The sequence below is a fragment of the Desulfofundulus australicus DSM 11792 genome (assembly GCF_900129285.1).
GTDB lineage: Bacteria > Bacillota > Desulfotomaculia > Desulfotomaculales > Desulfovirgulaceae > Desulfofundulus > Desulfofundulus australicus.
The window spans coordinates 7,499-65,169 of record NZ_FQUW01000013.1 but is presented as its reverse complement, the minus strand read 5'-3'; the positions used below and the strand labels follow the sequence as shown (position 1 = coordinate 65,169).

General features: G+C 53.2%; 52 protein-coding genes and 1 other RNA gene (1 of these 53 cut by a window edge). 12 read left to right on the top strand and 41 right to left on the bottom strand.

Annotated features, from left to right (window positions below; translation table 11 throughout):
• On the bottom strand, positions 1–385 hold the start of the coding sequence (locus BUB44_RS06415) for a DEAD/DEAH box helicase (RefSeq protein WP_073164338.1). It extends 4,511 nt beyond the left edge of the window; 385 of the gene's 4,896 nt are visible here — the first part of the coding sequence; its start codon is at positions 383–385; its stop codon lies beyond the left edge, outside the window.
• Positions 375–5,366, bottom strand: coding sequence for an ATP-binding protein (locus tag BUB44_RS06410; protein WP_131821602.1), 4,992 nt, complete (start codon positions 5,364–5,366; stop codon positions 375–377). Before BUB44_RS06410 ends, BUB44_RS06415 begins: the two co-directional genes overlap by 11 nt.
• Positions 5,367–5,647: 281 nt before the next feature.
• On the opposite strand from BUB44_RS06410, the gene BUB44_RS06405 reads away from it, so the two are divergent.
• Positions 5,648–6,115, top strand: a complete 468-nt coding sequence (locus BUB44_RS06405; protein ID WP_073164333.1) for a PIN domain-containing protein — start codon at positions 5,648–5,650, stop codon at positions 6,113–6,115.
• Positions 6,116–6,147: 32 nt separating this feature from the next.
• On the opposite strand, the gene BUB44_RS06400 is transcribed toward BUB44_RS06405, so the two are convergent.
• Together BUB44_RS06400 and BUB44_RS06395 are read right to left on the bottom strand one after the other, a co-directional pair.
• Positions 6,148–7,602, bottom strand: coding sequence for a phosphodiester glycosidase family protein (locus BUB44_RS06400; protein WP_073164330.1), 1,455 nt, complete (start codon positions 7,600–7,602; stop codon positions 6,148–6,150).
• A 100-nt stretch (positions 7,603–7,702) separates the two neighbouring features.
• Positions 7,703–8,398, bottom strand: coding sequence for a DUF554 domain-containing protein (locus tag BUB44_RS06395; protein ID WP_073164328.1), 696 nt, complete (start codon positions 8,396–8,398; stop codon positions 7,703–7,705).
• A gap of 147 nt (positions 8,399–8,545) precedes the next feature.
• Here BUB44_RS06395 and BUB44_RS06390 point away from each other — a divergent pair, with 147 nt between their 5' ends.
• A complete protein-coding gene (locus BUB44_RS06390) occupies positions 8,546–8,782 on the top strand; it encodes a glutaredoxin family protein (RefSeq protein WP_083543129.1) in 237 nt (78 codons plus the stop codon).
• A gap of 121 nt (positions 8,783–8,903) precedes the next feature.
• Here BUB44_RS06390 and trxA (BUB44_RS06385) read toward each other — a convergent pair whose 3' ends face one another.
• From trxA (BUB44_RS06385) to acsA, 28 genes are all read right to left on the bottom strand, one after another.
• Positions 8,904–9,221: a thioredoxin gene (trxA, locus tag BUB44_RS06385; protein WP_073164323.1), complete on the bottom strand. Its 318-nt coding sequence runs from the start codon at positions 9,219–9,221 to the stop codon at positions 8,904–8,906.
• Positions 9,222–9,284: 63 nt separating this feature from the next.
• Positions 9,285–9,482, bottom strand: coding sequence for an FmdB family zinc ribbon protein (locus BUB44_RS06380; protein WP_027357238.1), 198 nt, complete (start codon positions 9,480–9,482; stop codon positions 9,285–9,287).
• 35 nt (positions 9,483–9,517) lie between these two features.
• Positions 9,518–9,691: a 4Fe-4S binding protein gene (locus BUB44_RS06375; RefSeq protein WP_073164320.1), complete on the bottom strand. Its 174-nt coding sequence runs from the start codon at positions 9,689–9,691 to the stop codon at positions 9,518–9,520.
• 159 nt (positions 9,692–9,850) lie between these two features.
• A complete protein-coding gene (locus tag BUB44_RS06370; RefSeq protein ID WP_027357240.1) occupies positions 9,851–10,618 on the bottom strand; it encodes a helix-turn-helix domain-containing protein in 768 nt (255 codons plus the stop codon).
• A 76-nt stretch (positions 10,619–10,694) separates the two neighbouring features.
• Positions 10,695–12,410: a peptidoglycan D,D-transpeptidase FtsI family protein gene (locus BUB44_RS06365; protein ID WP_083543128.1), complete on the bottom strand. Its 1,716-nt coding sequence runs from the start codon at positions 12,408–12,410 to the stop codon at positions 10,695–10,697.
• 46 nt (positions 12,411–12,456) lie between these two features.
• Positions 12,457–13,686 carry a peptidase U32 family protein gene (locus BUB44_RS06360; RefSeq protein WP_073164315.1) on the bottom strand — a complete coding sequence of 410 codons (1,230 nt, stop codon included), beginning with the start codon at positions 13,684–13,686 and terminating at the stop codon, positions 12,457–12,459.
• Positions 13,687–13,718: 32 nt separating this feature from the next.
• Entirely contained in the window at positions 13,719–14,759 is a 1,041-nt protein-coding gene (gene mltG, locus BUB44_RS06355; protein ID WP_073164312.1) for an endolytic transglycosylase MltG, read from the bottom strand.
• Between the two features lie 90 nt (positions 14,760–14,849).
• On the bottom strand, positions 14,850–16,361 hold the full coding sequence (locus BUB44_RS06350) for a VanW family protein (RefSeq protein WP_073164309.1): 1,512 nt from the start codon (positions 16,359–16,361) through the stop codon (positions 14,850–14,852).
• Positions 16,362–16,524: 163 nt separating this feature from the next.
• Positions 16,525–16,821, bottom strand: a complete 297-nt coding sequence (locus BUB44_RS06345) for a DUF1292 domain-containing protein (protein WP_027357244.1) — start codon at positions 16,819–16,821, stop codon at positions 16,525–16,527.
• A gap of 129 nt (positions 16,822–16,950) precedes the next feature.
• A complete protein-coding gene (gene ruvX, locus BUB44_RS06340) occupies positions 16,951–17,370 on the bottom strand; it encodes a Holliday junction resolvase RuvX (RefSeq protein ID WP_027357245.1) in 420 nt (139 codons plus the stop codon).
• A 20-nt stretch (positions 17,371–17,390) separates the two neighbouring features.
• Positions 17,391–18,338 (bottom strand): aldo/keto reductase, encoded by a 948-nt coding sequence (locus tag BUB44_RS06335; protein ID WP_073164306.1) that lies wholly within the window; start codon positions 18,336–18,338, stop codon positions 17,391–17,393.
• A gap of 63 nt (positions 18,339–18,401) precedes the next feature.
• On the bottom strand, positions 18,402–18,671 hold the full coding sequence (locus tag BUB44_RS06330; protein WP_027357247.1) for an IreB family regulatory phosphoprotein: 270 nt from the start codon (positions 18,669–18,671) through the stop codon (positions 18,402–18,404).
• A gap of 128 nt (positions 18,672–18,799) precedes the next feature.
• Positions 18,800–21,436 carry an alanine--tRNA ligase gene (gene alaS, locus BUB44_RS06325; protein ID WP_073164304.1) on the bottom strand — a complete coding sequence of 879 codons (2,637 nt, stop codon included), beginning with the start codon at positions 21,434–21,436 and terminating at the stop codon, positions 18,800–18,802.
• Positions 21,437–21,655: 219 nt separating this feature from the next.
• On the bottom strand, positions 21,656–21,859 hold the full coding sequence (locus tag BUB44_RS06320) for a YtxH domain-containing protein (protein WP_242655878.1): 204 nt from the start codon (positions 21,857–21,859) through the stop codon (positions 21,656–21,658).
• Positions 21,860–21,874: 15 nt separating this feature from the next.
• Positions 21,875–22,048 carry a hypothetical protein gene (locus BUB44_RS15365; RefSeq protein WP_013823098.1) on the bottom strand — a complete coding sequence of 58 codons (174 nt, stop codon included), beginning with the start codon at positions 22,046–22,048 and terminating at the stop codon, positions 21,875–21,877.
• 128 nt (positions 22,049–22,176) lie between these two features.
• Positions 22,177–23,271, bottom strand: coding sequence for a tRNA 2-thiouridine(34) synthase MnmA (gene mnmA / locus BUB44_RS06315; protein ID WP_073164301.1), 1,095 nt, complete (start codon positions 23,269–23,271; stop codon positions 22,177–22,179).
• Positions 23,272–23,284: 13 nt separating this feature from the next.
• Positions 23,285–23,662 carry a Fe-S cluster assembly scaffold protein NifU gene (nifU, locus tag BUB44_RS06310; protein ID WP_027357251.1) on the bottom strand — a complete coding sequence of 126 codons (378 nt, stop codon included), beginning with the start codon at positions 23,660–23,662 and terminating at the stop codon, positions 23,285–23,287.
• Between the two features lie 18 nt (positions 23,663–23,680).
• Positions 23,681–24,907: a cysteine desulfurase NifS gene (nifS, locus tag BUB44_RS06305; protein ID WP_073164298.1), complete on the bottom strand. Its 1,227-nt coding sequence runs from the start codon at positions 24,905–24,907 to the stop codon at positions 23,681–23,683.
• A 7-nt stretch (positions 24,908–24,914) separates the two neighbouring features.
• A complete protein-coding gene (locus tag BUB44_RS06300) occupies positions 24,915–25,373 on the bottom strand; it encodes an RrF2 family transcriptional regulator (protein WP_027357253.1) in 459 nt (152 codons plus the stop codon).
• A 123-nt stretch (positions 25,374–25,496) separates the two neighbouring features.
• A complete protein-coding gene (locus tag BUB44_RS06295) occupies positions 25,497–26,783 on the bottom strand; it encodes a replication-associated recombination protein A (protein WP_073164295.1) in 1,287 nt (428 codons plus the stop codon).
• 494 nt (positions 26,784–27,277) lie between these two features.
• The gene (locus BUB44_RS06285) at positions 27,278–27,553 is read right to left on the bottom strand and encodes a transcriptional regulator (protein ID WP_073164289.1); all 276 of its coding nucleotides are present in this window, start codon (positions 27,551–27,553) and stop codon (positions 27,278–27,280) included.
• 185 nt (positions 27,554–27,738) lie between these two features.
• The gene (gene trxA / locus BUB44_RS06280; protein ID WP_027357256.1) at positions 27,739–28,068 is read right to left on the bottom strand and encodes a thioredoxin; all 330 of its coding nucleotides are present in this window, start codon (positions 28,066–28,068) and stop codon (positions 27,739–27,741) included.
• Positions 28,069–28,190: 122 nt separating this feature from the next.
• Entirely contained in the window at positions 28,191–28,892 is a 702-nt protein-coding gene (locus BUB44_RS06275; protein ID WP_207545623.1) for a tRNA threonylcarbamoyladenosine dehydratase, read from the bottom strand.
• A gap of 68 nt (positions 28,893–28,960) precedes the next feature.
• Positions 28,961–29,142: non-coding RNA, 6S RNA (gene ssrS / locus BUB44_RS06270), on the bottom strand.
• An 82-nt stretch (positions 29,143–29,224) separates the two neighbouring features.
• Positions 29,225–31,027, bottom strand: coding sequence for an aspartate--tRNA ligase (gene aspS, locus BUB44_RS06265; protein ID WP_073164286.1), 1,803 nt, complete (start codon positions 31,025–31,027; stop codon positions 29,225–29,227).
• Positions 31,028–31,142: 115 nt separating this feature from the next.
• Entirely contained in the window at positions 31,143–32,438 is a 1,296-nt protein-coding gene (gene hisS, locus BUB44_RS06260) for a histidine--tRNA ligase (protein ID WP_051618249.1), read from the bottom strand.
• 124 nt (positions 32,439–32,562) lie between these two features.
• Positions 32,563–33,318 (bottom strand): CpaE/TadZ family protein, encoded by a 756-nt coding sequence (locus tag BUB44_RS06255; protein WP_073164283.1) that lies wholly within the window; start codon positions 33,316–33,318, stop codon positions 32,563–32,565.
• Positions 33,319–33,381: 63 nt separating this feature from the next.
• Positions 33,382–35,064: an acetate--CoA ligase gene (gene acsA, locus BUB44_RS06250; protein WP_027357454.1), complete on the bottom strand. Its 1,683-nt coding sequence runs from the start codon at positions 35,062–35,064 to the stop codon at positions 33,382–33,384.
• A 193-nt stretch (positions 35,065–35,257) separates the two neighbouring features.
• On the opposite strand from acsA, the gene BUB44_RS06245 reads away from it, so the two are divergent.
• Entirely contained in the window at positions 35,258–35,998 is a 741-nt protein-coding gene (locus BUB44_RS06245) for a two-component system sensor histidine kinase NtrB (protein ID WP_073164280.1), read from the top strand.
• A gap of 36 nt (positions 35,999–36,034) precedes the next feature.
• Here BUB44_RS06245 and BUB44_RS06240 read toward each other — a convergent pair whose 3' ends face one another.
• From BUB44_RS06240 to BUB44_RS06200, 9 genes are all read right to left on the bottom strand, one after another.
• Entirely contained in the window at positions 36,035–36,664 is a 630-nt protein-coding gene (locus BUB44_RS06240; protein WP_073164277.1) for an MBL fold metallo-hydrolase, read from the bottom strand.
• Positions 36,665–36,704: 40 nt separating this feature from the next.
• Positions 36,705–37,154 (bottom strand): D-aminoacyl-tRNA deacylase, encoded by a 450-nt coding sequence (gene dtd, locus BUB44_RS06235; RefSeq protein WP_073164274.1) that lies wholly within the window; start codon positions 37,152–37,154, stop codon positions 36,705–36,707.
• A 109-nt stretch (positions 37,155–37,263) separates the two neighbouring features.
• Positions 37,264–38,259, bottom strand: coding sequence for a UDP-glucose 4-epimerase GalE (gene galE, locus BUB44_RS06230; RefSeq protein ID WP_073164271.1), 996 nt, complete (start codon positions 38,257–38,259; stop codon positions 37,264–37,266).
• Between the two features lie 119 nt (positions 38,260–38,378).
• On the bottom strand, positions 38,379–40,529 hold the full coding sequence (locus tag BUB44_RS06225; RefSeq protein WP_073164269.1) for a RelA/SpoT family protein: 2,151 nt from the start codon (positions 40,527–40,529) through the stop codon (positions 38,379–38,381).
• A gap of 121 nt (positions 40,530–40,650) precedes the next feature.
• A complete protein-coding gene (gene recJ, locus BUB44_RS06220) occupies positions 40,651–43,491 on the bottom strand; it encodes a single-stranded-DNA-specific exonuclease RecJ (RefSeq protein WP_131821601.1) in 2,841 nt (946 codons plus the stop codon).
• A 186-nt stretch (positions 43,492–43,677) separates the two neighbouring features.
• Positions 43,678–45,387 carry an FAD-dependent oxidoreductase gene (locus tag BUB44_RS06215; protein ID WP_073164263.1) on the bottom strand — a complete coding sequence of 570 codons (1,710 nt, stop codon included), beginning with the start codon at positions 45,385–45,387 and terminating at the stop codon, positions 43,678–43,680.
• 150 nt (positions 45,388–45,537) lie between these two features.
• On the bottom strand, positions 45,538–45,825 hold the full coding sequence (locus tag BUB44_RS06210) for an acylphosphatase (protein WP_034635505.1): 288 nt from the start codon (positions 45,823–45,825) through the stop codon (positions 45,538–45,540).
• A 174-nt stretch (positions 45,826–45,999) separates the two neighbouring features.
• Positions 46,000–46,197 carry a DUF6485 family protein gene (locus tag BUB44_RS06205; protein WP_027357461.1) on the bottom strand — a complete coding sequence of 66 codons (198 nt, stop codon included), beginning with the start codon at positions 46,195–46,197 and terminating at the stop codon, positions 46,000–46,002.
• A gap of 77 nt (positions 46,198–46,274) precedes the next feature.
• Positions 46,275–47,807: a YifB family Mg chelatase-like AAA ATPase gene (locus BUB44_RS06200; protein ID WP_073164260.1), complete on the bottom strand. Its 1,533-nt coding sequence runs from the start codon at positions 47,805–47,807 to the stop codon at positions 46,275–46,277.
• 246 nt (positions 47,808–48,053) lie between these two features.
• On the opposite strand from BUB44_RS06200, the gene BUB44_RS06195 reads away from it, so the two are divergent.
• The 9 genes from BUB44_RS06195 (at position 48,054) to cas2 (ending at position 57,616) form a co-directional block, all read left to right on the top strand.
• Complete coding sequence (locus BUB44_RS06195; RefSeq protein ID WP_051618255.1) at positions 48,054–48,683, top strand: hypothetical protein; 630 nt, start codon at positions 48,054–48,056, stop codon at positions 48,681–48,683.
• A 293-nt stretch (positions 48,684–48,976) separates the two neighbouring features.
• Positions 48,977–49,705 carry a CRISPR-associated endoribonuclease Cas6 gene (locus BUB44_RS06190; protein WP_073164257.1) on the top strand — a complete coding sequence of 243 codons (729 nt, stop codon included), beginning with the start codon at positions 48,977–48,979 and terminating at the stop codon, positions 49,703–49,705.
• Positions 49,699–51,174, top strand: a complete 1,476-nt coding sequence (cas8a1, locus tag BUB44_RS06185) for a type I-B CRISPR-associated protein Cas8b1/Cst1 (protein ID WP_073164255.1) — start codon at positions 49,699–49,701, stop codon at positions 51,172–51,174. The genes BUB44_RS06190 and cas8a1 overlap by 7 nt, the downstream gene beginning before the upstream one ends.
• Positions 51,175–52,293 carry a type I-B CRISPR-associated protein Cas7/Cst2/DevR gene (cas7i, locus tag BUB44_RS06180; RefSeq protein WP_073164252.1) on the top strand — a complete coding sequence of 373 codons (1,119 nt, stop codon included), beginning with the start codon at positions 51,175–51,177 and terminating at the stop codon, positions 52,291–52,293. It begins immediately after the preceding gene.
• Positions 52,293–53,138 carry a type I-B CRISPR-associated protein Cas5b gene (gene cas5b / locus BUB44_RS06175; RefSeq protein ID WP_073164249.1) on the top strand — a complete coding sequence of 282 codons (846 nt, stop codon included), beginning with the start codon at positions 52,293–52,295 and terminating at the stop codon, positions 53,136–53,138. The genes cas7i and cas5b overlap by 1 nt, the downstream gene beginning before the upstream one ends.
• A 7-nt stretch (positions 53,139–53,145) precedes the next feature.
• Positions 53,146–55,818, top strand: coding sequence for a CRISPR-associated helicase/endonuclease Cas3 (locus BUB44_RS06170; protein ID WP_073164247.1), 2,673 nt, complete (start codon positions 53,146–53,148; stop codon positions 55,816–55,818).
• The gene (gene cas4 / locus BUB44_RS06165; RefSeq protein ID WP_027357652.1) at positions 55,805–56,344 is read left to right on the top strand and encodes a CRISPR-associated protein Cas4; all 540 of its coding nucleotides are present in this window, start codon (positions 55,805–55,807) and stop codon (positions 56,342–56,344) included. The genes BUB44_RS06170 and cas4 overlap by 14 nt, the downstream gene beginning before the upstream one ends.
• Before the next feature lie 19 nt (positions 56,345–56,363).
• A complete protein-coding gene (cas1b, locus tag BUB44_RS06160) occupies positions 56,364–57,332 on the top strand; it encodes a type I-B CRISPR-associated endonuclease Cas1b (protein ID WP_073164244.1) in 969 nt (322 codons plus the stop codon).
• A gap of 2 nt (positions 57,333–57,334) precedes the next feature.
• Positions 57,335–57,616: a CRISPR-associated endonuclease Cas2 gene (gene cas2, locus BUB44_RS06155; RefSeq protein WP_027357650.1), complete on the top strand. Its 282-nt coding sequence runs from the start codon at positions 57,335–57,337 to the stop codon at positions 57,614–57,616.
• Positions 57,617–57,671 lie beyond the last annotated feature (55 nt).

Below are 57,671 nucleotides of genomic sequence, written 5' to 3'. Positions count from 1 at the left end.
AGTTGAGGATGGGTATTAAAAAGGTTTCTGTTTTGCCGCTACCCGTCCCGGTAGCCACCACGACGTTTCGCCGGTCGACAACCAATTTGCGGATCGCCTCTTCCTGGTGCCTGTACAGGGTTCTGTCTACTGGAAGTAACGGCGTGTTTAGGGCGTTGAACTGGCTGGACAAGATCCCCTCTTCTATTAACCCGGCAATCGTGGAGCCTCTCTCAAAGGGAGGAGTAGCTTCCAAAATCGGGCCCTTTATAAAATCAGCCCCCTGCCTCAAGTTGCTTTCGAATTGTTCCTGCAAAGTTGCATCGCGAAACCGAAACGTTGTGGTTAGATAACTAAGATAGCTCTCCCGGATAGCCTCTGTAGCATTTATAGGATTAATGCTCATCCTTCCGCTCCCCCCTCAAAAGCATGAAAGCACGCTCCTTTTCTTTTGCCCAAAGAAGTTTAACCATTTCGGCATCGGGAAATCTTTCTTGGTCCATACCTTCTGGGAGTGGCATGTTGCGACTGGAATATAGCACTAACAGATCCCGAAATGCCAAAGGATACTTCCTCTGGTACTCACGGATCACCGGTTTGAAATCCCATGTGAGGAACACCGAAACTGGAACGTTTACGTAATTGATACGAAGGCCCGGGTGCTCCAACAATCTACCGGATGAATGCTCGAACCAGGCCTGTTGATCAGGTAAAATCTCACCGCAACCAATACACATAACTCCGCTTGTCAAGCAAAGGCGGACCTCGCTTTCCGACCACTCAAGTCTGACCCTCTGAGTGCTACGGTCTATTTGCAGATCGAACTCCACGCTGCTCTGTCCTTCTACCCACGCCTGCAGAACTCTATAACTGGTATCGGGAGGTAATATGGGGCAACCCAGGCGCCCTTCCTGGCAATCGATTCTAACTCTTATATTGGTTATAGCTCGCAGTTCTAGAAGTTCCTTAATCTCCACAGTCGTTAGATCGGCTAGAGAATATTCCAGTGGTGCCGGGTCTGGGAGAACCCTAAAATCATAGAAATAAGGATCTTCATCGGCAAACACTCCGAACCAGTGCGCAGCAAAACAAGCAGATGAGTACACCGCCTCTCCGTCGACGAAACCGAATCTGAACCGGCCATCGGGGCCAGCTATTGTCTCACCCCGCCAGACCCTTCTCTCCCCGCCGACAATTCCGCAAAGCACCCCGGTTATTTCTTTTCCGGCTCCGGCATTAACTAAAACACCAGCAATTTCTATCCCCCTGGGAAGCGCTTGCATTGCCCACTCTTTGATATATGGTTCTCCGCCACTTATCTCTATCTCTGCAGTATTGAACCTTTCTGCCGGAAGAGAAACGGATTCACCGGCAAACCAGGGATCCTCCACATCGAACTGAGCCAGGTATCGCCCAGAAGGAAGAGCGGCTTTCTCTTTCTCGATGACAAAGCACATTACACCTTCTGGTATATGCTCCGCAATAGGTGCTGCCCACGGTTCCCAGAGCCGCCACAAGCGTAGAATCCTATTTTGAGCCTTGCCTTTTTCCTGCCATTCAAACCTCAACTGCCGCATGGCGTGCAGGTCCTGCAGCGACCATTCTATCCCTTCAACCTTCCATCGACAGCGGACACGAAACAAAGGACCGTCACAAATTAATTTCCGGCGTGGTCCGAAAATCTTGAAGATCTTAACAGAGAAAATACGAAGTTCCGCCTTGCTATGCCTTAAAGTATCCGTAAACCCGAAAAGGTTAAAACGGACACCTCCGTTTCTTAGCTCCCCGGTAACAAATTGGGGCGAATCGTTCAAGTATAGCTGTACTGTCTCACCAGCATCCGCCGGTAGTTCGAGCTCCAGAAAGAGAGCTCCCTTTGCTTCTTGCCAGTCTCCTAACCAAACCTCTTCCACGCGGTCCAGCCATTCGGACAACTTATGACCTTCCAACCCTTTTAGTCGCCAGCGTACCTTGGGAAGTTTAATGATTAAAGGAAGGGTACATCTCCCTGAAGAGCAAGTAAATGTGAGCGTTCCCTTTACTGCATCCTCCTTCCAGGGAACCGATACCTCATACGCCTCGTCCTCCAACGTCACTATTTCGGCCGGCGGGGTAACGTCAAAAGTAGCGTTTTCCGGAACTATTACCGTTAGGCCAACTGTAGAGTCATCCTGATTAACGGGCAAAAAAAGCTGCGGTTCAAAAATGACCAAGAGATCAGGAACAACAGCCAGAGAAAAAACAAATTCACATCTATCTGTAGAGCGGAGCCGAATTGTAAACCTGCCGGTGGGCTCCAGTCCCAATAGTTCAGGAATCGTCAAGGGAATTTCTGCCCGCTCTCCGCTTTCATGAATCCGCACTCCCGGTAATTCACTTACCAAATAGCGCTTACGCTCGGCGGATAATCCCGCGCCGTACCGAACAACGATGCTCCATCCCTCCAGTCCGATCTCCCTGTCCAACGGGATTACAACGGTTGGCGGTTTTCCAACGTAAACAGGGGCACCTTCAACCGATGCGGAACCAATAATTTGCCCACCACTGAGGAAGGGTACAAAGGATTCCGTTTCTGTCACCGGGACCTGGTGCTGGACTCCCCGGTTGTCTACAAGGTAAAAGGTTCTCACATTACTCAGGTCGATAAGAAACAACCCGCAGGTTTGCGCTAACCATGGCGGAGTTGCGTCTTCAATTATTGAAATATCGGACGGGAGAGTATATCCTTGCAGGACAAAGAACCATAATACTTTGCGGGGCAGAATCTCTTCGGTGAGTTGCTTCCCGTCCTCGGTAAAAACGAGAAAGGGCCTGTCCTCACTTAACCCGGAGACTTGCCAAGATCGCCGGAATTCTCCGTCTACAACAAGGGAGATCTCATAGCTTCCTGCCAAAGGGACAGAACATTCCAAGGTTTCCGTCTCAATACAGGCACTCCCCTTGCGGTACGCCCGCAGGGGCATTTCCTTATCCCAAATTGAAGTATCCCAACCAAGTAAATCACGAGCAGATATTTTAAGGGTAATACCCGGTGCCGCACCAGTATCCTCGAACCGGAAGCGATGTTGGCCGATGACTATCTTTATCTCCCCGTGTCCCGTATCCAGCGTAAGCACAGGAGTAGAAAATCTCTCTGTTTCGAGCAATGTGACTTCAGTGGTAGGTTCGGAAGCGTGATTTTCTTTCCACCACTCCTTAAATCCGGCAACTACCCGTGAAGGTAAACCGGGCGTTACCTCTTCCGGAACACAGTGCTCCCTGAAAGCCTGATCTACCAACCTAACAGCCCCAAGTATCCACTTTTCCGCCCACTCGCCCCCGTAAAGGAGAAAACGTTCAACTGGTTTATCAACGTTTGGAAAGAGTAAAGGACATCTTGTCAGCTCCCTTTCCTTTTCTCTTAACCGAGTTCGAACGTTTTCAAGCTCTGCTGCTTTGGCCTTATGTAATTCGATAATTTCCTCTATATGGTTCGATACCGCCGGCGAAACACCTAAAAGTTTAACTAAACAGTCAATTTCGGTCTCCACCTCTTTTAGTTCCCGATAAAACTGCCGTTTGAGATTTAGTTCTTTAATGCCAGCCTCTAAATCGCCTTGTCCCAGAGTCAGCAACCGCTCTTTTACTCTGTCCAACTCCCGTTCTATTTTAGCCTGATTATCTTTTAGATCGCGAAGTTGGGGTTCGATATCTCGTCTGAGGGATTCTTCTGCTCTCCTGGCTTCTTCCCATCTTTGACGGGCCTCAGAAAGTGTTCCTTGTAACGCTTCGATTGTATAGTCAGGAGAACGCATAGTCGCTCCGATTGCACCAACCGCAACTTCCCTTACTTGGCGCTCCCATTCGGAAAGACGGTCCTCTATCCTTTGTTTCTCGCTAAGACAATCCCGGTAGGCGCAGAAAACTTCTGTTAAAGACCTGAGATTGTCCAATGAACCTGGTATAATTATCCATGAACAATCTGGTGGAAGAGGCAGGCCGGATACTAGTTGAGAGATTTCTTCCTCGAGAAGGCGTAGCTGGTTCTTGGTAGCCGATATCTGACGGTGGAGCGCTTCGCACTGCATCTTTTGCTGACTTTCGATTTGCTTTTCCTTATGCAGTCGGCAGTAACCACCAATCAGTGCCGCAAAGCCAAAAGAGAGGGTCACTAACCCGAGTAATTTTAGAGGTGAGTGAACAAGACCGAGGCCCGCAGGTACTAAAAGTACTCCCAACCAAAAGCTAGGGTGAAGACGTGGTTGACAGACAACAAACCGGGACTGCTCCGCAACTTGTTCGGTATGGCGATCCAATAGTGTTCTATATTCACTACACTTTTGGGCCAGAAGCTCCCAGGAAAGATTTGTAAGGACATCTCCGTAGCGGTCTTCCCACGGGGTTCGCCAGAGAGTCATGTATAAAGAGTTTAACCGTTCCCGATAATCTTTCTCTTTCTGTTTTAGTTCGGATAGTTTTTCCTTTTCTCGGGAGAGAGTTTGGCAGTCTCTCTGGCACCGCTCAATAACTAGGGCCCATTCTAAAATTCGTTTGTCATCTTCTGTAAAAGCTTGTGCCTTTTGCTGGTAATCTCCCCTTTGCATCTCAAGGTCGATGATTTGCCGCCGAACTTTCTCAAGTTCAGACTCTTTTGCCTTGAAAAAACCCACGCAGTCTTCGGGCAAATCGTCCCATTTTTCAACATCTACCGATTTCATAGCCAGCTCTTCAACTTTTTTCCGGAGATTTATTAAATGTGCCAAATTTCTTAGCTCTTCTGAAAGCTTTTCTTCCTCTTTTTTCAATCCCCGGATTTCTGTTTGCAAAACCTTTTTCTTAGCTTCTTGTTCTCTAAATGAGAAAAGTCTATCCTTGACATCATCTTCCTCTACGACGTCTTCGCTAACCAAACTAACAACGATGCGACTGAAGAACTCGCTCAGGCAGTTCTGTGGGATTCCTCCGTGGAGCAGTATGGGCGTAACATACCGGCGGGAACCCTCGCTTTCAACCTCTAAATCGAATTGCGGTAGTCTCTTCCTCTTTAAAAAATCAAGAAAAAACTTGCCCCACCTGATCTGCCAATTTATATCATCCAGGCCCGTCGATTTAGCTACAGCGGACCAATAGTTCCCTTCCCGATACCCCCATATCCCCTGGCCAACCAGGAAAATTGACAGACAGGTTGGTGCATTGTTTATCAAAAACTGCATACCCTGCCCGATATCATGTTTAATCTTATCCCTAATCAGTACACCCAGTTTTTCTATGTCCTCCGCCGACAACTCTACCTGACCCAGAAAAGTAACATTTTCTAGTTCCGCCGAGAGAACCTGCTCACAGTCTTCCACGTCGATACACCTTTCCAACATCAGCAGATATCCCCCATAGATATCTTCTTTTTTCAAATGATTATTTCGCTAAACTATTCGACGATTTTTACCAATTCCCTCTAATCTTTACCACAGAAAAAGCACCGGCACCCCGGCACTTGCAAACGATTTGACTGTATGAACTAGCCCCTGGTACAATAAATACAACACAGGAAAAAGGTGATTATATATGCTGCCCAAAAGAAGGATGAGCAATTTCGCGAAGGGTTTAATTGAAGCGCGTCGTCTATCAGAGATCATTACGAGAAAAATGAAGTCAGCCGGCTTTACCCATGAAGAATTAGAGAAGGATGTCCATGAAGTCTTTCGTGAAATCAAAAGAAATCGCAATTCCAATCGTGGTTGATACGAACGTGCTTGTTCCCTCTCTTTATATGGCCACCCCCCTGCTTCGTTTTGTACTTTCCGGAAATTTGATCCTCATTTGGAATGATTTCATACGTTCGGAAGCCTGTGAAATAATTAACCGGCTAGCTCACCGTTATTTTGAAAAGGCCGGTGTCTCCGCTTCGGAAGTACATTACCTGCTCAACCTGGTTCTCCATAAGGAAAGCAAGGTGCCGGAAATGCCGGGCGACTGGCCGCCGCACTCCCCGGACAGGGACGACGACCCATTCTTGTGGGCGGCCATAGCCGGAAAAGCGGAGTACATCATTTCTAGCGACATCCGGCATATGCTCAAGTTAAAAAATATCTATGGTATCCCAATAGGAAGACCGAAAGACTTTTTCGATTGGGTGAAAATAGCACATCCCATGTCCTGAAACTTACCATATCCTGCTGAGATACGGTTTTTTTAAGAACCGTTCGGGTTATCCCTGGCCCTTCTATACCCGCTGCCTGCCCACGAAGCAGGGACGAACAACAAGGCGTTGCTTATCCTGCGTCCGGGAGCGGTGAGGTAGCGGCCTCCGTAGTAAAGCCCCGATGACGCCCCGCCGTCGAGGTTTATGGCGTCCACGGCGCCCAGTTCTTTCATAACCGACGCAAGCTGCCTGATGGTCGCGCCGGGTACCGTCACCAGTAAAATGCTGCCGTCGGGTTTCACGCCGATGGCGCTCCTCGCCCCTCCGCCCGTTAAGATTTTGGCACTGGTGAATCCTTCACCCGCCGGGTCGACGGTGACCTGGCCACCGGTTAAAAGCCTGGGTCCGGCACCCACGGCAGTCACTACGTCCGACCAGTCCAGCCTGTTGCCGTCCTTGTCCTCAAAAACTACCCGGTAGCTGACACTCTTCCCCGGTTCGAAACGGTCCCGCAGGTACTGCTCCGAACCGGTGAGGTTGACCACGAAACCGTCGTCGGGAATCGTCACGTCCTGGTTTTCCACCACCCTGACCACTTTCCCGCCGGAAACCACCACCGAGATACCGTAAGCGAATCCCAGGGAACTGCCGCGTTCGCGGGTGTAGATATACGCCGTGCTGCCGCCCGGGCTCGGCGTCCTGTTGAAACCGTAGGCGTACCAGTTGTCCGGCCATTCGTAAGAACCCCCGGTGTCGCCCTCCACTTTTATGCGCACCGTGTCCATCTTTACCCGGCCATCGGAAGTTATCCCCACCACGGAACCGACATTGCCCACGTGCACGACCTTCCCGTCACTGATAATGGTGCCCCACGGTTCGGGTATGCCGCCGTACGCCTCAAAAAAGGTGCCGTTGATGGCGGCCACCGCACCGTAGCGCTTCGCCATCGAGGCCAGGTCTTCCGTCGCGCCTACCCTGTCGTGGGCAAGTGCAACCACGGCCCTGACGGGAGCACCGGGCGGGATCTCCACCACTGTCGCCCTAATATTCCCGACCTGGCGGGAGTACTGTTTGATACCAGCACTCCCGCCGTCGGACAACCTCACCAGAACAACCTTACCGTCCAGGCTGACGGTAGCCGTGCCGGTCTTTTCGTCCCAGTCAACTTTTGCCCCGAAAGCCTCGGAAACGAAGCGCAGGGGTACGTAGGTAATGCCGCCGACCACGCGGGGCAGTACGTCCAGAAGGGTCTCTTTCCCCGCTATCCTGGCGCGGCTCGAACCCGCCTTCAGGGAAATAACCCTGTCCCCTTTTTGAACCGTGATTCCGGAACCGTCCCACCCAACCGCTGCACCGAGGGCTTCCAGCACACCCCGGAGGGGCACCAGGACGCGATCCTGGACTTTAATCCCCCTGTACAGCGTGCCCGCACCGGTAAGGCCGGGCAGGATCAACAGGGCAACCAGTACCACAAACAGGGTTGCCATTACGGGCGATCTGCGCATTTCCTTATCTCCCTGAACAATACATGACTGGATATATTTTCCTCCCAGGAAGCCGGAATTCTACCCCGGTTGCTCTATTCCGCCTGTGTCAATCCTCATTTTAATACTGCCTTGTCATTTCAATAACGGCTGTGATAATGGCCGCAATAAAAATGGCGGGCAATAGATTTCCCACTTTAATGCGGGTAACCTGCAATAAATTCAAGCCGATAGCCACAATAAGCAGGCCGCCGGTGGCGGTCAGCTCGGACACCACCCAGGGACTCAAACCTGCACCCACCAGCCGCGCGGCAAGGGTAATGCTCCCCTGGTAAATAAATACTGGAATTGCTGAAAAAAATACCCCTATACCCATGGTCGAAGCAAAAATCACGGCAGCAATTCCATCCAGCATGGCCTTGGCTATCAGGGTCCGGGGGTTGCCGGTCAGCCCGTCCTCAATGGACCCCATCACGGCCATCGCACCAACGCAAAAAATCAGGCTGGTGGTGACAAAAGCATATGCCAGGCCGCCCTCCCCGGAACGCCCGAACCTGGCTTCAATGCGCCTTCCCAGCGACTCCAGCCTGCCCTCGATATCCAGGCCGGCACCCGCCACACCGCCCAGGGCAAGGCTACCGATGACAATAAGCGGGTTTCTGGTTTGCAGGGCCATTTGTGCCCCGACCAGAATAACCGCCAGGCCGAGCCCCTGCATGACCGTATCGCCCACTCTTTGCGGGATGCCTTTTTTAAACAAAGCCCCCAGCAGGGCACCCGTGCAAATAGCTGCCACATTAATGAATGTACCAACCAATTAAGTAACTCCTTTCCGGTGCAAATAGTTCGACATTTCCGGACGGGTTCCTGCCTGAAAAGCGATATGACGGCAGCGTATATAATCTACTTCAGACTCAAAAAATAAATTCGAGGGAAAATTCCATCCACCAGGAGGTATTGGCCAATGACAGCGGAACCCGTAACGGTTTACACCACCCCCACCTGACCCCACTGCCGTACGGTGAAAGAGTTTCTTTCCCAAAAAGGAATAAAATTTACCGAAAAGAATGTGGCCGAGGATGAACTGGCCCGGAGCGAAATGGTGCGCAAAACCGGGCGGCTTGCCGTACCCACCATTACCGTGGGAGACCGGGTAGTGGTAGGATTTAACCGGGGTGAACTGGAAAAACTGCTACACTGAAAAAGTTGGTGCCGCAACAGAACCTGGAGTAAGAAACGGAAAGGGCGGTGCCCCTGTATCACGCGGCGGATGTCCCCCCGCGTGATACACACACCGCCATTAATATTCCACAGAACCTTCCTTACAGCAGGCTCTCCAGCTTTTTAGCCAGAACCCCCTTGGGAGTATAACCGACTATCTGGCCCATTACCTGTCCACCCTTGAACATGATCAGGGTGGGTATGCTCATTACCCCGAAACGGCCGGCCAGGTCCCGGTTTTGATCCACGTTAACTTTGGCCACCTTGACCCGCCCGGCAAACTCGGCAGCCAGTTCATCAATAATGGGAGCCATGCTGCGGCAGGGCCCGCACCAGGGTGCCCAGAAGTCCACCAGCACCGGGAGGCTCGACTGCAAAACTTCGCTATCAAAATTGCTTTCATTTAATTCCAGGGTCATAAAATTACCCCCATTTCAAAATTATCATGTTGAAAAGGGCTACCAGCCCTTAATTTAAATCCTTCAACCACCGGCCAGACCGGAACTGCCCTGCCCGCTGCCGCAACTACCGCCCTTTACGCGAACAGCACAGCCGGTAATCAGCTGGCGCACATCCCGGCTCTGACACTGGGGGCAGGAGACCTTGTCCCGCTCATCAATCCCTACCAGCAGGGTAAATTTGTGACCACAGCTGTTGCATTGAAAATCATAGATAGGCACGGCTTACACCCCCTGAAAATTTATTGCCTTACCGGTCAGGCAGCTGTAATGGCCCCGTTGGGGCAGATGAAAATGCATTCTTCACACTCCCGGCACAATCCCGGATCTACCACGGCCAGCCTGGCGGTAACGGTTATAGCTTTATAAGGGCAAACCTCCGCACACGCTCCACAGCCGGCACACAGGTCCCTGACCACAAAAGCGGGCATGGGTATCTCTCCCTATTATTATACTAAACAATAATTTCGCTTGCAATAAATTTTCTGCAATCCCACTCCACAGTTTACCATTACTTCAACCAGCGCGTCAAGCTTCCGGACGACAGAATAAAAATGGACGGCAATTGCCTCCCGCGTAAAGCCGCCCTTTCAGCACAGGTTGGAACGCTTGAAAAGCTGAATGAAATTTAAAATAAACTGCAATTCTTTCTGGTTGAGGTTACAGACCAGGTTCAAAACCGACTGGACGTTGGGGTGCATGAGCAGTTCCCGCAACTCGGGATTCATCAGGCTGAGCATCTGATCTACTGCTCCCGGCTCCATGATGAAATAGCACGGGGAAACACCCATCACTTCGGACAGTTTTTCCAGCGTTTTTAAAGAAGGCTGCACCTTGCCCTGTTCGATCTGGCCAATCAACCCCGCTGTAACTCCCGCCAGGTTTGCCAGCTGGGCCTGGGTGAGCCCGTATTCTTCCCGGAGGGCTTTGAGTTTATGCCCCAGGGAACCCTCCTGCCCCATAATGGAAGTTGGCGAAACTTCCAGGGCCTCGGCTATGCGCTTCAAGGTGCTCAGGGCGGGGTAAACCGTTCCCCGTTCAATTTCACTTAAATAAGACAGGGAAATGCCCGCCCGGCTGGCCAGTTCTTGAAGGGACAGGTTTTTTTCGCTGCGCAGGATGCGGATCTTATCTCCCAGGGACAGGCCGCTGTCGGTGACATCCCCCTCAATAAGCTGCGCTTTGGGCACGTTCAGGGCGGCAGCCAGCTTCTCAATGGTCTTTAAAGAGGGACGTTTGGAACCCCTTTCGATTTCGCTCAAATAGGACAGGGAGAGGTTCGCCCGCCGGGCCAGATCCTGCAATGTATACCCGCGCTCTTCCCGCAGAGCACGGATTTTTTCCCCCTTGATGATCATAAAAACAACACTCCCGGAACTAATTATACTATTATCCTACTATACCTTTACTAAGCAGTCAATGCACGAGAAGTGGTTAAGGGGAACCTTCCCCCTGTTCCTGTGGCAGGGTAAGAATTTTTTGCATTATCTCCCGGAAAACGGGGGCAGCCGTTTCCCCCCCGCTGACCCCTTCCTGCACCAGAACTGTCACTATATAACGGGGATTTTGCAGGGGGGCATATCCGGTAAACCAGGCATTTACCTTATCCTGGCCGTCCACCTGGGCTGAACCGGTTTTGCCGGCACTGCCGTAACCGGGCACATAAGCCTGGCGGCCAACGCCCATTGTGGTTACCAGCTGCAGCATCTCTTTCAGCTGAACAGCGGTGGAAGCGGGAATGGCCCTGCGCCCGGAATCACGGGGAAAGGAACGAACCACCTCACCCTCATCATTTCTCAATTCCCGGATCAGCCGCGGCTGGACATATACGCCTCCGTTAACGATAACATTCATCATGGCTGTGATCTGTACCGGCGTGGCCAGCACCGGGCCCTGGCCCAGGCTGCTGTTGACCAGGTTATAAGGGGCGGCAACCAGCTGCCAGTTCTGGCGCCTGTCGCGCGGTACGGGATAACCCGTAATCTCCTGGTTATCCAACCCGAAACGGGCCGCATACTCGATGATCTTTTGGGCTCCCAGTTCCAGGCCCACCCGGGCAAAAACCGGGTTGCAGGATTCCGCAAAGGCCCGGCTGAAGCTGATGGTACCATGGCCCGGATCATACCAGCAACGCACGGGGCGGGCCAGGCTGCCCCGGCACTCAAACTGGTCCTCTGGCTTCACAATTCCCTCCGCCAGGGCGGCGGCCGCAACCACCACCTTAAAGACAGAACCGGGAGTGAACAGGGCCGTGGTTTGATCGGTAAAGGTCCCCTCTTCGCCCCGCTCCAGATACGCAGCCACCCCAGGTGGACGGGGATCATAAACAGGGCGGCTGGCCAGGGCCAGAATATCCCCGGTCCGGGGCTCCATTACCACCACCGCCCCTTTCTTTACCCGGCGGTCCATTACTTCCTCCACCACCCGCTGGATCCCGGCATCCAGGGTGGTTACCAGATGCTGTCGCCCCGGGTCCCCCGCCTGGAGGTTAACGGCAGGGCCCAGTCCCGGTATAATCCTCCCGGCAGCATCCACGAAAATCCGGGCGTATGCCCCGGGCCTGGTTGCTTTGAGCTCATTTTCATAGTATTTTTCCAGGCCGGCACGGCCTACCCAGTCGCTCAGGCTGTAACTTTTCTCGCTTCTGGCGTTTAAGGTGTCCAGCATTTCTTTGGACTGCACCCGGCCCAGGTAACCGATTACCCCGGTGGCCAGGGGGGCAGGACCGTAGCGCAGGTGGACGGGCAGCACCAGAACACCGGGCCACCGCTGCTCCCGGATGGCCCCGGCCTGTTCGGGAGTCAGGGGAAAAGGCAGGTAACAGGGACGCTCAAAATAGGGGGCTACCTTTTCCACCGGCAATTTCAAAATCCCAGCCAGGGAAGCCACAACCGCCTGCCTGTCCCGAACCAGCTCGGGGAAAACCACCACCCGGTTGGCATCGTAACTGCCGGTCAAGGGTTGCAGGTGCCGGTCCAGGATCTCCCCCCGGGGGTACTCTTCCAGAACTATGGTGCGACTTTCCCTTTGCAGGGCCAAATAAGCATACTCGCTACCCCGTCCCAGCTGGATAAAAGCCAGGTGGAGGATTAAAAGAGCAAAGCAGCACAGGAAAATGAAAAAAAGGCTGACCACACGCTTTCCCGGCACAATTTCACTTCCATACAGCCATTTTTATCCATTCTGGCCCGCCAGGTCAATCCTTATACTCCTCCCGGCGGCGTAACAGGCTCCAGGGCAGCACAGGGCGGGGCAGGGAAAGAAAAACCCTTTGCCGGGGATGGGGGGCCGCATCTACAGGGTCCATATTTTCGTCATATAATCCGGTTACTGTAAAAGAAAACGTCTCCCCGCCGGGAAGCAGGACCTCCAGGACTTCTCCCCGGGCAAAACGGTTCCTCTGCTCAACCAGGGCCAGCCCCCGGGCAGGATCGTATTCCCTGACCACACCGGTAAAAGTATAAGGGCGAAGATAAATGGAATCCACCGCCCCCTGGGCAGCCCTTACCGGCGGACCGGCAAAAAAACCCGTGGTATATTCCCGGTGGCTCACCTTGCCCAGCTCTTCCAGCCACCGGTTCCGGACCCGGTAGCGGCCGGGATCTGCCCGGTAAGCATCCAGGGCCTGGCGGTAAACGCTCACCACGGTGGCCACATAATGTATGCTTTTAACCCGGCCTTCAATTTTCAGGCTGTTAATGCCTGCTTCCACCAGTTGGGGAATATATTCCAGGAGGCAAAGATCCCGGGAACTCAAGATGTAGGTGCCCCGGGAATCCTCCTCCAGGGGAAAGTATTCCCCCGGCCGCTTTTCTTCCACCAGGGCATAGCGCCACCGGCAGGCCTGGGCACAGTCCCCCCGGTTGGCATCCCGCCCGGTCATGTAACTGCTCAACAGGCACCGCCCGGAATAGGATATGCACATGGCCCCGTGAACGAAAATTTCCAGGGGGACGGTCACCTGCCGGCGGATTTCGCGGATTTCCTCCAGGCCGAGTTCCCGGGCCAGAATAATGCGGGATACCCCCTGTTCCTGCCAGAAACGGGCTGCTTTCCAGTTGGTGGTATTGGCCTGGGTACTCAGGTGCACCGGCAAGCCGGGAGCTGTTTCCCGGACCAGGGTAAGGACGCCGGGATCGGAAACAATAACCGCATCAACACCGATCTGTTCCAGTTGCTTCAGGTATATTGGCAGGTCGTCCAGGTCCCGGTTCCGGGCAAATATATTTACCGTAACATATACCTTGACTCCACGGGCGTGGGCAAACTCCACTCCTGCTGCTATTTCTTCCAGTGTAAAGTTACCCGCCCTTTCCCGGAGGCTGAACTGCTTCCCGCCGAGATAAACAGCATCCGCACCAAAAACTACAGCCGCTTTTAATTTTTCCAGATCCCCGGCTGGAGCCAGAAGTTCCGGAATATCCATGCTGAACCACCTTTTATTCTGTACAATTATATCTAACGTATATATTTCCGTTTGTTGGCATTATGCTCATCCAGTGTTCTGGCAAAGGCATGGGTTCCATCAGGCCTGGCCACGTAATAAAGATAGCTGGTTTTTACCGGCTCTACGGCGGCCAGCAGGGAGGATTCCCCGGGACAGGCTATGGGACCCGGTGGAAGCCCTTTTATCAGGTAGGTATTGTAGGGAGAATTTATTTCCAGATCCCTGTAATATAATTTTGCCCTCTGGCTGCCCAGAGCATACTGAACCGTGGCATCAATCTGTAAGGGCATGTCCCGCTGCAAGCGGTTAAAAATAACCCCGGCTATAACAGGGCGCTCCCGGTCCACCCGGGCCTCCCTCTCCACCATGGAAGCAATGATTACCGCTTCGTGCAGGGTTAAACCGGCCGCTTCTACCTTCCGGTAGTAATCCATCTCTTTCATCTTCTGGTCAAAACGGCGCAGCATGAGATCTATAATGGTATGGGCAGTGGTACTGCTGCCCACCCGGTAAGTATCCGGGAATAAGTACCCTTCCAGCCGGTTTGGGCCCGGAGGGAGTTTCTTTACAAAAGGATAATTAAAGTCATCCTCCGCAGCGGCGGCCAGAAAATCCTCCCTGCTGACCAGGCCCTCCTTTTCCAGCAGCTGGGCTATTTGTTTTAAGGTAAACCCCTCGGGAATGGTAATAACTCGCCCGTCATCAGAACCTTTAACCAGTTCATTAACTATTTCCGGCAGTGATTGGGCCGTGGAAAACGTATACGTACCCGCCTTGAGTTGATCATCAACCCCTCTCAAGCGGGTGTACAGGTTAAAAAACCGGGCACTGCGTATTAATCCTTTTTCAAAAAGCATTTGCCCGATACTGCTGGTGGATGAAGAACGGGTAACGGTCAGCTTCACGGGCTGACCATTACCCGGAGATAAAGGGGAAAGCATCCCCCAGATATAGAAAACAAATACCGCTAAGGAAAGCCCCCCCAGGATCATACTTCCCTTTAACAAGCTTTTCTTACCCTTCAGCCTGATAATACCGTATAATTCCTTCATTTTTACCAGCCTGCATTATTTTCCATATTATAGCACTTATTATACCTTTTCAGTACAATGACTTGACCTCAATCCTCCGTCTGGAGGGAACTATCTATCCGGGTAAACTATTTCAGGTACGCTGTCCCGATCAGGAAGGGATTGATCGGGCAGATCCTGATCTCCTTCGCCGCCCGGCTGCACAGGCTCCTGCCGGTCGGCATTCTCGTCTTCATCCGGGACAGTTACCTGACCGCCAGCCGGCGGGGGAACCACGGGCCCGGTACTGGGCTCCCTGGTACCCACGGCTATTATCTGGTCTACCGGTCTGTAAAAACTACCCGGAAGCCTCTCTGTGTACCGGCGGCCGTTTTCCAGCACCACACGCTCGGTTACTACCCGGTAACCCCGGACTCCCTTCTGCTTAACCACCTGTTCCCCCCGTTCCAGGTTGGGGTCCGGCTCCCGGATAACCTTCGGCTCCAGAACCTCCGTGATGCGGTTCCGGATTTCCACGGGTACTTTATAATCAGTATTACCGTAAATCTTAAAAGTCAGCCGGTTCCCGCTCACGACGGAACGTATGTAAATGTAACTCTCCGTATTATTGCGGAAGCGAAAATCGATAGCTCCATAAACCACCGTTGCATCCCGGCCTACCGGGACATAGGAAACCGGCAGGGAATGGTTGGTACGTTCCAGTACCTCCAGGTTGGCCAGCAGGACGGCATTATATAATGTACTGCTAACCTGGCATACCCCGCCGCCAACTCCATCCACCAATCTATTGTTGATTATTACCTTGGCGTTTTTATAACCGGCCTCGGAACTCCTGGGCCCCACCACCTTATTGAAGGAAACCTCCTGCCCCGGGGGTACGAGCAGCCCGTCCAATGCCGCCGCAGCCACCCGGATGTTATAAACACGATCCGTATAAGAAGCATCAAAACTGGTAGTGTAAGCGGCCAGCAGGCCTTTAAGCCCCATGGCCCGAACCTCTTCCGTGGTGGTGCGGGGTTTAACATGTCTCAGGCTGAGTTGAATTTCGGGCTTTTTGCCGGCTGAAAGGGCGGCCAGCAAATCCCGGTAGGCCCTTTCTTCATCCACCGCCAGCCCATCGCGGCCCGGAATAATTTCAATGCGATCATCGGGAAGAACCCGGAAAGCGGCATCCCTGGGGGGAGTAATGATTTCTTCGACCAGGGCATTGAGCTTCTGATTAAACTTTTCCCGGTTGAGAACTACCATTAATGGGAGCTGGTAACCTTCCCTTTTAATCTTCCATCTCTGATACCACTGCAGCCACCAGGGTGCGTCCCTGCCGGCCTGCAGGGCTCCGGTCAGCATGGCCTGCGTGTCCAAACGCAAGCCTACCTCCGGTGGGGATAAAGTCCAGGTATGGTCCCGGTAAAGGAAAACAAGGGGCGTGCTGTTCAACTTTTTCTCCAGTGTGCCCAGAGCCTGCCGGCACGCTTCCCTGTCCATATGTGACAGATCTATGCCGGCCGCCCGCACGCCGGCAACAACCCTGCCCTGACCGTACAGGGTACCGATGCCGGCAGCACCAAGGGCCAGGAATACTCCCACCAGAAGTCCGGTAATGATCAGATAAGGCCTTTTCATTTTCTCTCCCCCCGTTAAAAGACGACACAAAAGACAAAAATGTTCCCTTTCAGGCATTTTTCAGGTACTGGTATAAGGGGGATGAAAGAATAAAAAAGCTGGATAACCCAGGCGTCCCTGTACCCAGCTCCATTTCAACCGTTATTAACTTTTTCCGGACCTTTCATGAATCCTCATTTTCAATCATTTCTTCCCAGTAATCGGCAACTTTTTCCCATTCCTCGTCATCTTCTATATCGACCAGAATTTCATTGCCTTCTTCGTCCGTCTCAAACCTGAGGATGATGGCCTCTCCTTCTTCATCATCAGCCGCACCGGCGTCAACTTCCGGAACGGGGAGTAAAACAGCGTACTTTGAACCATCCAGGTGTATGATATCAATAACCTCGAAATCCTGCTCCTGACCGTCTTCATCCACCAGGGTTATTACTTCTTCCAGCTCCAGTTCCTGTTCGGACATTTCTTTCACCTCTTTTAAAAGTTGTGCCTATTCTATATCAGGGAGAACCTGTTTGTCAAGAAAAAGAAAAACCGGCAGGTAACAAGAATCACGCCACTTTAAAGTTAATTTTCCCCATTTTGCAACTTTTTATGACCTGAAGCGGGAGTCCAGATAGCTTTGTAAAATTATGACTGCAGCCATCTTATCAATAATTTTTCTTCGCCTGGCCCGGCTGAGATCGGCAGACAGCAAAACTTTTTCCGCGCTGGCGGTACTGAGTCGTTCATCCCAGGTCTCTACCGGCAGCTCCAATTCAGCACCAATTTCCCGGGCAAAATCAAGCACTCTTTGCCCCTGTTTGCCCAGCGTACCGTTCATATTCCGCGGCAGGCCCACAACAATACGCTCCACCCGGTACTCCTGCACCAGCTTTTTTAACTGCTCCATTATCTGCGCCCGCGGCTGATCCCCGCGGATAACCCCTATTCCCTGTGCGGTCCATCCCAGGGGATCGCTTACCGCTACCCCGATTCTTTTTTCACCCACATCCAGCCCCATTATCCGCAATGATAAAATCCACTCCCACCTTAAATGACCTTTATGCAGAAATCCGGACAGACCGCTCCACAGTAACCGCACAGGCGGCAACGCGAATGATCTACCCTCACCCTGCCCGCAACCAGGAACAACGCTCCCGCCCCGCATCTTTCCACACATCGCCCGCAGCCCCTGCACCAGTCTTCGATGTGCAGGCGGCGCCTCTGCCGGCCAACCCTTTCCCGGAGGGCGGCTGAAAGGGGCAAGCCGCTGAATACCGCCACATTAAAATCAACTTCTGCCACTGTCCGCATGCCCACGGCCACGCTGGCCAGATGGGGAATGCCCAGAACAAAAGCCAGTGCTTCCTGCACCCTGGGAATGAGATGCCCCCCTCCCAGGGCCTTCATACCATAAATGCCTTTACCGAAAGCAGCCGCCTCATCAATGGCTGCCAGCATATCCTCCCTGGTTCCCCCAAGGATACCGATCCCGGCCATATTGATAAGGGGATGAATTATATCAAATTCCGGTACGCGGGCCGCCGCCCTGACACCTTCCACGCTATGGGTGGAGATACCGATAGCTCTCACCATACCCTTTTCCCTGGCTGATAGCAGATATTCCACAGCTTCCCAATGCCCGCGGATGGTCAGGGCCGATTCCTGCTCATGGAGAAGAAAAATATCTATGTAATCCCGGTGAAGTGCCCGCAAAGCTTCTTCCAGGCTTTGCCTCATGCCCTCCCGGGTATAGGCATAAGACTTGGAGGCAATTATCACTTCACCCGGCCAGTCCCTGATCGCCTCGTAAATATAAGTATAAGTCCGGTAATATTCGGCTGTATCTATAAAATTAACACCGGCTTCCAGAGCCCGGCGAATAACTGCCGCCCCGCTGCTCACGGGAAGTGCAGCCTGCAGCGGGCCAATGGTAAGGGCACCAAAGCACAGCCGGGAAACTTTTATCCCCGTTTGACCGAGCGGACGATATTCCAATGGATGCTCCTTCTTTCCCCAAGAAACAATCTTTGTTTCTACGTAATTATTATTTGGTACCTTCTACATGGCACCGGCATTTTTCAGGTAGCTTTTCACCAGTTCTTCTAACAATTCATCCCTTTCCAGCTGCCTGATTTTACTGCGGGCGTTGTTGTGGCTGGTAATATATGCCGGATCCCCGGATAGCAAGTAGCCTACAAGCTGGTTGATCGGATTATATCCTTTTTCTTTAAGCGCCCCGTAGACGGATAAAAGGATTTCTTTCGCCTGGTTGACTTCCTCCCCCTCTACCTTAAACATAACAGTATTTTCGAAAGCTTCCCTGCTCAACCCCGATCCCCCCTTTTAAAAATATAACCTCCTCAGTGATCTATATTCGTTGACCCGTCCCTTTTTCCTCTAATGCCAGAAACTACTGTTCAGGTAACTTTAATAAAAAAAGCGGGCAAAATCCCGCTTCAGTTCTTTATCTGCCCCGCTGCCAGGGTGTAAGCCTTTTGCAGCGCCTCCTGGAGGCGGGAAGGATCTTTTCCGCCGGCCTGGGCCATATCCGGCCTCCCGCCTCCTCCGCCACCAAGCATGGAGGCCACTTCCTTAACCAGCTTACCGGCATGCAACCCCCGGGGCAGCAGATCTCTGGTCACTGCCGCCACCAGGTTGACCTTCTCACCTGCCGGGCTGGCCAGAAGAATCACCGCCGACCCGAGCCGCTCCCTCAGCAGGTCTACCATGGCCCGCAGGCTGTCCATGTCGGGGGCACTGGTTTTGGCGGCCAGGAATTTTATACCATCCAGGTCCTTAACCTGCTCCAGCAAGCTCTGCACTTCGAAACGGGCCAGCCGGGCGCGCAGGCCTTCGCTCTCCCGTTCCAGCTCCTTCATTTCCTTCAGCAGGGACTCCACCCTGTGGACCACTTCTGACGGGGTTGCCTTGACCAGGGCTGCAATCCGGGATAACTGCTCTTCCTGGGCTCGTATATAGCGCAGCGCTCCAATACCGGTAACTCCTTCCACCCGGCGCAGCCCGGCACCTACACTGCTTTCACTGATCAGCTTGAAGAAGCCGATCTCGGCCGTTGAACGGACATGGGTACCCCCGCACAGTTCCAGGCTGAAATCCCCCATTTTAACTACCCGGACCCGTTCACCGTACTTCTCCCCAAACAGGGCCACCGCACCCATTGCCCGGGCTTCTTCCAGGGAGGTAACCAGTGTTTCAACCGGGAGGTTTTCCAGCACAACCTGATTAACCATTTCCTCAATACGCCGCAGTTCTTCGGGCGATACCGGCGCATAATGGGTGAAGTCAAAACGCAGGCGGTCGGGCTCGACGAGAGAACCGGCCTGGTTCACGTGGTGACCGAGGATTTCCTTTAATGCTTTATGAAGCAGGTGGGTTGCCGAGTGATTGCGGGCCGTGTTCCAGCGTCGCTCGCTGTCCACCTCCACCACTACACTGGCATTTTCCTGCAGGATACCGTTAAGAACCCTGCCCCGGTGTACATAGAGCCCCTCAACAGGGCGGTAAACCTCCCGCACCTCGACCTCCAGCTCCGCGGAGCTGATCCTGGCATGGTCGGAAACCTGTCCACCGGCCTCGGCATAACAGGGCGTTACATCCAGGATAATCTCCACTTCCTCGCCGGCAACCACCTTTTCCACCGGCTGCCCTTCTTTAAGCAGGGCTGTAACCCGCGCCCTGGTTTTCAGGGTATCGTAGCCTACAAATCTGCTTTCCCCTACCCTGTCCCGCAGAACCTGATAAAAAGCATCCTTTTCGGAGAGGTATTCCGTTTCCTGGCGCGCGCGGCGGGCCCTTTCCCTCTGCTCCTCCATGGCCCGGGTAAATGCTTCCTCATCCACGGTAAGCCCTTCTTCGGCGGCCATTTCCCTGGTTAACTCCAGAGGAAAACCATAGGTATCATAAAGGCGGAAAGCATCTTCCCCGCGGATAATCGTTGAACCGGTAGCCCTGGCTTCCTCGACCAGGCGGTTTAAAATTTCCATGCCCTGGGCCAGGGTCTCGCCAAAGCGTTCCTCTTCACTGCGAATAACCTTCAGCACGTGCTCCTCATTGGCCGGCAACTCGGGGTAGGCATCGGCCATCTGATTAATTACCGCCCTGGAAACCTGGTAAAGAAAAGGCTCTTGCAGTCCCAGCACCCTTCCAAAACGTGCCGCCCGGCGCAACAGGCGTCTGAGTACATAGCCGCGTCCTTCGTTGGAAGGCAGTGCCCCGTCGGAAATAGCAAAAGTTACCGCCCGGCAGTGGTCGGCAATTACCTTCAGGGCCATATCGGTTTTACCATCAACGCCATATTTCACACCGGCCAGGCTGGCAGTAAAATCCATAATTTCCCGGAACAGGTCGGTATCAAAGTTGCTCTGCACTCCCTGCAGGACAGAAGCCACCCGCTCCAGGCCCATCCCGGTATCAATACCCTTGCTGGCCAGCGGCGTGTAATTCCCGGCTTCATCCCGGAAAAACTGGATAAAGACCAGATTCCAGATTTCCAAAAAGCGATCACAATCGCAACCTACGCCGCAGGTGGCGGAACCACAGCCCCGCTCTTCTCCCAGGTCAACGTATATCTCCGAACAGGGGCCGCAGGGGCCAACCCCGATTTCCCAGAAGTTGGTATCCTTGCCCATGCGCACTATCCGTTCAGCAGGAACACCTACTTCCCGGTGCCAGATATCAAAGGCCTCATCATCATCAAGATAAATGGAAATCCACAATTTTTCTTCCGGCAGGCCCAGAACCCGGGTGGTGAACTCCCAGGCCCAGGGAATGGCCTTTTCTTTAAAATAATCCCCAAAAGAGAAGTTGCCCAGCATCTCAAAAAAAGTATGATGCCTGGCTGTACGGCCAACCGATTCAATATCCGGTGTGCGCAGGCACTTCTGGCAGGTGGTCACCCTGCGTACCTCCGGCTTTGCCGCACCAGTAAAATATGGCTTAAAGGGAACCATCCCTGCAGCCGTCCACAACAGGCTGGGATCGTTGGCCGGAATTAAAGAAGCACTGGGCAGTATGCGGTGCCCCCTGGCTTCAAAAAATTTGAGAAATTTTTCCCTGATCTCCTTCCCGGTCACTATCCTTTACCTCCCGTTTAAAAAGAAAAACCGCTCTTCGCCGGTACAAGAAAGCCCATCATATTTCGGAGTAATTATACAAAAAGTGCCTGGATAGTGTCAAGGGAGAGGCTTTGAATGGAAGATATAGAGCTAAAAAAGAAAAAGTGAGGTATTACCTCACCTGGCAGCTGCCCGGAAGCAAAACCGGCCGGGCAGCGATCGTCCTTCTACAGCAATTTAACGGATCATATCGGTAACCCTGCTGGTGACTCCCCGGAGTATCCTCTGGGTTCTGGACCCGCGACGGGCGCTTCGCGCTATGCGAAAAATGTTCCTTTGCTCCGGTTTTCTCTGTGGGGGGGCCATAAGAATACCAATTACTGCTCCCAGTACACTGCCGGCAATAATACCGCGCCAGAAGCTCATACGCACCAGCTTCACCCCCCTGATAAAAGATTAAAGCAGGAATTCGTTATGCGGGTCGAAGGCTACCAGACTACCATCCTCAGCCAGCTCGTAAATCTGCACGCCTTCCTTATTAATGCGATACTCCACGCAGCAATCCCAGCAGTAATACTGGTCCTGGCCCACTTTCCCGGTAGCTTTGCCACCACAAACCGGGCAATTCAAATAGCTTCGCCTCCTGTATTATCACTTTACACTTGCATTATGCCCGGCCGGGGCCAAAAAAATACTCCACCTCAACCGCCATTTGTCACAATAAATCCTAGAAGCTGGAATTGCAGTGCAGGGAAAGTTTAATTCTTTTTACCTTTTGTGGTTATAACGCCTCCACCGACCACATAATCGTTCTGGTAATATACCACCGATTGGCCGGGGGTAATGGCTCGCTGGGGATTTGTAAAACGAACCAGCACCCGGCCATCATCCCGGGGAATGATAACCGCCGGCGCCGGGCGGGAATTGTAACGGATCTGGGCGGAAACTTCCATTGGCGCGGTAAGTTTTTCTATCAAAATAAAATTATTATCTTCCGCCACCAGTTCATCTCCCAGAATGGCTTCTTCAGGGCCCAGAATGACAGCGTTACGCTCGGGATCGATATCCACCACGTAAAGCCTCTGGCCGGCAGCAATCCCCAGCCCCCGTCGCTGGCCGATGGTATAAAAAGGAATGCCGCGATGCTGGCCGATAACATTGCCCTGGAGGTCCAGGAACGGCCCGGGCTCAATCCGTGCCTCCGCCCGCTCCTTTAAAAAGTTATGGTAGTCATTATCCGGGATAAAACATATTTCCTGGCTTTCGGCCTTTTCCGCCACCGGCAGCCCCCTCTCTGCTGCCATCCGACGCACCTGTTCCTTGGTGTAATCCCCCAGGGGCATCAGCGTGTGCGCCAGCTGCTCCTGGGTCATATTATAAAGCACGTAGGTCTGGTCCTTACGGGTATCGGCCGCCCGTTTCAATAAATAGCGGCCCCGCCCGTCGTCATAAATTATACGGGCATAGTGTCCTGTGGCTATATAATTTGCTCCCAGGGCCCGGGCCTTGTTTAACAAGCTTTCGAATTTAATGTAACGGTTACAGGCAATGCAGGGGTTGGGTGTCCGCCCCCGTAGATATTCGGCACAAAAATAGTTTACTACTTTATCCTCAAAAATTTCGCGGAAATTAAGGACATAATATGGGATACCCAGCCGGTGAGCCACCCGGCGGGCATCCTCAACAGCAGCCAGGGAACAACATCCCACGTGTTCACCGGCCACTTCCGTAACACCGGGATCCCAGATTTGCATGGTCACACCAATTACTTCGTAGCCTCTTTCAACCAAAAGGGCGGCGGTGACCGAACTGTCCACCCCGCCGCTCATGGCCACAACAACCCTTGGCTTCATCCAATCCACCTGTTTATGCTTCTTTTTTCTTTTTACTGAGATAATCCTGGATGGCCGCATGCAGGGCATCGGCAGCCAGGTTGGAACAATGCATCTTCTGGGGAGGCAGCCCGTCCAGGGCCTCGGCCACCTGCTTGTTGCTCACCTGCATGGCCTCTTCTATAGTCTTTCCCTTTACCATTTCGGTTACCATGCTGCTGGTGGCAATGGCCGCCCCGCAACCAAAGGTTTTAAATTTAATATCCTCGATAACATTATCTTTTACTTTAATATAGATTTTCATAATATCCCCGCATACCGGGTTGCCCACCTGACCCACACCATCGGCATCGGGAATTTCCCCCACATTGCGGGGATTGGTGAAATGATCCATCACCTTTTCTGAATACATCGCTCTGGTGCCCCCCCCTTAAACATGACATGAATGACTGGCCCGGCAACCATTGCACCGGTCAGAAAGGGCAAATTCCGTCTCCTGATCCAGAGGAGACATGGCCCTGAGCCTTTCCACTATCGGCGGCATTACTTCCAGGAAGTAATCTATATCTTCTTCCGTATTGTCCCTGCCCAGGGTTATCCGGATAGAACCGTGAGCCACTTCATGGGGAATACCCATGGCCAGCAAAACGTGGGACGGCTCGAGGGAACCGGAAGTACAGGCCGAACCGCTGGAAGCGGCTATGCCCTGCAGGTCAAGGCTCAAAAGCATGGATTCACCTTCGATAAACTCAAAGCAGAAACTGGCATGGTTGGGCAGGCGTTTGGTGGGATGTCCCGTTAGACGCACGTGATCTATTTTTTCCGTCACCTCACGAATGAGCCTGTCCCGCAACCTGGTGAGATAAGCTGCTTCCTTTTCCATGTTGGCCATGGCCAGCTCCGCCGCCTTGCCCAGCCCGATAATTCCGGGAGTGTTTTCCGTCCCCGCCCGGCGTAACCGTTCCTGGGCACCGCCATGGAAGAGGGTCTGTCTCCACCGGGCACCCTTGCGAATGTAGAGGGCGCCAATTCCTTTAGGGCCATAAATTTTATGGCCGGAAATGCTCAGCAGGTCCACGTTCAATTCATCAACATTGACGGGAATTTTACCAAAACTCTGCACCGCATCGGTATGGAACAAAATGCCTTTTTCTCTGGCCAGGCGCCCGATTTCAGCAATGGGCATGATGGTACCCACTTCGTTATTGGCATGCATGATGGTAATCAAGATGGTTTTATCGGTAATGGCAGCAGCCACGTCTTCCACACTGACCATACCGTACTGGTCCACCGGCAAGATGGTAACGGTAAACCCCTGTTTACCCAGGGCCTTAACGGTGTTGAGCACGGCATGGTGTTCCACAGCGGAGGTAATAATGTGGTTGCCGCGGTTGCGGTTGGTATAGGCCACCCCGTGAATGGCCATGTTATCCGCTTCCGTACCGCCGCTGGTAAAAACAATTTCCGCGGGACTGGCACCAATAGCCGCGGCCACCTTTTCCCTGGCCTCCTCCACCGCCTTCCTGGCTTTCTGGCCGAAGTAATGCAGGCTGGTGGGGTTCCCGAAATTATCTTTTAAAAAGCGGTACATTTCTTCCACCACTTCCGGGTGTACGGGAGTGGTAGCACTGTGATCGAAATAAACTCTGCGGGTCATAAAATTGTTAGCCTCCTCTTTTCTGGTCAAAGTCCCTGTTCTGGTGGTGGATTTTCTCGGCGTCACGGCACATATCGGCCAGGCTTATGGAATCCAGAACTTCGGCAATACTGTCCCGCACCCGGGTCCAGACAATACGGCTGATGCAGTAGTCAGCCTGGTTGCACTCCTTCGGTTCCACTTCTTTAACACAATCCACGGGCGCAATTGGTCCCTCCAGGGCCCGGATTATCTCCCCCACAGTAATCTTCCCCGGCTCCCTGGCCAGGATATACCCCCCCTGAGCCCCTCTGACGCTTTTGACCAGACCGGCCTTGCGCAGCCTGGCGATCAGCTGTTCCAGATAGTGCTCGGAAAGGTTCTGCCTTACGGCCACACTTTTTAAAGGGATGGGCTCTGTACCATAATGTTGAGCCAGGTCGAACATGGCTTTGAGACCGTAATGGCCCCTGGTGGACAGGCGCAAGCCCTCACCTCCCCCGGGTTATGAATCCATGTTCAATTCATACTAAAATACTCGGATTTCCTGGGATGATTGTAGCACACTCCATCGGGTAGTGTCAACAAAAACCGAGCAGCTCACTATGAATTATTCCTTTTCCTCCCCTTCCCCGGAAGGCTCGTAAAATATCCTGCCTGCCAGTTCCGGGGGAAGGTATTGCTGGGGCACGTAGTGACCGGGATAATCATGGGGGTACTTGTAGCCCTTCCCGTGGCCCAGGGCGGCAGCACCGGGATAACTGGCATCCCGCAGGTGAACGGGCACCGGGTGGGGTCTCTCCTTTTCCACCACGGCCATGGCCCGGTCAATGGCCCGGATCACCGAATTGCTCTTGGGCGCCCTGGCAATATACAGGGCGGCTTCGGCCATAATGATGCGGGCCTCCGGCAGTCCCACCCGCTCCACGGCCTGGGCCGCGGCGGTGGCCACCAGGAGGGCCCGGGGATCGGCCAGGCCCACATCCTCGGCGGCATGGATCATCATCCGCCGGCAGATAAAGGCGGGATCTTCCCCGGCATAAATGAGGCGGGCCAGCCAGTAGACGGTGGCCTGGGGGTCGGAACCCCGCATGCTCTTGATGAAAGCGGAAACCACATCGTAATGCTCATCTTCCCGGTCGTATTTGAGCACCTGGCGTCCCGAAGCCTGTTCGGCCACCGCCAGGTTAATGCGCCGCACCCCTTCTTCACCGGGGGGAGTGGTCAGCACCGCCATTTCCAAAAAGTTCAGGGCCGCCCGGGCATCGCCGCCAGCCGCCCGGACGAAATGGCGCATGGCCTCCGGCTCAATTTCCACCCGGTACTCCCCCAGACCTCTTTCCTTATCGGCCAGCGCACGCCGCAATATACGGTAAATAGCTTCATCGGAAAGGGGCTCCAGGCGGTAGAGCTGTGAGCGGCTCAACAGGGGGCGGTTGACGGTAAACATGGGGTTTTCCGTGGTGGACCCGATCAGGGTAATCAGGCCGTTTTCCACCGAGGGGAGGAGGGCGTCCTGCTGGGCCTTGTTGAAGCGGTGAATTTCATCTATGAAGAGAATTGTCTTTTGACCGTAATAAGCCCGCCGGTCCCTTGCCTCCTGGACCACCCGGCGGATATCGTTTACCCCGGCCATGACCGCGTTGAGACTGGCAAAATGCGCCCTGGTCATGCGGGCGATGATCCGGGCCAGGGTGGTTTTGCCCGTCCCCGGCGGGCCCCAGAGGATGATGGAACGCAGCTGGTCGGCTTCGATGGCCCGGCGCAGAGGCGTGCCCCTGCCCACCACGGCAGCCTGCTCTTCAAATTCATCCAGGGTGGTGGGACGCATCCGCTCGGCCAGGGGTGCTTCCCGCTCCAGCGTGTGCTCCAGGGACCGGGTGAACAGGTTGTCCATCAAAAACTCACCTCTGACCTTGATATACTGAAAAAAACCCGTCAGGCCGATATGGATGAGAAATATAAGGTGGTGAAACCAGTGTATATTATACTAAAAAATTATTTATACTCCCCATTATAGCAATTTTCATCTTAATTAGTGGCTGTGGAAATGGCAATAATTCACCCACTGAAAATAAAAATTTGCGTTTTCTGAACCCGATAAGATGTGCCCTGGTTTTAGTCGTCGCTCCCGGTCGTATCGCTGGCCGGGCCAAAAGGCCCCGGCTCCGGTCTTCGGCGGGTACCGGCCACATTCACACCTCCTGTGTTCAGGTGGCCTCCGCGGACATCCTGTCCGCGGACCCGCCTCATCCCGTCGCCCGGGCCTGACCCGGTAGCGCTCACTCCAGGTCGCTCCCCCTCATAAAACCAGGGCACGTAAGAAGTTTGTAAACAGCCTGAGACGCCGGCATCCATGCCGGCGCCAACCAGTCAGTTGAACGGCCGTGTTTAGCTGGCCTTCTTGATCAGGGTTAAAAAGTCCCCGCCCAGTTTGGTCACACTGCAGATCTTGCTCTTCCCTTCGGTGGAGACGTCAACCAGGCCCAGGGCGTAGAGCTGCATGACCACGTGGTCCAGAACGGCCCTTTTTACCTTTGCCGTAAGGGAAAGTTCCTCCTTATTCATGCTGCCCTGCTCCATCAGGGCAATGAGGACCCTTTCCGCTTCACTGGGCAGACGCTCACTAACTTTCTGGAAATACTCCACCAGGCTGATTCCCGTCACAACTTTCACCTCCCTTTGAAATTCCCCGACCTTGCTAATAGTATGGTCATTTCTCTAACGAGATAATACAATTTAATTAAAAAATTTCTCAAAGAAAATTTAAACTTTTATTACCACAGGCTTCCAGAAAAACAGTAAGGCACGTTCGTTATCGAACGTGCCCTCATTTTCACTGTCGAATTGCTTTATAAGTGCTTTTCCAGAATAGCTTTGATTTCCCTTTTGGTTTTAAAACCAATGGAACGCTCTATTTCCTGGCCATTCTTAAAGATGATCAGCGTGGGGATACTGATAACCTTATAATCTGCCGGCGTTTTCTGGTTTTCATCAACGTTCAGCTTGGCCACCTGGACCTTGCCCGCAAATTCCGCAGCTATTTCTTCCACCACCGGGGCAATCATCTTACAAGGACCGCACCATTCAGCCCAGAAATCCACCAGCACCGGAACCTGGGCAGTAGTGACGAACTCCTTGAAATTAGCATCTGTTAACGTCTGGATATTTTCGCCGACCACACCTTTCTCCCCTTTCCCAATAAACTGTAATCCCCCTCACTCTCCCTCAGGGTTAATTAACTACCTTCTAAATTATAATACCCGTCAAAAGCACCTGTCAATTCATTAACCTGTATACCCGTTTACAGCCCGGTAAGGCTGCGCACCACCACTCCGGCCAGGATAAAGCCGGCCACCGGCGGTACAAAGGAGATGCTCCCCGGTACCTCGGAGCTCTTAACGGAGGGCGCGCACCGCCTGGGGGGCTCGGTGGAAAAAACCACGGTTACCCCGGTGGTAATGCCCAGCTGGCGAAGGCGGCGACGGACAGTGCGGGCCAGGGGACAAACGGCGGTTTGGGAAATATCCGCTACTTTAAAGGCGACGGGATCAAGCTTGTTACCCGCTCCCATGCTGGATACGACGGGAATGTTCCGGCGGACGCAGCTGGCAATGAGATCAACCTTGGCCGGAACATCATCAATGGCATCAACCACATAATCGGGAACCGGATGAAAAAAAGTTTCCGCCACCCCGGGCAAATAACGCTCCACCCTCGCCTCAACCCGGATATCCGGGTTGATAAGTTTAACCCGCTCCGCCATCAACAAAGCCTTGTACTGTCCCACAGTGGAGGTCAGGGCATGAAGCTGGCGATTTATATTGCTGGGGCAAACCCGGTCAAAATCCACCAGCACCAGATTCCCCACTCCCGCCCGGGCCAGGGCCTCGGCAGCATATGATCCCACACCGCCCAGCCCGAAAACGACTACCCGGCTCCCGGCCAGTATGGCAAGACCTTTTTCCCCAATCAGTAATTCCGTGCGCGAAAAAAGCCCTTCCACCGCACACCTCCTGAACATGAGAAAAGGTTTCCGGCTTGCGGAGCCGGAAACCTTAAAGGAAACTTTACAGGGACCCCACTTATGCCGTGAACCCTCAAGTTTCTTGAACCCGGTCTCACAAGGTGGGTGCCCTCCTGACTGCTTTTTGTGTCCTCGTGACGAGGCATACAAGCCACAGCCAGAGCCCGGGCTCCCTTTGTATAGGTGTTGGCTCAAAACTTCAAGGAGTTCACGCACACAGCAGGGTAATTGCCTTTGCAGCTATTATGTTAACACAAACCGCAGCCTTTGGCAAGGGTATGACGCCATCTACCTTACCACTTTTATTACTTTTACTTCTGTTTTGCCCTGACCGGCGGCAGGTGAAGACGAATATGCAGTTCCCTTAATTGCTCCGGGGAAACCTCCCCGGGTGCCTGGGTCATCAGATCTGTGGCGCTTTGGGTTTTGGGAAAGGCAATCACATCCCGGATGGTCTTCTTTCCGGCCATAAGCATAACCAGCCGGTCGAAACCAAAGGCGATGCCGCCGTGGGGAGGCGTACCGTATTCAAAAGCTTCCAGCATAAACCCGAACTTTTCCCGGGCTTCTTCGGGGCTCAGTCCTATGGCGGCAAACATCATTTCCTGCACGTCCCGGCGGTGAATACGGATACTGCCCCCACCTACCTCCGTGCCATTGAGAACCAGGTCGTACGCCCGGGCGCGTACCCGTGCCGGCTCCGTTTTCAGGAGGGGTATATCTTCCTCCCGGGGGGAAGTGAAGGGGTGGTGAACGGCAACGAAACGTTTTTCCTCCTCATCATATTCCAGGAGGGGAAAGTCAACCACCCAGAGGAAGTTAAAAGTATCCCCGGGAATCAGGTCCAGGCGCCGGGCCAGGTGCAGGCGTAAAGCCCCCAGGGATGCGGCCACCACCGCCGGCTGGTCCGCCACAAAAAGCAGCAGATCTCCGGGTTCAGCTTCCAGGCGCTTCAGGATGGCCTCGATTTCCTCACCGGTAAAAAACTTGGCAATGGGTGATTTAACCCCTTCCGGGGTAACAAAAAGGTACGCCAGTCCCCGGGCGCGGTAATTGGCCACATAGGCGGTTAGATCATCGATATCCTTACGGCTGAAATTGGCGCACCCCCTGGCGTTGATCCCTTTGACCTGTCCCCCGCCTTCCACCGCCGAAGCGAAAACCCTGAAGCCACACCCGGCTGCAATATCGGTAATGTCCTTTAATTCCATACCAAAGCGCGTATCGGGTTTGTCGGTGCCAAAACGGTCCATTGCTTCCTGATAGGAAAGGCGCGGAAACGGCCGGGGCACATGTACGCCGATGGTCTCCTGGAACAGATAGGCTATCATCTCTTCCATCAGTTCCAGGACATCATCCACATCCACAAAGGACATCTCAATATCGATCTGGGTAAATTCGGGCTGGCGGTCAGCCCGCAAATCCTCATCCCGGAAACAGCGGGTAATTTGAAAATAGCGCTCCATACCGGATACCATCAATATCTGCTTGAAAAGCTGGGGGGATTGGGGAAGGGCGTAAAAACGCCCCGGGTTCAAACGGCTGGGTACCAGGAAATCCCGGGCACCTTCAGGGGTACTCCGGGTTAACATGGGAGTTTCTATTTCCAGAAAACCATGCCTGTCCAGAAAATCCCGCACCGCCTTGGCCGCCCGGTGTCTTAAAATGAGGGCCTGCTGCATTTCCGGTCGCCTCAGATCCAGGTAACGGTAGCGGAGACGCACATTTTCGTCCACATCCACCCCATCTTCAATGTAAAAAGGTGGGGTTTTAGCTGAATTCAAGATACGCATGTCGCGGGCCACCACTTCAACTTCACCGGTGGCCAGATTGGGGTTTTCTGTACCTTCAGGACGTACCTCCACCTGTCCGACCACAGCCAGGACGTACTCACTGCGTACGGCCCCGGCTTTTATAAAAGCCTGGCCGGCGCGGTCCGGGCTGAAGACCACCTGTACCAGGCCGGAACGGTCCCGCAGGTCAATAAAGATCAAGCCCCCGTGATCCCGGCGTCGCTGCACCCAGCCCATCAAAACCACTGTCTGGCCGGCATGCTCACGGCGCAGCAGGCCGCAGTGATGGGTACGTTTCCAACCTTGCATTGTCTCGATCATGCCGTCATACTCCCCTTTGCCTGTACTGTAGATTTCTGCCGGTCCAGCCCGTAGCACCCACGGATTCATCCTTCTTCTACCTGAATCCGGCTTCCCGGCGCAGATTCAAACCCTTTCAACTCCCGTACTTACCTTCACCAGAAACGTGCTTTAGACCATGCTGCCTGACTTCCCCCGCCAGGCGGTCCAGGGGGATCTCCCTCTGACTGCCCGCAGACATATCCCGCAGGGTAACCACCCCGCGTTCAAGCTCGTCGCTGCCCAGAATGACCACCAGGCCAACCCCGAGCTTGCCGGCATATTTCATCTGGGACTTTAAGCTGCGCCCCAGGTAATCCATATCCACCGCCAGCCCCTCCTGCCGTAACCTCTGAACCAGAACCAGGGCCCGGTCCCGGGCCGCTTCGTCGGCTGTAGCCAGGAATACATCCAGTTTTGGGGGCCGGGGGATTACAATACCCTGCTGTTCCATGGTGAGAAGAACGCGCTCCAGGCCGAGGGCAAAGCCAATTCCCGGAATATCGGGGCCGCCGCACTCCTTGACCAGGCCGTTATAACGCCCTCCCCCGCCAATGGAGTTCTGAGCTCCAATACCCTGGACCGTTATCTCGAAAGCTGTATTCGTATAATAGTCCAGCCCGCGCACCAGGCTGCGGTCCACCGTGAAGGCAACCCCCAGCTTTTCCAGCTGCTTTAACACGGCCTGAAAATGGGCCTCGCAATCGGGGCAGAGGTAATCCAGGGAAGTGGGAGCATCCTTCCCCGCCTCACGACACCGCTCCTCCTTACAATCCAGAATGCGCAGGGGATTGCGTTCCAGCCGACCCCGGCAGTGGGAACACAGCCTGTCCACCCGGGCCCGGAAAAAGTCCTGCAGTTTCTCCCGTAATACCGGCCGGCAACGGGGGCAACCCACACTGTTAATGAGCAGGTTCAGGTTTTTTAAACCCAGCCGGCCGTAAAAGTCCATGGCCATGGCTATTACTTCCGCATCCAGCGCTGGATCATGGGAGCCCAGGACTTCTACCCCAAACTGGTTAAATTGCCGGTAACGCCCCGCCTGGGGCCGGTCATAACGAAACATGGGACCGGTATAATAAAGTTTCACCGGCTGGGGACCGGCATACAGCTTGTTTTCCAGGTAGGCCCGAACTACCGCGGCGGTACCTTCCGGTCTCAAAGTGATGCTGCGCCCGCCACGATCCAGGAAAGTGTACATTTCCTTTTGAACAATGTCGGTAGTTTCACCCACACCCCGTTCAAAAAGCTCCGTATGTTCAAAAATCGGCGTCCGGATCTCAGAATACCCGTACTCCCGGCAAAGACGGTGGATCACCTGCTCCAGGTACTGCCACTTTTCAACCTCGCCGGGTAGTATATCACTGGTTCCCCGGGGCCGGGTGGTTAACATGGGCTTTCCCTCCCATCAAGCTTACCTTAAATCCAAAAACAGAATAAACTCCCGCCCTTGCCCGGACGGGAGTGCATCTTCCCGTAACTCCTGACCTTCATTGTATGCAAAAGGAAAAGTTTTGTCAACTTTTTTCAAGGCGGTCCACCAGTTCGTCCATAGCCCGGGTAAATTGATCCACCAGATCGCGGGATAAAAACCCCGCTTCACCCCGCATTTGCCGCAATTCCGGATGCTCGGGCAGAACCCCCGCCAGGGGTAGCCCCAAATCAAGTGCTGCTTCCCCGGGGGGTTCATCCACCACGGAAGGCATGCGGTTGTACAGCAACTGAAAATGTTCCGTTTTCACCCCATTTTCCCGCAGGCGTTCCAGAACCCCGGCTACATGCTGAAGATGATAGTGGTACCCGTCTTCCACCAGAAGAACCACGTCCGCCATGGATAGGATACGCAGAATATATTCCCGGACACCGGAGCGGGTGTCGAAGATAATTACCTCATGGGGCAGTTTCCTCAAATGGGTGACCACCACTTCCACCATTGCCGCTGCCTGTCCGGGGAAATCCACGGGGCTGGTGGCCAGAACGTCCAGCCCGGTATAGTGGTGCTGAACATAAGAGGCTACCTCCTCCGGGGAAAATCGCAGTCTGAAATAGGGCTGGCCCTCTTTTAACCGCTTATTTATTTGCTGGAGCCACTGCCCCAGGTTGGGCTCGGGCGACAAACCCAGTGCGCGGCTGAGCCGCCCTTCCCCCAGCACCATATCCACCAGCAGAGTTTTTTTCCCCCGCAGGCTGAAAGCGCCGGCCAGTTCCCGGGCCACCACAGTCTTGCCGCTACCTTCCCTGGCGCCGTATACGGCAATCATTTTCTGAGCCAAAAACCGCACCCCCGAAAAATATTTTGGAAGTGCTTATTCTCCGGCAATACCCCGGATTCCTGTCTACCCCCTGTTTAAACCCAGAACCCACTCTCTTAATACACGGCGGTCCACCCGGCCGTCCCTGGTCAGGGGAATGGCTTCCCTGACTTCAAATTCCCGGGGAGCGGCATGGGCCGCCAGGCCAGTCCTGACAAATTCCCTTAATTCCCCGGCCAGCTCATCCGACCAGGTATAACCGGGATTGAGAACAATGTAGGCTTTAACAATTTCTCCCCGCAATTTATCGGGTTTTCCGGCCACCCCGGCCCGGGCTACCGCCGGGTGCTCCTCCAGTTTTCTTTCCACCTCCGCGGGACCCACCCGTTCACCGGAGGTATTTATGACACCATCCAGGCGCCCCTGGAAGTAAAAGTAACCCTCCTCGTCCCGGTAAGCGGCATCCCCCGAAATAAACCAGGGCCGGTGGCGGAAATATTCTTCATAACGCGCCGGGTCATTCCATACCGCCCGGAACTGGGCCGGCCAGCCGGCACGAATGGCCAGGTTGCCGATCCTGCCCGGGGGCAGCTCCCGGCCCTCATCATCCACTACGGCCGCCTCTATTCCCGGAAATGGAAGGCCAATGGAGCCAACCTTAACCGGCATGCAGCGGTAATTGCAGATCATATTCATCCCCGTCTCGCTCATCCACCAGGTATCATAGATGGGAAGCCCCAGCTTTTCCAGGCTCCATTCCATAACCTCTTGCGTGAGGGGCTCGCCCACGCTCAGGATATGGCGCAGGCGGCTTAAATCATACCTGGACAAAAGTTCGTCACCGGCAGACATGATCATGCGGAAGGCCGTGGGAGCGCTGTACCAGACCGACACCCTGTACCTGGCCAGGGTGGCACACCAGTCCTCGGCATTAAACCGGCCTCCCCTTACCACCACCGGAACCCGGAGCAGCCAGGGAGCCAGAAAACCGTAAGCAATGCCGGTAATCCAACCCGGGTCCGCAGTACACCAGTAAATATCGTCCGGACGCAGGTCGTGTACCCAGCGGGCGGTAATTAATAGACCGACCATAATGTTGTGCACATGGACCAATCCCCGCGCCCGTCCATCGGCTCCGGAAGCATAAAGGATAAACAAAGGGTGTTCCCGGCCCACCCATTCCATGGAGGGAGTTCCTTCAACCCGCGACATCTCCGCATGCCAGTCCACCGTACCGGCCGGTATATCTTCTCCCACCACAAAAACATGCTTCAAAGCCGGCAACTGTGCCAGGGGCAGGCGTGGGAAAAGCTCGGGCGTGGTTACCACAGCCACCGCCTGGCAATCTCCCAGGCGATCCTTAAGGGCTTCGGCCATGAAAGCTTCAAAAAGGGGAACCACCACTACACCCAGCCGGGCAGCCCCCAGAAAGCTGATATAGAGTTCCGGGCTGCGGGGCATAAATATTCCCAACCGGTCGCCCTTCTGCAGGCCGTACTTTTTCAGGACCGCAGCAAAACGGGAAGATTCATGCTGTAACCGGCTAAAAGTATATTCCTCCCGTCTCGCACCCGCTTCGAAGTAAAGGGCCACTTGCTGGCCATATCCATCTTCCACATGGCGGTCCACAGCCTCATAAACGATATTTACTCTCCCGGTAGTGGACCAGCTGAACTCCTTTTCAACACTCTGAAAACTAAACTCTTCCCTGGCCCGGATATAATCCTTCAGGTTGTGTTCTCCCGGCAGGGCAGGAATAACCAGCATAACAACCTCCCCCTTTCCATGTACATACTCCCCAAGAGGGATCTTCTTTGTTTGTTGCGAATCTTCCTGCTTGCCACAAAATACAAAATTGTTACTTATGCGACATAGTTCTCATTTTCACGACATTGGCAGGATTGAATAAACCAGAAAGAGAAAAGATTAACAGATGAGGAAGAAAGGAGGGTAAGAAATTTTGGATAGTGTCCAAACGGGAATTGAAAAGCTGGCCATTATGGGTCAGCTGGCGGCACAGGTGGTACACGAGATAAAAAACTCGCTGACCACCGTAAGAGGATTTCTTCAGCTTTTAAAAGAGAAGCAAAATGTTCCCAGCAGGCAGGAATACTTTGATCTTATGCTGGAAGCCATAGACCACGCCAATAACATTATAACCAATTACCTGCACCTGGCCCGGCCCGGTAACAACTCCTGCCGGAAAATCTATGCTCCCCAAAAACTGCTCACGGAAGTTTCCATGCTTATGGAAAGTGAAGCTGCCCTTAAAAATATTTCTCTAAAAATGGTTATCCCTGAAAACCTGCCTCCACTTTTGATAGACCCCGAACAAATTAAAGAGGTACTGATCAATATTATCAAAAACTCGCTGGAAGCCATGCCCGACGGTGGCGAGGTAACCATCAGAGCTTGTTGTGATAACCGGAAACTTTATATTGCCATTTCCGACACGGGAACCGGTATAGAGGAACCTGTTCTTGAAAACATCTTCGAACCCTTTTATACCACCAAAGCATCCGGTACAGGCCTGGGACTGTTCATTGCCAGGCAGATAATACATAATCATAAGGGTGAAATTACGGTAAAAAGCACACCCGGCAGGGGCACCACCATGTTTATCACCCTCCCTGTATTATCACAGGAGGAAAAACCCGGTTATATGGATATCCAGCATCAAACCCATTCCCTTTTTACCTGAGGATAAGAAAAAAGGCCGGAATTCCGGCCGCTAACATTACCATCTATCGTTCAGGAAAGGGTTATATCTGGCTTCGTCACCAATGGTGGAAGATGGACCGTGACCGGGCAGTACCCTGGTTTCCGGCGGGTAGACCAGAAGCTTTTCTTTAATCGACTGAATCAGTTGCTGGTGATTGCCCCCGGGAAAATCGGAACGGCCCACCGACCCCGCAAAAAGGGTATCTCCGGTAATCAAGCTATCTCCGGCCTCCAGGCAAATACCGCCGGGAGTGTGGCCCGGAGTATGAATAACCCGCAGGGTCAGCTTGCCTATACTGATCGTATCCCCATCCTCCAGAAGACGGTCCGCAGGAGGGTAGGTAACGGAAAGGCCCATGTAAAGGGAGAGGTTGCTGCCGGAGCTGGTGAGCATGTGAGCATCATCCCGGTGGATGAGCACCTGGGCGCCTGTAGCTTCCCTGACCTGTCCCAGAGCACCAATATGGTCAATATGGCCGTGGGTTAAAATTATGTAGCGGCATTTCAGCTCCAGTTGTTCCAGACGGCGTAAAATACGCCCCCCCTCGGCCCCGGGATCCACCACGGCAGCCTCCTTTGTTTCCGGACAGCCGATAATGTAGCAGTTGGCTTCCATTGACCCGACGGGAAAACCCTCCAGAATCAAAGGACATACCTCCTTAATCTTTTTAAGAATACATTTTACTTTAAAACTCCTTTTTGCTATCCAGGAGCAGGGTCACCGGCCCGTCGTTAATAATTTCCACCTGCATGCTGGCACCAAAAACACCGGTGAACACTACCAGACCTTCGTTCCTCAGCAGGCTGACAAAAAATTCGTACAGCTCCCGGGCCTGCTCCGGCCTGGCTGCCCGGTCAAAGCCGGGCCGCCTCCCCTGCCGGCAGTCACCGTAAAGGGTAAACTGGGACACGACAAGCATTTCTCCCCCTGCCTCCAGGACCGAGCGGTTCATTTTGCCCTGGCTGTCTTCAAAAATGCGCAGCCGGGCCACCTTTTGCGCCAGGTAACGGGCATCATCCACCCCATCATCCCGCCCGACCCCCAGCAGCACCACCAGCCCGGGCCCAATAGCCGCCACCCGTTCTCCATTTACCGTAACTGCCCCCCTGGTTACCCGTTGTACCACTGCCCGCATGTTTACTTCCCTCTTTCACCATTCCCCACCTTTGATAAATTCATGCTTGCGGCAATATCCTGGATACAGTTTACATCAGGCAGACTGGGGATTCAATAAGCCAGGACCTTTAATTTTCATAACCTTCCGGGTGCAACCGGTACCATTCCCAGGCTGTACCAATGATGGTTTCCAGGTCCCCGTAACACGGGCGCCACCCCAGCTCTTTTCTTATCCGCCGCGAAGAAGCCACCAGCACGGCCGGATCACCCGGACGCCGGTCACCCTCTTTTACCGGGATATTGCGGCCGGTTACCCGGCGAGCAACCTCTATTACTTCCCGAACCGAGTAACCCCGCTCATTTCCCAAATTATACACGGCGGAAGGGAGGCCGCCTTCCAGGGCCTGCAGGGCCAGCACATGGGCTGCCGCCAGGTCAGTAACATGAATATAGTCCCGCACGCAGGTCCCGTCAGGCGTGGGATAATCGGTCCCGAAAACGGTCACCCCGGGATATATCCCCAGGGCTGCCTTCAGCACCAGGGGAATGAGGTGGGTCTCGGGCCGGTGATCTTCTCCCAGTTCGCCATCGGGATCAGCCCCGGCCGCATTAAAATAGCGGAGGCAGATATATTTTATGCCATAAGCTTTATCGTACCAGCGCAGCGCTTCTTCAAATGCCAGCTTGGTGGCCCCGTAGGGATTGGTGGGCCGCAGGGCATGGTTCTCTTCAATGGGCACCTGTTCCGGCTCGCCGTACACGGCCGCAGTGGAGGAGAAAATGAAATAAGGTACTCCCGCTTCCCGCACCGCCTCCAGCAAAGCAAGACCCTTGATTACGTTGTTCTGATAGTAGGGGGACGGGTTGGCTACCGATTCGCCCACCAGGCTCAAAGCAGCAAAGTGCATAACAGCCCGAATGCCGCGATTTTTCAGCAGTTCCGCCACCAGTTCCCGGTCGACAATGTCCCCCTGGATGAAATCCGCCCCGCGGAGATGCTGCATAGCACTCCGGTGTCCCCGGAAAAGGTTGTCCAGCACCGTTACTTTATAACCCGCCCGGAGCAGTTCCTTGACTGTATGACTGCCGATATAACCGGCCCCGCCGGTAACCAGAACATGCATAAAAAACCTCCTCAATTAAATAATTCCATGCGCAAGAAAAAAGAACCCTTTTTCCCCCTTTAACCGGGGGTTAAAGGGTGCTTTAAAGCCGGAAGGCATTTCGAATAGCGGCAAAGTTATTAACTTGTACGCCTGACTTCGTAAATGTCCCTGACCCTGTTAATGCGGCTGATGATTAAGTCAAGTTGCTCCTTGCTCCTCAATTCCAGAAGCAGCTCAATAACCGCCTGCCGGTTTTTCAGCCCCCGGGCATTAACCCAGTTGGCGCTGATCTTCAGTTCGCTTAAAATGGCCATAACATCACTTAATAGCCCTGCGCGGTCCATTCCGGATACTTCCAGTTTAACCAGGAAGGGTGACTGGAAATTACCATCCCACGATACTTCCACCAGGCGGTTGCTTTCCCCCCGCTGGAATAAAGCCACGTTGCGGCAGTCCACCCGGTGGATGGATACCCCTCTGCCCCGGGTAATATAGCCAATAATGGGATCCCCGGGTATGGGGTTACAGCAGTGAGCCAGGCGGATGAGAAGGTTGCTCATCCCTTTAACCTTGATTCCGGGAGCGGATTCAGCATTCTGGGAGGGAGTTTTTACCCTTCCGGGCTGGGCGTCTTCAGATGGAGCTTTAGGCGCCCTGGCTTCTTCCCTGATACGGTTGATTACTGCCTGGGCGGTAATGGTCCCGTCGCCTATGGCGGCATAAACATCCTCCACCGTGGTCAGGTTGAAACGCCGGCCAAACTGGAGAATCTTCTCCCCTTTTAACAGTTCCACATCCACGCCATGCTTGCGGGCCTCCCGCTCCAGGGCCTCCCGCCCCCTGCTGATGTTTTCCTCCCGCTGTTCTCTTTTGAACCACTGGCGTATGCGGTTTTTGGCCTGGGAAGTCTTTACCAGGTTCAGCCAGTCCCGGCTGGGCCCCACCGCGTTTTTGGACGTGATAATCTCTACTATATCGCCATTCTTCAGCTGGTAGTCAAGGGGCACCAGGCGCCCGTTAACCCTGGCACCTACACAGCGGTGCCCCACCTCGGTGTGTACCCGGTAAGCAAAATCTATGGGCACTGATCCTGCAGGGAGTTCCAGAACATCTCCCTTGGGAGTGAAAACAAACACCGAGTCGGAGAAGAGGTCAATTTTCAGGCTTTCCATAAACTCCCTGGCATCCCGTAACTCACGCTGCCACTCCAGTATTTGCCGCAGCCAGGCCAGTTTCTGATCCAGATCCCGGTCCGTTTTGCCGCCTTCTTTGTACCGCCAGTGGGCGGCAATACCGTACTCTGCCGTACGGTGCATCTCCCACGTACGGATCTGGATTTCCAGGGGTTCACCCTGCGGGCCGATAACAGTGGTATGAAGGGACTGGTACATATTTGACTTGGGCATGGCAATGTAATCTTTAAAACGCCCGGGTATGGGTTTCCACAGGGTATGCACCGTACCCAGGACGGCATAACAGTCGCGGATCGAATCCACAACCACCCGCACGGCCAGTACATCGTAGATCTCACTGAGGTCCTTATTTTGCTTGGTCATTTTGTTATAAATGCTGTACAGGTGTTTGGGGCGCCCCTGGATATCGGCAAAAATACCTGCTTCTGCCAGCTTGCGCCGTAAAATCTGAATGGCCGCCTGGATATATTCCTCCCTCTTCCGCCTGGTCCGGGATACCCGCTCGGCCAGCTCGTAGTATTTCTCCGGCTCCAGGTAACGAAAAGACAGGTCTTCCAGTTCCCATTTCAGGTGATATATACCCAGGCGGTGGGCCAGGGGTGCGTAAATCTCCAGGGTTTCCCTGGCTATTTCCTTTTGTTTTGTTTCGTTGTGATACTTAAGTGTGCGCAGGTTATGCAGTCTGTCGGCCAGTTTAATCAGGATTACCCTGATATCCTGGGCCATGGCTAAAAACATTTTGCGCAGGCTTTCCGCCTGATGCTCCTCCTTGGACCGGTACTCCAGGCGGTTTAATTTGGTTACCCCGTCTACCAGCAGGGCTACCTCATCTCCAAAGGTAGCTTTGATTTCCTCCAGGGTGACACCGGTATCTTCCACCACATCATGTAGCAACCCGGCCACCAGGGTTTGCAGATCCATCTGCAGGTTGGCCAGGATATTGGCCACCGCTACGGGGTGGGTAATAAAAGGTTCCCCCGAAAAGCGCTTCTGGTTGCGGTGGGCCTCTTCCGCGAAGCGGTAAGCCCTGCTCAACAAAGATACGTCTGCCTCCGGATGATATAAAATTACCCTGTGTACCAGGCCCTGAAGCATAGAGGTCACTTCCCTTGAAGTACAAGCAAAAACTGTTCCTTAATATAATTATACTGCATTAAAGAGCCCGTGTGGATCTACCCGGCATGATTACATGACTGTAAAACGTCAAAAACCCGGATCAAAACCTGGCAATTACCCTTTGAGGTTGACAACCGGTAATAATATCCCGTAATGGGGCTTTTAAAACATACTCCTGCCAGCTCAGGGCCTCTTTTTTAAGCCGGTGCAACCGGCAGTACGTGGGGGATGCACTTAAAGACAGTTTTCGCCCCCCTGCAGGGCACATAATAACCGGCCACCCGCTCTTTTCAGACCGCCACTTTACCAGTCCCAGCTCAAAGAAAACCTTTAAACCCAGGGCTACCGTAAAATCCTGAGCCCAGGGGCAGCCATTGCGGCGCAAAAGACCGGCCAGCCAGCGGGAAAAGTTATCCTCTGAATCCACCTCCCGCCGGCCACGCGCAAGGGCGTTGCTCCCACTGCTGGTTTGGGACAAAATAGAATACAGCCTGGCCAGGGGATCCCTATCCGGCGCCAGGGCCGCCAGGTAAAAACAGGCCTCCCGCATGTCTTCTTTGCCGAAAAGCAACCAGAGAGACCGGATTTTTTCCACCAGGGCAACAGCCAGCAGGATTTCCCATTCTTCACGGTGGTAGGGCAGGTTATAAATTACCAGGTTTTCGGCACCACTACCGGCCAGGTCCAGGGCCAGAACCGGTGTGGTCAACAAAACATTGATCTCTCCCCCGGCAAAAAGCTGGCACAGCTTTTCCCGCTGCTGGCTGCTTAGCCAGGGATGGCAGAAAGCCACCCGCCTTCCGGAACGGTAGCAAGCCCGGCGCAAAAACATTGCCAGTTCCACAGCCCGGTGAGCTGAAGATACAACCACCAGCAGACGCTGCCGTACATCGGCCAGCCTGGCCAGCCGGGACGGCCGGGAGGGTTGCTCCCGCAAATCTTTTACCTGAAAAGGTAGCTCTAAAGGGAGCTGCAGGCTGCGCGCCGGCTCCTCCGCGTGACAGGCCACCTGGAGAAAAGGCTGCTGAAAGCCCGGGATCCCGGGAATTTGTCCTGGGCAAGCAGGTCCTTCCTGCTCACTTACCGCCAGTATCCGCTGGATAAATTCCGGCCAGAAGAAGGAAGGTTCTTTATAAATTGTTTGTAAACTACCGGTTAATTGATTAATTGAGTTATTCTCAACCTTATCCAGAGCAAGGCCAGGTTTTTGTACCCCCTCCCACCTGCCATTGCGGCGCAAATCCTTAATCTCCAGCTGCACTCGCACATCGCCGTTCCAGCGATCCAGGGAGGGCACAAAGGCCAGTTCTACTGCTTCCCCGGGCGAAAGATTTTCCAGGTGGCCCGCGAGATCAAATCCAATACCGTCCCGGACCACCCCTTTCTCCTGCAGCAGCAGTTTTAAGTGACGCCCGTCCCGCCCGACTTCCCGGCAATTTATCACCGCCGCTCCAGAGCAGGCCAGCAACGGCTCGGGGTTACCGTGGCCGTGAGGACCAAGGCCGTCCAGTTCAGTTACCAGCTCACAGGTCATGTCTTCCAGGGAAACCAGGGCATCTATTTCCAGCCTGGGCTGCAACAGGTCCGGTGAGAGGGCAACGGCGGCATAATCATTGAGGGCCTGGCGCAGGCCATCCACCCGGTCGGCAGGCAGGGTAAAACCGGCTGCTCCTTCATGTCCCCCGAAGGAGAGCAGGTGTTCACGGCAGTGGGATAGCGCCCGGTACAGGTGAAAACCGGGAATGCTGCGGCCCGAACCTTTTCCCAGACCTTCATCCAGGGACACCAGCAGCACCGGCCGGTACAGCATATCTACCAGCCTGGAGGCCACAATACCTATGACCCCCGGGTGCCACCCGGAAGACGCCAGCACCACCACCGGATCCCGGTCGCGCCCCAGGGCATCCAGCATCCCCAGGGCTTCCGCCAGAACCCGGGACTCCACCTGCTGACGTTCCCTGTTCTCCCGATCAAGCTGTGCGGCCAGCTTTTCTGCCTCTGCGGGATCACGGCTGAGCAGCAGTTCAACGGCCATCCGGGAATTACCCATACGACCGGCAGCATTGAGGCGCGGGGCCAGGGCAAAACCAACCTCTCGCACCCCTATTTTTTCCGCCTTCACCCCGCTGGCCTGCATCAGGGCCTGAAACCCCGGATTACTGGTAGCGGCCAGCTTTGGCAACCCGTACTTTACCAGAAGGCGGTTCTCCCCCAGGAGAGGAACAATATCCGCTACCGTACCTACACAGGCCAGGTCCAGGTAATCATGCCAGGCGTTTTCTCCCTCCCCCGCTGCCTCCAAAAGGGCCTGGGCCAGCTTAAGGGCTACGCCAACCCCGGCCAGATCTCTGAACGGATAAAGCGATTCCTTCCGCAGCGGGTTAATTACCGCCGCTGCCGGGGGTATTTCTTCCGGAACCTGATGGTGATCGGTAATGATAATTTCCGGCCCGCCGGCCCCAAGAGCCGCCTCCACTTCTTTTTTAGCGCTGATCCCGCAATCAACGGTAATGAGGAGGTCCACCCCGGACTGCCGTGCCCAGTGCACAGCCTCTTCATGCAAACCATAACCTTCAACCAGGCGATGGGGTATGTAATAATCCACCCGGGCACCCAGCCGCCTTAATACCTGAACCATAAGGGCGGTAGCTGTAACACCGTCAGCATCGTAATCCCCGTAAACCAGAATATTCTTCCGTTTCTCTATAGCCGTAAGAATTAATTCCACTGCCCGGTGCATGTCCGGCAAAAGGTAAGGATTTCCCATCTGGTTGATATTGCCCTGAAGAAAAAACCGGGCATCCTCAGCCGTCAGCACTCCCCGGTTGACCAGCAGGCGGGCCAGTAGAGGTGAAATCCCCAGTTCCCGGGAAATGATGTGCTGCAGAACCGGGTTCCCTTCTTTTAAGTGCCATACCTTCTCTTTTACCATTTTCTGCATAATTTCTACCTCAAGTAGATTATAAATGAATACCTGCGGCACTGGCAACGAAAAGATCAAGGGTGCCCGCTGCCCGCAAAACGGCACAAAAAAAGTACCCGCTGGAAAAGCGGGCACCCCGTATTGTTGACAGGCTCCTGGGAGCGACGGGTAAAACAGGGCACATCCCTGTTTATTTTTTCAGGATTATTTCTGGCGCGGTCCGGTTTCAAGTTCGAAAGGCCAGGCAACAATTCCCCCTTCGAAGAAGCTCACGTTTGTAAAGCCCAGGCTTTCCAGGATGGTCTGGGCCTCCCAGCCCCGCAGGCTCAGCTTGCAGAAGGTAACGATCTCCCGATCTCTGGGTAACTCCGCGGCCCGTTCCCGCAACTTGCCCAGGGGTATGAATACCACATTGGAACCGGGCAGCCGCACTTCGTTAAACTCGGCCGGCGTACGGACATCCAGGAGAATGAGCTCTTCCCCTGCGGATAAACGTTTTTTCAATTCCAGGGGATTGATGGACCTGGCCCGCCCGTCAATCTTGTTACGCAGGCAGTTGGCCGCATGGGTAATGGGGTCGAGGGCGGTGGAAAAGGGAGGTGCGTAGGCCAGATCGAAAGCAGCCAGCTGATCCACCGTAACCCCCATGCTCAACGCCGCCACCATTACATCCAGCCGCTTGTTAACGTCCCCCGGACCCAGGATCTGGGCACCCAGAAGCTTACGGGTGGAAGAATCAGCAACCAGCTTGATGATTATGGGCTTGCTTCCCGGGTAAAAATGGGCCCGGTCGGGAGCAGAGCAGATAAAGGACTCCACATGGTAGCCCAGGCGGCGGGCTTCGCTTTCGGTAAGACCTGTGCGGCCGATAATCATCTCAAAAACTTTAAGTATGGCCGTTCCCAGTACCCCGGGGAAGGATTGCCGGCCACCGGTAACATTATCACCAATAACCCGGCCGTGGCGGTTGGCCACAGAGCCCATGGGAGTATATACCGGCCGGCCTGAAATGAGATGTACATTTTCCACACAGTCCCCGCCGGCATAGATATCCGGATCAGACGTCTGCAGGTACGCATTAACTTTTATGGCTCCCGTCTCCCCGAGCTCAAGCCCGGCTTCTTTAGCCAGTTCCACCCGCGGCTTTACCCCGGCGGCAATAACCACCAGATCTGCGGGGAAGGAACCGGCCGTGGTTACAACCCGTGCAACGGCACCCTGTTCATTTCCCTCAATGCGTTCCACCCTGTTCCCCAGGAACAACTGCACACCTTTGCCGCGCAGGACCTTTTCCACAAGAATGGAGAGTTCAGGGTCCAAAAGGGATGATAAAACATGGTCCATCATTTCAAAAATGGCGATTTCGGCCTTTGTCCCCAGAGTATCGGCCAGTTCCAGCCCTATTAAGCCGCCGCCAATGATAACTACCCTGCGGGCACCCTGTTCAACAGCCCGGCGGATGGCCTGCGCTTCCTCCAGATTCCCCAGCGTGTACACTCCCGCCAGGTCTGCCCCCGGAATGGGCAGCCGAACCGGCCGGCTGCCGGTGGCCAGAACCAGCTTATCGTAGGGAAGAGCGCTGGTTTCCCCGGTTGCCAGATTGGTTACCCGTACGGTTTTATTTTTCCGGTCGATGGCTTCCGCCCTGGTGCCGGTGAGCACTTTGATATCTTTCACGCTGCGGAAGAAAGCCGCGTCCCGGATCACCCCCACCGGTGTGGCCATAAGCTCTTCATGCCTTTCCACCGTACCTCCGATATAAAAAGGCATCCCGCAACCGGCATAGGACAAAAAACTGCCTTCTTCCACAATGGTTATTTCCGCATCGGGGTCACAGCGCCTGGCCCGGGCGGCCGCCTTCGGACCTGCTGCCACGCCGCCAATAATTAATATTTTTTTTCTCCCTTTTTCCATGATCATTCCCCCTTTAACAATCCCGGTTAAACCCGTTATGGATAAACCCAATATATATTGTTATTTCGCGATAATATGATGGATTCCTTTTGGATTTTAAAAAAATGTTAAAAAAATACCCCCATGCTGTGAACAGGGGGTCCTTGCAGGCTATACCGTGGGAGCAATGGTAAAATCCTTAAATTCCCCCCGGTATGGTTCATCAATGACCTCTACGTTTTCCACCCGGGAGGAAGGTGAGCCTTCCCGGCACCAGCCAAGCATCTGCTCTACCGCCGCCTCATCACCCTCAAAAACCGCTTCCACCCGTCCATCCCTTAAATTGCGCACCCAACCGGTCAGACCGAGTTTTTGGGCCGTGTCCCGGGTATAGACACGGAAGTACACTCCCTGTACCTTACCGCTGATAAAAACGTGCTTGCGTACCAAACCCAGCACACCCCCTCTGAAAACGTTCTTCGTTCAAAGCTTTAACTTCAAACCACGGGGTGCCCCTGCTTCCTGCCGTAAAAAGGCACAGAAAAGACACGGTTATACGTGCCCGCTCTTCGCGGCCGCCTGGATCAGCCCGGGAAATGGGTGTATGGGAACGAGAGCAGGCACATGAGCTCCTTAACTGGAGCGGTAACAACTGATAAAGCGAGAAATGGAGCGATCATACGTCTTTTCCACTTCCGGCGGGAACAGGCAGCCGGGCAGCTCGTTGTGCTTGCGGTGATAAGCAATACACTCACAGCACTTTCCTTTCCGGGAACATGGTTCATAGGTGCAGGTGCATTGATTTTTATTTTTTTGCACGTGGCATTCCATTATCCAACACCTCCAATAAATTAACAATTTGCTCCAGCATAATCTTATCCCAGGAATTAACCGCAGGCAATCATTTTCTAACCTGGCCAGTACCTGGCCTCCAGGCTGCGGTATTGCACCGCTTCAGCCAGGTGAGCGGCTTCAATCACCTCGCTGCCCTCTAAATCGGCAATGGTGCGGGCAACCTTGAGCATCCGATCATGGGAACGGGCGCTCAAGTTCAACCGGCGGAAAACAGATGCCAGCAGAGACCTGGCTTCCCTGGAAAGGGAACAAAAACGGCGGACCTGGGCCGGGGTCATCCGGGCGTTGCAGGAAGTCCCGCCAGGACCAAAGCGCTGGCGCTGTATGTTCCGCGCCCTTTCCACCCGCTTTTTGATTTCCGAAGATGGCTCACCCGGCTCCCGGCCGGCCAGGTCTTCATAATCCACCCGGGGAACTTCCAGGTGGATGTCGATGCGGTCCAGCAGAGGGCCGGAGATGCGCCCCAGGTATCGCTGCACCTGGTAGGGAGTGCAGGTACATTCCCGGGCCGGATCACCAAGAAAACCGCAGGGGCAGGGATTGGCAGCGGCAACAAGCATCAGACTGGCGGGATAGGTCACTGCCCCGCTAACTCTGGAGATGGTTACCACTCCGTCTTCCAGGGGCTGCCGCAGGGCCTCCAGCACATCCCGGTGAAATTCCGGCAGTTCATCCAGGAAAAGGACGCCGTGATGGGCAAGGCTGATCTCCCCGGGACGCGGATGGCGGCCGCCGCCAATCAGGCCCACCGCGGAGGCACTATGGTGGGGGGAACGAAAGGGTCGCTGCGTTACCAGGGGTTCTCCGGGCTTCAGTAAACCGGCCAGGCTGTATATTTTGGTGATTTCCAGTGCCTCCTCAAAAGTAAGGTCGGGTAAAATGCCGGGCAGTCTCCTGGCCAGCATGGTTTTACCCGAACCGGGAGGGCCGATCATGAGCAAATTATGTCCCCCGGCAGCGGCCACCTCCAGTGCCCGACGCACCGCAGCCTGCCCGCGCACATCGGCCATATCGGCTCCATTTCCACCGCGGTTTAACAAAAGCAGCGGGTCCACCTCGTAGGGGGAAATTTGTTCTTCCCCGCGTAAAAAACGGGTCAACTGCCCCAGGCTCTCTACAGGATAAACCTCCACTTCCCTGGCCAGAGCGGCTTCGGCGGCATTGTCCCGGGGCACTACCACTGCCCGCAAATCCTGCTCCCGGGCAGCCAGCACATTGGGCAGAACGCCGGCCACTCCCCGCACCTGGCCGTTTAAGGATAATTCCCCCAGAAATACATACCGGTCAACTGCGGATTGTTCCAGCTGCCCGGTGGCTACCAGAATGCCCACGGCAATGGGCAGATCATAGAGAGGTCCTTCCTTGCGCAGATCGGCCGGAGCAAGATTTACCGTTATGCGCCGCGCCGGAAACTCGAAACCGGAATTCTTCATGGCTGCGCGCACCCGGTCCCGGGATTCCCGGCAGGCCATGTCGGGCAACCCCACCAGATCAAAGGAAGGCAGCCCGTTGCTCACATCAACCTCCACCTGCACTACCTGTCCCGTTAAACCAAAAAGAGCCGTACTTTTCACAATGGCCAGCATGCAACTTACCTCCAAAGAACCGGCAAGAGAAAACTATGGTCACTTTTTCGCCGGCCCATCCCCACTTCCTGCTTGATGAAGCGCAATTTTAAGGGGCATAATTTGCAAATTCAGAATGCTTTCACTCCGGATACTTAATTTAATTACTGGATAAAGAGAATTGTTCCTTTTCCTGCTGGCTGGCCAAAGTTACGGGGAATATGCTATATTCAAAAAGGACAGGCTTTTCCCAGGGGAGGTAATATTATGCCTGAAGTGCTCGGCAAAATTGAAAAACCTTCCGTCAGCAGTTTCCAGGAGGGTAGGAAGATTTACCTGGTGCCTTTAATTTACACCCCCAGAGAGGTGCCCGAAGATCTTAACGTTAAAATCAACACATACTGGGAGCAGGTTGACCGGCAGTTAGCCGCGCTGGAACGGAAAATGGGGCCGGTTAAGAAAATTTACCACGAATCCCTCGCCGTAAGCGGAGAAACAGGATTGAATATTCTGGAGAAGTTCCACGAAAAGAGCTACAGGATAATTAAAGAGAGGTGCGACCGGGGAGCTTCCCTGGAAGCTACCGAGGACATGGAACTTTTTACCGAAAGCATGGATTGGGGCAACTGCCTGTCCGTAGTTATGAGCCAGAAAACTTTTGATATCATAAGTAAATTTTACCGGGAGGCCAGCGAAAAAAGATTTGCCCATATTTCCCGCCGGATTGACGAGACTCTGGGTGAAAAAGAAGCAGGGTTGCTTTTTATCCGGGAGGACCACGGCGTCCAGTTCCCGGCCAGTATCCATGTATTTTATGTGGCTCCCCCGGCCCTGGACGATATTCACCGCTGGTTCAGGGAAAAAATGAACGCCCGGAACGAGCAGAAGGGAAGCTGATTCTCATAGCTTTAGCTCCCGGTTCGTTGGCCGGCGACAGTATTTCAATTTTAGCTGTGCCAGATAACGGTAAATAGAAGGACGACTAACCTGTCCTGTACTTTACTCTTTTATGAATGCCGTTTGAAGCGGCATTTTTTGTTTAAGCCGTAAATTATTTTGTTTTTCCTCACAGGATTTTGTTTCCTCTTGTAGAAGAAATAGCTTTGGAACAAGTGTGCAAAAGTGCCACAGTCTGATAAAATTGGAGTTAGCTTTTAAAATCCGAGAACGGAAGGAAGTGAACCACGGTTGTGCGGGTAAAGATCAGCATGTTTCCCCGGGAGGATACAGGCGTAATCAACATTTCACTGGACTTCCGCCGGCACTTCATCTCCTTCACCAAAACATTGCTCCAGTCCACCCCCTTTTTCAGCCGTTTTGACGAAACCCGGCCGGGTTACAGCCCTTACGTATTCCACGTCAGTTTTGGCAAAATCCATAATATCGATTTCACGTCAAAGACAATGACTGTCAGACCTCCGGTAACTTATATTTTTTCTACGGGAATACCGGACCTTTTGGCCGGGGTTTGTAATGCCGCCATTGCCTGGAAGGGCAAAGAAGCGGTGCTTGGACTGGTAATCGACAAAGTGGAGCTGCTCCCCTTTCGCCAGCTTCGCAAATGCCATGTCCATTTTCGCATCCCGGGACACGCCGTCTTTCGGGCCAGAGAGGGCTATCTGGATGGAAGAAATATGGCTGCCCTGGAAGAGGCAGTAAATTGCCATCTTGCAACCAGATCTGAATTCCTGTCGCGGTATTACGGTACATATCCGGTTGCAAAAGAAAAGGTTCGACTGGCCTGCGATTCTGTATTAAAAAAAGGGGTCTGCTACCATTACGGCGGTACCCTGACCACCGTCCGTGGTGATATCTATTTGACGGGCAGTCCGGTGGTTCTTCAGTTCCTATATGATTACGGCCTGGGCGTGCGGGCGGGTCAGGGATTTGGTTACGTTGAGGTGGTGCGGGAATGGTAGAACCGGTCACTCTCTACCCTGCTTCCTGGTATTACAATGCCTGCGCCTACGGTTTTTTGAAAGTCCTGGCTTACGGCCTCGGGGAAGAATACGTAGAAAACAACGTTCTGCAAAGGGACGGCACGATACGGCTTACACCCGGGTTAGTGACGGCCCTCTTTACAACGCCTGAGGAAGATCCCTCCCCCCGGGTGCCCGTTAAAGAAGACCGGCACCCACCTGTTAGTGACATCAAGCGGCTGGCCTGGTGGTGGGTGGAGATGAACAGGGAGATGATTGCCTGGAAAGAGGATGAACTCCCGAATAACCTGCCGCCGGAAGAAGTTATCGAAAAAGTATGCAGTAAAGTTATTACGGGCAGGCCATTGCGTGTAGGGACTTATCAGGGAAACTTTAAGAAATACGGAAACCTTTTTCAACCATCTGTTCATCGGGACAAAAAAACTTTTTTAAATAAGTGGTTTTCTTGCAATAGAGATTCGGGACGGGAAAAGTGTAGCTTTTGCGGACAGTTAACTGGTCAATCCGGGGATACTTTTGAACAACGTCTTTATCACCGTTTCTTTATGTCCGTCCTCTCAGATGATCTTGCTTCCTCGACCGGAGAATTCCCAAATTCATTCTGGGACTTTAAGCCTAACCTGCTGTTGTGCCCTTTGTGCCGCTCCATCTTTCTGTGCGCCCACTTTACCATAGTGCAGGTACTCTTCGCCAATACCAGCAACTTTTTATTAACCTGGCATTTCAACAAGTTTCTGGCCCAAAGCCAGAAAAACCTGTTCCGCACAGTTAAAAACTACCAGGAAGAGCTTTTTTACCATTTCCTTCACTTCAATAATCAGATGTCCAGGAGTATGGGGGCATGGGAGCTGCAGGGTTTGGAGTTCCTTAATTTCACCGGGGAAGGAATAGAACACTTCGTCCTGCCACCGGTTGTTTGCAACCTGCTGCTCAACCCGAAAGTAAGCAGTTTGCTGGCCAGGATCAGGAACCGGGCCGTACTCAAATATATCCTGGAAGAGCGATTTGAGCTCCTGCCCAACATTTCTTATAAATCCCTGCGGGTTGCCCTGGGGACAGCTCCCGGAAACGTAAAGGATCCTGAAGCGGAACTTTCGCTTCGGGAAATTATCAACCTCTGCCATTTATATGCAGAAATAAAAAAATTGTTCGAAAGGAGGGAACCTGTCGTGGTCAAAACGGAAGAGGTTTTGAGATGCGGCCAGGAAGCACCTGCAGTGCTGGCCAAAGAAGGAAGCAGCCTAATCTACAGGTTACTGGAGCTTGTGCGGCTGGGGAAAAAAGACGAAGCTTATTACCTGCTTCTCAGATCTTATATTGCAGAAAGCAGGCCTTTTCCACCGGTTCTGACTAAAGTTTTCCAATTGCAAAACATGAATCTTTTTAAAAACTTCATGTTCAGCTACATTGCCGGTGTTCAGAGCAATACTGGAGGAGGCGAGATATAAATGGCATGCAAAGGCATTACGGCCACGATATTATTTGAAAGTTCTGCCCTTAACCGGGACGAAAAGATAGGTGGAAGCGTACTCTCCATAAAAAAACTTGCCCGGGAGCATGGAGTCTTTTCCTACTTCAGCAGGCCAAATATACGCCATCACCTTTTTACCACACTACAGTACCAGTACAACTGGGAACCTGCACCGGTATTACTGGCCGGAGATGGTAATAACAAAGTCATCCAATTCGACTTTCCCAGAGCCAATATACTCACCTACCCCGAATTAGATCTCTTTGGCTACATGAATACCAGTGCCGACGGGCGTCCCACCAGGAAAGCGCCCCTTGGGATTACCAAGGCCGTTTCTGTTGAACCGTGGCAGGCCGACATGTCCTTTGGAGCCAACCACGACCTGGTAGCCCGGCTACGGCAGACCGGGGAAAAGGCCGAACCCAACCCTTATTCAAAGGAAGAACACCATTCCTATTACCGGGTCTCCTTTACCCTTGACCTATGCCGGTTCGGCTATGACGAGTATCTTTATGATGTCGAGAAGAAGTCTAAAAAACCGCCCGGAGCACTTTGTGATTGGCTGGAGAAGAACACCGATTCCGCAACGGAAGAGGAAGTAAGTGAACATGCAGGATGGGCACAAAACAAGATAGCGTCTCTCGGGGAAAAGTTTGAATGGAGAAAATACAGCAAAGAAGAACAAACCGTCGGTTTTGTTGGCATTTCCGGTCAGAAAGGAAAAGCGGTATTTATCGTGGCCGACGAAGAGCGTAAGAAAAGACTTGCAAATTTGCTTTGCGTGTTAAAAAACGGGATTATGCTCCAATCCAGCGGCGAGTGTTACGGCATTGTGCCCCGGTTTATCATAATTGGTTGCCTTACCGTACCCGTTCCGGTTTTCAACAACTTCGTCAATCTCAAAAACGGTAGTGTCGATACGGACGAGTTAAGCAAGGTTATTATGGAAAACGACTATGTCCTGCGCGCCTATGTCAGCAGCTTTTTCCCCTGCGACAAGCTGCTGGAAAAAGGGACCACCAAGGTTACCGAAGGCATCAAGGTCCAGGAGATCCTTTCCTTCTGTCTGGAAAACAATCATGGGGAGAAGAAATGATGGAATACCTGCGCCTATATTTTAGAGCCCCGACAGCCCATTACCGGGTACCTTTTACATACAAGGTCAGGCATAGCTACCCCATACCCCCCTATTCCACCGTTATAGGCATGCTCTGCAACATCATGGGCGAGCAGGAAACCATAGACCGTTTCCTCGGCCAGCCTTTCGGTATTTATATTGCCGGGAAATACCAGACTTTGACGCGGGAATATACCTGGCTGCGCAACCTGGGATCTAAAAGCCACTCCAGCCGTTTTTACAGTAACAATTCACGGTACTTCAGCCAGTTTGCTGAACACCCCGGAGGGCAGAGCCCGGTTGTACTGGATGTTTTAAATGATGTGGAAACCATCATCTACCTGACCCATCCGGACTCCCACATTCTGATCCGGTTGCAGGAAAACCTCTTTCACCCGGAAAGGTGGATTAACCACCTGCATCTGGGGAGAGCCGAAGACTGGGTAGTGCCTGAAAGCACGAATTGGGTAAGACTCCTCCCCTCTGAAAAGGCGGACATAGCCTGGACCGCAGACAGGGGTTACTATTTCTGGCTTCCCCATCCGGAAGAAACCTGGAAGCTCGGGGAATGGGGGGACAGGCAGGAATACACCGAGCTCTTCGATAAAATCATGGGATCTCCCCAGCTTGTTTGCGCCCTTTACAGTAAAGTCAAAGTCCGGAATGAAAAAGGCAGGTCCTGGGAAATTCGAAACTTTAACCATGTGCGCACCAAACTCTGCCGGGGCCAAATTCCATTGGTGCAATTCGGTCGCCTGCCCAGGGTAATGGTCGACCCGGAGTTTTTGCTTCCGGTTTTTCCTGCGCACATCGCATGGAGGTGACCAGGAAATGCCCTTCTGGGCCAAGAGCAACGGCGTCGCCCTCGAAGAACATACTGCCGATGTACTGGCTGCAGTACGGGCTCTCGAACAAAAAAACCGGCAGTACCATGAGCGGGAATTGTGGGAAGACCTTAAACTTGCTGCTTTCCTCCATGACGTGGGGAAGGTTGATCCCGTATTTCAGCAAAAGCTCAAAAATAACGCAGAAGAATCATCCTCAGGAGGAACGACTATATCGCACAACCTGCTCTCCGTTTTTCTCCTCAACCGGGAGAAACTGCTCTCCGCTGCCCGGAACCCCGGGGCGGTCCTGGGTGCAGTGGCCTTTCATCACTGGCGGGACTACTACCCCGACCTCTTTCTCGGTGCAAGGATCGATGAGGTTTCGAAAACGGCCCGGGGCATGCTGGAAGAAAGGGAAATGTGGGAAACTCTCGTGAACAAGCTGCGCCATGAACTCCAGAACCTTGCCCATGAATACGGTATCGACCCGGAATTGATCAGTTTCAACGAAATGTGGGCAAGCTACTTCCAGTATAACAGCATGGGAAATGCGGGATTGCTCCTTCCCCCCTATCTCCTTTCCTTTTTACCTCAGAAACTCATAGTGCGCAATATTCAAGACGACCGGGAAAGAATTTTCATCACCGGGAATTTGATGCGCTGCGACCATTTTGCCTCTTTAATTGAAACGGAAGATCCGGACCTTTCGCCGGAAGACATCGAACACGGTATTTATCCTTCAATTTCGGAACTTCACCGCTCACTGGAGGAGGATTTTCGGGAGAAAGCCGCCGTCCGGAAGGAACCGGAGCCGTCTTTCTGGCAGAAAGACTTCTTCGCCAGCGCCCCTGACCTTGGTGAGGGATCGCTGGTATTCATTGCCCCCACCGGCGTGGGGAAAACAGAGTTCGCCTATCTCTGGGGTGCTGGAAGAAAAAACATCTATCTCCTGCCCATGCGCGCGGCGGTAAACGCCATGTGGCAGCGAACCCGCCGGGCGTTCGGTAAAGCAAAGGAGGATTACGAGGGCCACGTTGCCCTTCTTCACGGTGAAGCGGCGATGGAACTCTGGAACGCAAGCAGAGATACAAACATGGAAGGAGAGAATTTGACGCGCTCCCTGGCCCTTGCCCGGCACCTGGCAGAGCCTTACATCATCGCCACCGGGGACCAGATAGCTCCGGCCGTTTTAAAATATCCGGGCTACGAGCGCCTGTATGCCGTTCTTATGGACTCCTGCCTGGTGGTGGATGAGGTCCAGGCATACGATCCAAAGGCAGCAGCAATTATAACCAGGCTTTTAGAGGATATACATAATTTACAGGGCAGGGTACTTTTGATGACCGCCACCCTTCCCCCATTTGTTCAAGAAGAAATCTCCCAGCGCTTGGGGCTTCCTCCGGAGCGCATTATTAACTTTTTAAACACCCCTTACGGGAAAATGCTTGCCGGCCAGATCCGCCATCATCTTCAGTTCAAAGTCTACACAAAGAAAGATAAACAGGACAAGTCGGGCTATGATGATGCCGAATCTTACCAGAACATGATAGAAGAAATGGTGTCTCTTGCCAGGAACGGCAAAAAGGTTCTGGCTGTTTTCAACACTGTTAAGGCCGCCCAGAAAGCCTATGGACTGATCAGTAATCTGCTGGATGGTATTGAAGAAAGCCCCCCTCTTCTGCTGGTTCATTCCCGTTATACCCGGACGGACAGAAGAAAAAAAGAGAAAGATGTTGAGGACTATATGCCTAATGGGAGGGCGCCGCAATGGGGAAAAGGGTGCCTTGTGCTCGCTACCCAGATTGTAGAAGCTTCCCTAGATATCGACGCGGATATCCTTTATACCGAACTGTGCCCCATTGACAGCCTCATCCAGCGTCTTGGCAGGGTGTGGCGCAGGGCAGCCAGGCAGCCATCCGGAACAGTAAAGCCACCATACACCAATGTTTATATTATGACGGAAGTTGAAGAATTAGCTTCAGGCTGCGGGAGAGTTTACGACAGGCACCTTGTGGCCCTGACCGGATATATCCTCGCCCGCTATGCTGCGGGGGATCTGGAATTAGCAGAAACAGAAAATGTAATTGAAAATCTCCTGACAGAATACACAGACACTTTCAATAAAGATTATAGTGCCTTGTATGAGCTTCTGGCTAAAGCCCCTCAATTTTATCTCAACGAGCAGGCGAAAATGCAACTTGTGACATTAACTTACAGCATCCTCACCCTGGGCTGGAAACGCGGCAGAAAAGATATCGGTTCCTACCTCAAGGAATATTACGAAACTCTCGATATCCTGGACAGCGGTTACTGCTCCGACCGGAAGTACGATGCCCAGCGCCTTTTCCGTCAAGTGTATACCGTAGAAGTTGTTCCCCGGGAAAAAATTGAGGAATTCAATAAAAAGCTCAAGTCTTTTCTTGAACAACAAGACAGGCCGGGCTACTTTGATTTCAATGAGCAGGTCCTGAGCAATTTTACGGTTCCCGTGGACTTCCGTTCTTTACCCCGGCATGCAGATAGGCAAACCTTAACCGATATAATTGACATCGACCATTTCAACGCCAAAACAATCCAGAAAATTAGGCGCTGGCTCCAGGACATTTGGGTGGTCCCTGCCTCCTACGATAACCAGCAGGGCCTGATACTGGAGGCTGATGATATTGGAGAAGAGTGAAGAGCACGACTTCACCACATCCCGGCTTGCCGTTACCGGCACGATGGTAGCTTACTACCACATTTGCCGGCGCAAGCTCTGGCTTTTCGCCCGGGGTCTCAACCTGGAAAACGTCTCCGGAAACCCGGACGTGGTTAAGGGAAAACTTATCCACGAGTCCCGCTTCCAGCGGGAAAATTACCGGGATCTTTCCTTTGACCGGGTGCAAATCGACTTTATTAAATTTGGTGATCAAATATATTTGCACGAAATCAAGAAGAGCCGGAAGTTTGAAGAAGCCCATATCATGCAAATGAAATACTATATCTTTTATTTAAATTCCAGGGGTGTCAGGTGCTTTGCGGGAACGATCCACTACCCTACCGCAATGCGTAAAGTCGAGGTTACCTTCAACAGGGAAGATGAGCTGCGGATTGTCGAGGCATTGAGGGGCATTGAAAATATTCTTAAGAAAAATATCCCCCCCGGTAAAATAAACCGGAAGTTCTGCAGGCGCTGTGCCTATTTCGATTTCTGTTATATTTGAAACTCTGAGAGTGAGGAAAATGAGCAGGACCTATTACATTTTTTCATCGGGACGTTTAAAAAGGGAGCACAACACACTCTGCCTGGAAAATGAAGCGGGCCGCAGGGTAATCCCCGTAGAGGATGTAGAACAGATTTACTTTTTCGGCGAAACCGAGTTTAACTCACGGCTCCTGGATTTCCTGGCCCATAAAGGGATTACTGCCCATGTCTTCAACCACTTCGGTTACTATACGGGGAGTTTCATTCCCCGTGCAAGTCTGCTTTCAGGTTTTCTTCTTGTCAGGCAGGTTGAGCACTACCTTTGCCCGGATAAGAGGCTTGTTCTTGCCAGATCTTTTGTTGAAGGAGCTATCCACAATATAAGGCGCAACCTGGAAAAACGGGGGCTTGAGGAAGTTTGCATGGCACTGGACAATTATCGCCATGCCCTGAAAAAGGCGTCAAGCATTGAAGAAATAATGAGCACCGAGGCCCATGCTCGCAAGCATTATTATTCCGCCTGGGAAAAAATCACCGGCTGGGAGTTCGGTGAACGGACAAGGCAGCCGCCACAGAATGCTCTGAACGCTCTGATCTCTTTCGGCAATGCCATGACTTATACAACGGTGCTGAAAGAAATTTATAAAACAGCCCTTAACCCAACCATTAGCTACCTCCACGAACCATCGGAAAGGAGATTTTCTCTCGCTCTGGATATTGCGGAAGTTTTTAAGCCGGTACTGGTGGACAAGATTATCTTCCGCCTTATCAACCAGAAACAGCTCACCCTCGACCACTTTAACCGGGACCTTAATGCGACCTATTTATCGGAAGAAGGACGGAAAATCTTCGTTCGCGAATTTGAGGTACAAGTAGAAAGTACCATCCTGCACCGGGTTTTGCGCCGCAAAGTAAAGTACAAAAGCTTAATCAGGCTTGACCTGTACAAACTGATTAAACACTTGCTTGGAGAAGAAACGTTCACCCCGATGAAAGTGTGGTGGTGAATGTGCATGTTATTCTTGTCTATGATATAAACACGGAAGATAATGCGGGAAAGAAACGCCTGCCAAAGGTACTGAAGATCTGCCGCAAATATCTTGTCCACGTTCAGAAATCAGTATTCGAAGGACACCTTACAGAGGGGCAGTATTCTCGCCTGCAGCATGAACTCGGGAGAGTGGTCGACAAAAAGGCCGATTTTGTAATTGCGTATAAGCTTGGGGATGGAGTAAAGTTAGAAAAAGACATCTTGACCGAAACACCTGACCCTACGGATAATTTCCTCTAGACTTTATTTACAAAGCCGGAGGGTTGACGCAAAAACTATCCCGGAAGGCGCGATC

Bases quoted from the DNA above. Each gene is read 5' to 3' on its own strand.
- aspS (WP_073164286.1), bottom strand. From the start codon at position 31,027: ATGATCGAGACAATGCAAGGTTGGAAACGTACCCATCACTGCGGCCTG.
- BUB44_RS06215 (WP_073164263.1), bottom strand. From the start codon at position 45,387: ATGGAAAAAGGGAGAAAAAAAATATTAATTATTGGCGGCGTGGCAGCA.
- cas8a1 (WP_073164255.1), top strand. From the start codon at position 49,699: ATGGTAGAACCGGTCACTCTCTACCCTGCTTCCTGGTATTACAATGCC.
- dtd (WP_073164274.1), bottom strand. From the start codon at position 37,154: ATGCGGGCAGTGGTACAACGGGTAACCAGGGGGGCAGTTACGGTAAAT.
- BUB44_RS06345 (WP_027357244.1), bottom strand. From the start codon at position 16,821: ATGTCCGAACAGGAACTGGAGCTGGAAGAAGTAATAACCCTGGTGGAT.
- trxA (WP_073164323.1), bottom strand. From the start codon at position 9,221: ATGACCCTGGAATTAAATGAAAGCAATTTTGATAGCGAAGTTTTGCAG.
- cas1b (WP_073164244.1), top strand. From the start codon at position 56,364: ATGAGCAGGACCTATTACATTTTTTCATCGGGACGTTTAAAAAGGGAG.
- mltG (WP_073164312.1), bottom strand. From the start codon at position 14,759: ATGAAGGAATTATACGGTATTATCAGGCTGAAGGGTAAGAAAAGCTTG.
- BUB44_RS06195 (WP_051618255.1), top strand. From the start codon at position 48,054: ATGCCTGAAGTGCTCGGCAAAATTGAAAAACCTTCCGTCAGCAGTTTC.
- nifS (WP_073164298.1), bottom strand. From the start codon at position 24,907: ATGACCCGCAGAGTTTATTTCGATCACAGTGCTACCACTCCCGTACAC.
- mnmA (WP_073164301.1), bottom strand. From the start codon at position 23,271: ATGAAGCCAAGGGTTGTTGTGGCCATGAGCGGCGGGGTGGACAGTTCG.
- hisS (WP_051618249.1), bottom strand. From the start codon at position 32,438: ATGTTAACCACCCGGCCCCGGGGAACCAGTGATATACTACCCGGCGAG.
- BUB44_RS06170 (WP_073164247.1), top strand. From the start codon at position 53,146: ATGCCCTTCTGGGCCAAGAGCAACGGCGTCGCCCTCGAAGAACATACT.
- nifU (WP_027357251.1), bottom strand. From the start codon at position 23,662: ATGTATTCAGAAAAGGTGATGGATCATTTCACCAATCCCCGCAATGTG.
- BUB44_RS06360 (WP_073164315.1), bottom strand. From the start codon at position 13,686: ATGGATATTCCGGAACTTCTGGCTCCAGCCGGGGATCTGGAAAAATTA.
- BUB44_RS06375 (WP_073164320.1), bottom strand. From the start codon at position 9,691: ATGCCCGCTTTTGTGGTCAGGGACCTGTGTGCCGGCTGTGGAGCGTGT.
- BUB44_RS06200 (WP_073164260.1), bottom strand. From the start codon at position 47,807: ATGCTGGCCATTGTGAAAAGTACGGCTCTTTTTGGTTTAACGGGACAG.
- cas5b (WP_073164249.1), top strand. From the start codon at position 52,293: ATGGAATACCTGCGCCTATATTTTAGAGCCCCGACAGCCCATTACCGG.
- BUB44_RS06400 (WP_073164330.1), bottom strand. From the start codon at position 7,602: ATGCGCAGATCGCCCGTAATGGCAACCCTGTTTGTGGTACTGGTTGCC.
- recJ (WP_131821601.1), bottom strand. From the start codon at position 43,491: ATGCAGAAAATGGTAAAAGAGAAGGTATGGCACTTAAAAGAAGGGAAC.
- BUB44_RS06295 (WP_073164295.1), bottom strand. From the start codon at position 26,783: ATGGACAACCTGTTCACCCGGTCCCTGGAGCACACGCTGGAGCGGGAA.
- galE (WP_073164271.1), bottom strand. From the start codon at position 38,259: ATGCATGTTCTGGTTACCGGCGGGGCCGGTTATATCGGCAGTCATACA.
- cas7i (WP_073164252.1), top strand. From the start codon at position 51,175: ATGGCATGCAAAGGCATTACGGCCACGATATTATTTGAAAGTTCTGCC.
- BUB44_RS06225 (WP_073164269.1), bottom strand. From the start codon at position 40,529: ATGCTTCAGGGCCTGGTACACAGGGTAATTTTATATCATCCGGAGGCA.
- BUB44_RS06370 (WP_027357240.1), bottom strand. From the start codon at position 10,618: ATGATCATCAAGGGGGAAAAAATCCGTGCTCTGCGGGAAGAGCGCGGG.
- BUB44_RS06405 (WP_073164333.1), top strand. From the start codon at position 5,648: ATGAAGTCTTTCGTGAAATCAAAAGAAATCGCAATTCCAATCGTGGTT.
- BUB44_RS06350 (WP_073164309.1), bottom strand. From the start codon at position 16,361: ATGAAAAGGCCTTATCTGATCATTACCGGACTTCTGGTGGGAGTATTC.
- acsA (WP_027357454.1), bottom strand. From the start codon at position 35,064: ATGCTGGTTATTCCTGCCCTGCCGGGAGAACACAACCTGAAGGATTAT.
- BUB44_RS06205 (WP_027357461.1), bottom strand. From the start codon at position 46,197: ATGGAATGCCACGTGCAAAAAAATAAAAATCAATGCACCTGCACCTAT.